The sequence below is a fragment of the Desulfovibrio sp. ZJ200 genome, assembly GCF_011039095.1.
Classification (GTDB): domain Bacteria; phylum Desulfobacterota; class Desulfovibrionia; order Desulfovibrionales; family Desulfovibrionaceae; genus Desulfovibrio.
The window spans coordinates 1-57,167 of sequence record NZ_JAAKEH010000007.1; the positions used below are offsets into that span (position 1 = coordinate 1).

50 protein-coding genes (1 of these 50 running past the window's edge) are annotated in these 57,167 nt (G+C 62.6%); 27 read left to right on the forward strand and 23 right to left on the reverse strand.

The window, feature by feature from the left end; translation table 11 throughout:
- From G7Y52_RS03410 to G7Y52_RS03420, 3 genes are all read right to left on the reverse strand, one after another.
- A partial coding sequence (locus G7Y52_RS03410) for a helix-turn-helix domain-containing protein (protein WP_165065509.1) occupies positions 1-230 on the reverse strand: 230 nt, incomplete at its 3' end.
- Positions 231-339: 109 nt separating this feature from the next.
- Positions 340-1,689, reverse strand: a complete 1,350-nt coding sequence (locus tag G7Y52_RS03415) for a sugar transferase (protein ID WP_165066086.1) — start codon at positions 1,687-1,689, stop codon at positions 340-342.
- Positions 1,686-2,840, reverse strand: a complete 1,155-nt coding sequence (locus G7Y52_RS03420; protein WP_165066089.1) for a glycosyltransferase family 4 protein — start codon at positions 2,838-2,840, stop codon at positions 1,686-1,688. Before G7Y52_RS03420 ends, G7Y52_RS03415 begins: the two co-directional genes overlap by 4 nt.
- A gap of 349 nt (positions 2,841-3,189) precedes the next feature.
- Between G7Y52_RS03420 and G7Y52_RS03425 the strand changes: the two genes are divergently transcribed.
- A complete protein-coding gene (locus G7Y52_RS03425; protein ID WP_165066092.1) occupies positions 3,190-4,212 on the forward strand; it encodes an NAD-dependent epimerase/dehydratase family protein in 1,023 nt (340 codons plus the stop codon).
- 175 nt (positions 4,213-4,387) lie between these two features.
- Here the strand turns inward: G7Y52_RS03425 and G7Y52_RS03430 are convergent, their stop codons facing one another.
- Genes G7Y52_RS03430 through G7Y52_RS03440 form a run of 3 tightly spaced genes read right to left on the reverse strand, consistent with a single transcriptional unit; the run spans position 4,388 to position 6,269 of the window.
- A complete protein-coding gene (locus G7Y52_RS03430) occupies positions 4,388-5,101 on the reverse strand; it encodes a septal ring lytic transglycosylase RlpA family protein (protein WP_165066095.1) in 714 nt (237 codons plus the stop codon).
- Entirely contained in the window at positions 5,098-6,003 is a 906-nt protein-coding gene (locus G7Y52_RS03435) for a hypothetical protein (RefSeq protein WP_241159578.1), read from the reverse strand. The genes G7Y52_RS03430 and G7Y52_RS03435 overlap by 4 nt, the downstream gene beginning before the upstream one ends.
- Positions 6,000-6,269, reverse strand: coding sequence for a hypothetical protein (locus tag G7Y52_RS03440; RefSeq protein WP_165066098.1), 270 nt, complete (start codon positions 6,267-6,269; stop codon positions 6,000-6,002). The genes G7Y52_RS03435 and G7Y52_RS03440 overlap by 4 nt, the downstream gene beginning before the upstream one ends.
- A 510-nt stretch (positions 6,270-6,779) precedes the next feature.
- On the opposite strand from G7Y52_RS03440, the gene dsrA reads away from it, so the two are divergent.
- From dsrA to G7Y52_RS03465, 5 genes are all read left to right on the forward strand, one after another.
- Complete coding sequence (gene dsrA / locus G7Y52_RS03445; protein ID WP_165066101.1) at positions 6,780-8,093, forward strand: dissimilatory-type sulfite reductase subunit alpha; 1,314 nt, start codon at positions 6,780-6,782, stop codon at positions 8,091-8,093.
- 19 nt (positions 8,094-8,112) lie between these two features.
- Positions 8,113-9,258 (forward strand): dissimilatory-type sulfite reductase subunit beta, encoded by a 1,146-nt coding sequence (gene dsrB / locus G7Y52_RS03450; RefSeq protein ID WP_165066104.1) that lies wholly within the window; start codon positions 8,113-8,115, stop codon positions 9,256-9,258.
- A 146-nt stretch (positions 9,259-9,404) separates the two neighbouring features.
- Positions 9,405-9,641 carry a dissimilatory sulfite reductase D family protein gene (locus G7Y52_RS03455; RefSeq protein ID WP_165066107.1) on the forward strand — a complete coding sequence of 79 codons (237 nt, stop codon included), beginning with the start codon at positions 9,405-9,407 and terminating at the stop codon, positions 9,639-9,641.
- A gap of 360 nt (positions 9,642-10,001) precedes the next feature.
- Entirely contained in the window at positions 10,002-10,592 is a 591-nt protein-coding gene (amrA, locus tag G7Y52_RS03460; RefSeq protein ID WP_165066109.1) for an AmmeMemoRadiSam system protein A, read from the forward strand.
- A 55-nt stretch (positions 10,593-10,647) separates the two neighbouring features.
- Complete coding sequence (locus G7Y52_RS03465; RefSeq protein ID WP_165066112.1) at positions 10,648-10,800, forward strand: hypothetical protein; 153 nt, start codon at positions 10,648-10,650, stop codon at positions 10,798-10,800.
- A gap of 19 nt (positions 10,801-10,819) precedes the next feature.
- On the opposite strand, the gene G7Y52_RS03470 is transcribed toward G7Y52_RS03465, so the two are convergent.
- Entirely contained in the window at positions 10,820-11,011 is a 192-nt protein-coding gene (locus G7Y52_RS03470; RefSeq protein ID WP_165066115.1) for a hypothetical protein, read from the reverse strand.
- Positions 11,012-11,104: 93 nt separating this feature from the next.
- On the opposite strand from G7Y52_RS03470, the gene G7Y52_RS03475 reads away from it, so the two are divergent.
- A complete protein-coding gene (locus G7Y52_RS03475; RefSeq protein ID WP_165066118.1) occupies positions 11,105-11,278 on the forward strand; it encodes a hypothetical protein in 174 nt (57 codons plus the stop codon).
- 136 nt (positions 11,279-11,414) lie between these two features.
- On the opposite strand, the gene G7Y52_RS03480 is transcribed toward G7Y52_RS03475, so the two are convergent.
- The 7 genes from G7Y52_RS03480 to G7Y52_RS03510 all read right to left on the reverse strand — a co-directional run bounded on the left by G7Y52_RS03480 (position 11,415) and on the right by G7Y52_RS03510 (position 19,828).
- Complete coding sequence (locus tag G7Y52_RS03480) at positions 11,415-13,673, reverse strand: ATP-dependent RecD-like DNA helicase (protein ID WP_165066121.1); 2,259 nt, start codon at positions 13,671-13,673, stop codon at positions 11,415-11,417.
- A complete protein-coding gene (locus G7Y52_RS03485; protein WP_165066125.1) occupies positions 13,670-13,975 on the reverse strand; it encodes a helix-hairpin-helix domain-containing protein in 306 nt (101 codons plus the stop codon). The genes G7Y52_RS03480 and G7Y52_RS03485 overlap by 4 nt, the downstream gene beginning before the upstream one ends.
- Before the next feature lie 235 nt (positions 13,976-14,210).
- Positions 14,211-14,387 (reverse strand): hypothetical protein, encoded by a 177-nt coding sequence (locus G7Y52_RS03490; RefSeq protein ID WP_165066128.1) that lies wholly within the window; start codon positions 14,385-14,387, stop codon positions 14,211-14,213.
- A 23-nt stretch (positions 14,388-14,410) separates the two neighbouring features.
- Complete coding sequence (gene aroC / locus G7Y52_RS03495; protein ID WP_165066131.1) at positions 14,411-15,505, reverse strand: chorismate synthase; 1,095 nt, start codon at positions 15,503-15,505, stop codon at positions 14,411-14,413.
- Between the two features lie 2 nt (positions 15,506-15,507).
- Positions 15,508-16,893, reverse strand: coding sequence for a Na+/H+ antiporter NhaC family protein (locus G7Y52_RS03500; RefSeq protein ID WP_165066134.1), 1,386 nt, complete (start codon positions 16,891-16,893; stop codon positions 15,508-15,510).
- A 395-nt stretch (positions 16,894-17,288) separates the two neighbouring features.
- Entirely contained in the window at positions 17,289-18,644 is a 1,356-nt protein-coding gene (locus G7Y52_RS03505; RefSeq protein ID WP_165066138.1) for a homoserine dehydrogenase, read from the reverse strand.
- On the reverse strand, positions 18,641-19,828 hold the full coding sequence (locus tag G7Y52_RS03510) for an aminotransferase class I/II-fold pyridoxal phosphate-dependent enzyme (RefSeq protein WP_165066141.1): 1,188 nt from the start codon (positions 19,826-19,828) through the stop codon (positions 18,641-18,643). Before G7Y52_RS03510 ends, G7Y52_RS03505 begins: the two co-directional genes overlap by 4 nt.
- A gap of 293 nt (positions 19,829-20,121) precedes the next feature.
- On the opposite strand from G7Y52_RS03510, the gene mtnA reads away from it, so the two are divergent.
- From mtnA to G7Y52_RS03525, 3 genes are read left to right on the forward strand one after another with little or no spacing between them, the layout of a single operon-like run.
- On the forward strand, positions 20,122-21,171 hold the full coding sequence (gene mtnA, locus G7Y52_RS03515) for an S-methyl-5-thioribose-1-phosphate isomerase (protein WP_165066145.1): 1,050 nt from the start codon (positions 20,122-20,124) through the stop codon (positions 21,169-21,171).
- A gap of 41 nt (positions 21,172-21,212) precedes the next feature.
- Positions 21,213-23,150 carry a TIGR04326 family surface carbohydrate biosynthesis protein gene (locus G7Y52_RS03520; protein ID WP_165066148.1) on the forward strand — a complete coding sequence of 646 codons (1,938 nt, stop codon included), beginning with the start codon at positions 21,213-21,215 and terminating at the stop codon, positions 23,148-23,150.
- Positions 23,151-23,157: 7 nt separating this feature from the next.
- On the forward strand, positions 23,158-23,574 hold the full coding sequence (locus G7Y52_RS03525; RefSeq protein ID WP_165066152.1) for a C-GCAxxG-C-C family protein: 417 nt from the start codon (positions 23,158-23,160) through the stop codon (positions 23,572-23,574).
- A gap of 47 nt (positions 23,575-23,621) precedes the next feature.
- On the opposite strand, the gene thrC is transcribed toward G7Y52_RS03525, so the two are convergent.
- The 3 genes from thrC to G7Y52_RS03540 all read right to left on the reverse strand — a co-directional run bounded on the left by thrC (position 23,622) and on the right by G7Y52_RS03540 (position 28,105).
- Entirely contained in the window at positions 23,622-25,067 is a 1,446-nt protein-coding gene (gene thrC / locus G7Y52_RS03530; RefSeq protein ID WP_165066155.1) for a threonine synthase, read from the reverse strand.
- Positions 25,068-25,127: 60 nt separating this feature from the next.
- Positions 25,128-25,721: a glycerol-3-phosphate 1-O-acyltransferase PlsY gene (plsY, locus tag G7Y52_RS03535; protein ID WP_165066158.1), complete on the reverse strand. Its 594-nt coding sequence runs from the start codon at positions 25,719-25,721 to the stop codon at positions 25,128-25,130.
- 239 nt (positions 25,722-25,960) lie between these two features.
- Positions 25,961-28,105, reverse strand: a complete 2,145-nt coding sequence (locus G7Y52_RS03540; RefSeq protein ID WP_165066161.1) for a ribonuclease catalytic domain-containing protein — start codon at positions 28,103-28,105, stop codon at positions 25,961-25,963.
- A gap of 260 nt (positions 28,106-28,365) precedes the next feature.
- Here G7Y52_RS03540 and G7Y52_RS03545 point away from each other — a divergent pair, with 260 nt between their 5' ends.
- From G7Y52_RS03545 to G7Y52_RS03565, 5 genes are all read left to right on the forward strand, one after another.
- Complete coding sequence (locus tag G7Y52_RS03545; RefSeq protein WP_165066164.1) at positions 28,366-30,207, forward strand: histone-lysine N-methyltransferase; 1,842 nt, start codon at positions 28,366-28,368, stop codon at positions 30,205-30,207.
- Positions 30,208-30,306: 99 nt separating this feature from the next.
- The gene (gene icd / locus G7Y52_RS03550; protein WP_165066167.1) at positions 30,307-31,449 is read left to right on the forward strand and encodes an NADP-dependent isocitrate dehydrogenase; all 1,143 of its coding nucleotides are present in this window, start codon (positions 30,307-30,309) and stop codon (positions 31,447-31,449) included.
- 124 nt (positions 31,450-31,573) lie between these two features.
- Positions 31,574-33,919: a hydratase gene (locus G7Y52_RS03555; RefSeq protein WP_165066170.1), complete on the forward strand. Its 2,346-nt coding sequence runs from the start codon at positions 31,574-31,576 to the stop codon at positions 33,917-33,919.
- A gap of 600 nt (positions 33,920-34,519) precedes the next feature.
- A complete protein-coding gene (locus G7Y52_RS03560; RefSeq protein ID WP_165066173.1) occupies positions 34,520-35,893 on the forward strand; it encodes an L-serine ammonia-lyase in 1,374 nt (457 codons plus the stop codon).
- Positions 35,894-36,505: 612 nt separating this feature from the next.
- Complete coding sequence (locus tag G7Y52_RS03565; RefSeq protein ID WP_206215179.1) at positions 36,506-37,285, forward strand: sulfite exporter TauE/SafE family protein; 780 nt, start codon at positions 36,506-36,508, stop codon at positions 37,283-37,285.
- A gap of 194 nt (positions 37,286-37,479) precedes the next feature.
- Here the strand turns inward: G7Y52_RS03565 and serS are convergent, their stop codons facing one another.
- Complete coding sequence (serS, locus tag G7Y52_RS03570; protein WP_165066179.1) at positions 37,480-38,754, reverse strand: serine--tRNA ligase; 1,275 nt, start codon at positions 38,752-38,754, stop codon at positions 37,480-37,482.
- 182 nt (positions 38,755-38,936) lie between these two features.
- Between serS and G7Y52_RS03575 the strand changes: the two genes are divergently transcribed.
- The 3 genes from G7Y52_RS03575 to G7Y52_RS03585 are packed head-to-tail and all read left to right on the forward strand — an operon-like array spanning position 38,937 to position 41,152.
- Positions 38,937-39,527, forward strand: coding sequence for a hypothetical protein (locus G7Y52_RS03575; RefSeq protein WP_165066182.1), 591 nt, complete (start codon positions 38,937-38,939; stop codon positions 39,525-39,527).
- Between the two features lie 6 nt (positions 39,528-39,533).
- Positions 39,534-40,811 carry a translation initiation factor IF-2 gene (locus G7Y52_RS03580; RefSeq protein WP_165066185.1) on the forward strand — a complete coding sequence of 426 codons (1,278 nt, stop codon included), beginning with the start codon at positions 39,534-39,536 and terminating at the stop codon, positions 40,809-40,811.
- Positions 40,808-41,152 (forward strand): hypothetical protein, encoded by a 345-nt coding sequence (locus G7Y52_RS03585; RefSeq protein ID WP_165066188.1) that lies wholly within the window; start codon positions 40,808-40,810, stop codon positions 41,150-41,152. Before G7Y52_RS03580 ends, G7Y52_RS03585 begins: the two co-directional genes overlap by 4 nt.
- 80 nt (positions 41,153-41,232) lie before the next feature.
- Here G7Y52_RS03585 and mutL read toward each other — a convergent pair whose 3' ends face one another.
- The gene (gene mutL / locus G7Y52_RS03590) at positions 41,233-43,179 is read right to left on the reverse strand and encodes a DNA mismatch repair endonuclease MutL (protein WP_165066191.1); all 1,947 of its coding nucleotides are present in this window, start codon (positions 43,177-43,179) and stop codon (positions 41,233-41,235) included.
- A gap of 168 nt (positions 43,180-43,347) precedes the next feature.
- Here mutL and G7Y52_RS03595 point away from each other — a divergent pair, with 168 nt between their 5' ends.
- The 9 genes from G7Y52_RS03595 to G7Y52_RS03630 all read left to right on the forward strand — a co-directional run bounded on the left by G7Y52_RS03595 (position 43,348) and on the right by G7Y52_RS03630 (position 52,892).
- The gene (locus tag G7Y52_RS03595; protein WP_165066194.1) at positions 43,348-43,650 is read left to right on the forward strand and encodes a hypothetical protein; all 303 of its coding nucleotides are present in this window, start codon (positions 43,348-43,350) and stop codon (positions 43,648-43,650) included.
- Positions 43,651-43,943: 293 nt separating this feature from the next.
- Complete coding sequence (locus tag G7Y52_RS03600) at positions 43,944-45,158, forward strand: glycosyltransferase family 4 protein (RefSeq protein WP_165066197.1); 1,215 nt, start codon at positions 43,944-43,946, stop codon at positions 45,156-45,158.
- Positions 45,155-46,462 (forward strand): glycosyltransferase family 4 protein, encoded by a 1,308-nt coding sequence (locus G7Y52_RS03605; protein ID WP_165066200.1) that lies wholly within the window; start codon positions 45,155-45,157, stop codon positions 46,460-46,462. The genes G7Y52_RS03600 and G7Y52_RS03605 overlap by 4 nt, the downstream gene beginning before the upstream one ends.
- Positions 46,459-47,619 carry a glycosyltransferase family 4 protein gene (locus G7Y52_RS03610; RefSeq protein WP_165066203.1) on the forward strand — a complete coding sequence of 387 codons (1,161 nt, stop codon included), beginning with the start codon at positions 46,459-46,461 and terminating at the stop codon, positions 47,617-47,619. The genes G7Y52_RS03605 and G7Y52_RS03610 overlap by 4 nt, the downstream gene beginning before the upstream one ends.
- 127 nt (positions 47,620-47,746) lie before the next feature.
- Positions 47,747-47,875 carry a hypothetical protein gene (locus tag G7Y52_RS15455; RefSeq protein ID WP_277424279.1) on the forward strand — a complete coding sequence of 43 codons (129 nt, stop codon included), beginning with the start codon at positions 47,747-47,749 and terminating at the stop codon, positions 47,873-47,875.
- Entirely contained in the window at positions 47,854-48,630 is a 777-nt protein-coding gene (locus tag G7Y52_RS03615) for a TylF/MycF/NovP-related O-methyltransferase (protein ID WP_165066206.1), read from the forward strand. Before G7Y52_RS15455 ends, G7Y52_RS03615 begins: the two co-directional genes overlap by 22 nt.
- A 16-nt stretch (positions 48,631-48,646) precedes the next feature.
- Complete coding sequence (locus tag G7Y52_RS03620; protein WP_165066209.1) at positions 48,647-49,822, forward strand: class I SAM-dependent methyltransferase; 1,176 nt, start codon at positions 48,647-48,649, stop codon at positions 49,820-49,822.
- A 20-nt stretch (positions 49,823-49,842) separates the two neighbouring features.
- Positions 49,843-51,735: an asparagine synthase (glutamine-hydrolyzing) gene (asnB, locus tag G7Y52_RS03625; protein ID WP_165066212.1), complete on the forward strand. Its 1,893-nt coding sequence runs from the start codon at positions 49,843-49,845 to the stop codon at positions 51,733-51,735.
- Positions 51,736-52,043: 308 nt separating this feature from the next.
- A complete protein-coding gene (locus G7Y52_RS03630) occupies positions 52,044-52,892 on the forward strand; it encodes a class I SAM-dependent methyltransferase (RefSeq protein WP_165066215.1) in 849 nt (282 codons plus the stop codon).
- Positions 52,893-53,089: 197 nt separating this feature from the next.
- Here the strand turns inward: G7Y52_RS03630 and purE are convergent, their stop codons facing one another.
- From purE to G7Y52_RS03650, 4 genes are all read right to left on the reverse strand, one after another.
- Positions 53,090-53,590, reverse strand: coding sequence for a 5-(carboxyamino)imidazole ribonucleotide mutase (gene purE, locus G7Y52_RS03635; protein WP_165066218.1), 501 nt, complete (start codon positions 53,588-53,590; stop codon positions 53,090-53,092).
- Positions 53,591-53,816: 226 nt separating this feature from the next.
- On the reverse strand, positions 53,817-55,103 hold the full coding sequence (gene purD / locus G7Y52_RS03640; protein ID WP_165066221.1) for a phosphoribosylamine--glycine ligase: 1,287 nt from the start codon (positions 55,101-55,103) through the stop codon (positions 53,817-53,819).
- Positions 55,104-55,169: 66 nt separating this feature from the next.
- The gene (locus G7Y52_RS03645; protein WP_165066224.1) at positions 55,170-56,849 is read right to left on the reverse strand and encodes a VCBS repeat-containing protein; all 1,680 of its coding nucleotides are present in this window, start codon (positions 56,847-56,849) and stop codon (positions 55,170-55,172) included.
- A 272-nt stretch (positions 56,850-57,121) separates the two neighbouring features.
- Positions 57,122-57,167, reverse strand: the final stretch of a protein-coding gene (locus G7Y52_RS03650; RefSeq protein WP_165066227.1) for a hypothetical protein. 107 nt of this gene lie beyond the right edge of the window; only the last 46 of its 153 coding nucleotides appear in the window; the start codon falls outside the window, past its right edge; it ends in the stop codon at positions 57,122-57,124.

Here is a 57,167-nt window from a genome sequence, read left to right on the forward strand (position 1 = left end):
TTTTTATCAAGAAGGGCTTGCAATTCCCGAATCTCCTCGCATGAGAAACAACTTGGGCGATGGCCATTGGGTTTGGCTGATAATCGTTGGTTTTCACGGTAAGCTCTGACCCAATTGCAGATGCTAGCCGGGGTATAACCTAAAATATCTGCCAATTGCCTGGCTGTTGCTTTTCCATCAAGATACGCATGAACAGCCTTGGTTCGGATTTCTTCAGATGCAAATTTCATCTCTGCAATCTAAACGATTTTTAAATAAAATAAAAGTCAAATTGCTCTAGTCCGAAGCAATGGTTTGCTTGCGTACCCGGGTGGATTTTTTCGCCGCCATGTCCTGCCCTCAGCGCGCGCCCTTGGGAAAGAGCACCACGCCCATTGTTTTGAAAATAATATGAATATCCAGGAGGATAGACATGTTTTTGATGTAATAGAGATCGTATTCCAGCTTGCGGCGGGCGTCCTCTTCTGACGCGCCATAGGGGTAGCAGACCTGAGCCCAGCCCGTGAGGCCCGGCTTCACGGTATGGCGCAGGCTGTAATACGGGATGCCCTGCTTGAGTTTTTCCACAAATTCCATGCGCTCGGGCCTCGGGCCGATGAAGCTCATGTCGCCCTTGAGGATATTCCAGATCTGGGGCAGCTCGTCGATGCGCACCTTGCGGATGAACCTGCCGAAGCGCGTGACCCGGCTGTCATGCGCGCTGGCCCAGACCGCGCCGTTTTTCTCCGCATCTTCGCGCATGGAGCGGAATTTATAGACCGTGAATTCCTTTTCATACAGGCCCACGCGTTTTTGGCGGTAGATCACCGGCCCGGGCGATTCCAGGCGCACGATCAGGGCCGTGATCAGCATGATCGGCGTGGCCGGGATCAGCAGCACCAGAGAGATCAGCACGTCCAAAGCCCGCTTCAACCGCCGCAGCGAGCCGCGCGTGTTCAGCGAAAAACCCTCGGTCTGCAACAGCCATTCGTCATTGATCTGCGAAAGGGGCAGACGCTGCACCACATGCTCGTAAAAGGTGCGGATATCCACCACCATGCGGCCGCACAGCTTGGCTTCCAGCAGCTCATGGGCGATGTCGTCGTCAATGGGCGCGTCGGGCAGCAGCAAAATCATGGTGGCCTTCTTTTCCCCGGCAATCTCCAGCGCCAGGAAGGGCGGCCCCAGGCAGGGCCCCGCGTCCGCGTCCTGGCCTGGTTCGCCCACATAACCGATGATCCTGGCCTGGGGCAGGCCTTCGGCCAGCAACTGCCGCACCTTGCCCGCGCGGTCCACGCCCACCAGAAGGATGCGCAGGGGGTGGGTCAGCCGGTCCGCATTGCGGTAATACAGCCAGCGCCAGCCCAGGCTGAAGCAGAACGAGAGCGCAAAGAGCAGCAGCAGGGTCTCGCGGTCAAAGCGCCAGTGATCAAAGGCATAGGAGGCCGTGGCCGAGGAAATGATGCCCAGCACGCAGGCCACCAGCACCCTGCCCGTGGTTTCCTTGAAGTCTTCCAGGCCCACGCTGTACGCGTCAAGGATGTAGAAAAAGAGCATGTAAAAAAAGATGGTGAACAGCGAGGCGCCCGTGTAGTCCTGAAACACGCTCAAATCCGGCGCAATGGTGGTCACGCCGGTGATGGTCAGGGCCAGCAGCAGGCAAAAAATATCCAGGGCCTGCAAAAGCCCCCTGCGATATGTGCTGATCATTGTCTGTCCTCGGCTTGTTCGGGAGCGAGCACATGCATGTCCCGCAAGATCCGCGCCGCCACTTTTTCGGCGTCGAATTCGGCCAACGCCAGCCTGCGCCCGGCCGCGCCCATTTGGAGAATAGCCGCGGGCGTTTCTATGAATGTCCGCATGGCAGCGGCCAGGGCCTCGGGATCGCGCGGACGCACCAGGCGACCGTTGACGCCATCGCGCACCACTTCCCGGCAGCCCGGCACGTCCGTGACCACAGCCGCGCGGCCCATGCTCATGCCCTCCATGATCGCGGTGGGCGTGCCCTCACGCCAGGACGGCAGCACCAGCACATGCGCGGCGGCCACAAAAGGCCGCACGTCGCGTGTTTCGCCCAGGTATTCGATGCTGCCCTCGGCCTGCCAGTCTTTGACCTGCGCAAGGCTCACGCTGCCCAGGCCCTGCTCCGGCGGCCCCAGCACCTGAAAACGGGCTTCAGGATGGCGGGTTTTCAGCAGACGCGCGGCCGCGGCGTATTCCGGCAGGCCCTTGGCCTCCAACAGGCGTCCCACCAGGAGAAAGACGACCGGCCCGGCTGGCGGCAGCTCGGGAAAGGGCATCTCGGCAAAACGCCGGACATCCACGCCGGTGCCGCGCGCCGTGAGCACGCGCGCGTCAGACTGCAAAATGCCCGCCTCGCGGAATGTGCGGATGTCGTCCTGATTCTGAAAAAAAACGCCTTCCGCCTTGCGGAGCGCCAGGCGGTACAGGAGCACGCTGATCCGGTTGACGCATTTTTTGAAAAGGCTGCCGCCTTCAAAGGCATAGCCCAGGCCCGTAATGGTGGCGTAAATGTGCGGCACGCCTGCCCGGCGCGCGGCCATGCAGCCGTAAATGACCGGTTTTATGGTGGAGGCAAAGAGCAGATCCGGTTTTTCCCGCTGGAACAGCAGCCTGAGCGTCGCAAAGGTGTGCAAATCCCGCAAGGGATTAAGGCTCTTGCGATCCAGCTCATAGTGCAGCAGGCTCGCGCCCAGCGCTTCCAGATCGGCATCCGCCTGCGGATCGCCGGGCGGCGCGCAGCAGATGACCGTATGCCCGGCCCCGAGCATACGGCGGATCAGCACGCTCCAGAAGTTGGCCAGAGCTCGGGCCTGGTTGCCCAGGACAATGATTTTCATGCCTGTCTTTCTCCCTTGGGCCGGACTTTGGTTTCCGGCAAACGCAGCGCATGCGCTCAAGCTATAGCACCAGAGGCCGGGCCTGAAAAGAGGCGCGCCGCCTCCCCACGCGGCAGAGGCAAAGCTCCGGGTTTCGTTGAAGGGACGCTGACGGGCCGCCATCCGGGCGCGAAGCGGCGTGAATTCCGGGACAGTTTCCCTCAAAAAATGCTCTAAGGCCGCGCCGCTCCCGACTTTACAGGCCGCGCCTTGCGGGGTACAAAAACAGGATTCGCGCCTCGCCCGGGAACATCAGGGCCGCAGGCCGCGTTTCCATCAACATGCAGCACACAATGAACAGGACGCAATCATGAGCGCGTATGCCGCCTTGTGCAAAACCATGACCGCTTCCCCCAGCCGCTGGCTGGTGACGGGCGTGGCCGGTTTTATCGGTTCCAATTTGCTGGAGCATTTGCTGAATCTGGGCCAGACCGTCGTCGGGCTGGATAATTTTCTCACCGGCTACCAAAAAAATCTGGACATGGTGCGGGATCTGACGGGGCCCGAGGCCTGGAGCCGGTTCACCTTCATTGAGGGCGATATCCGGGAGCCGCAAACCTGCGCCAGAGCCTGCGAGGGCGTGCGGCATGTGCTGCACGAGGCGGCCCTGGGCTCTGTGCCGCGCTCCATTGACGATCCTCTGCTGTCAAACAGTTGCAATATAGACGGCTTTTTGAACATGCTGGTGGCCGCGCGCGACGCCAGGGTCGAAAGTTTCGTCTACGCGGCCTCTTCCTCCACCTACGGGGACTCGCCCGAACTGCCCAAAGTGGAGGACAATATCGGCCGCCCGCTTTCGCCGTACGCGGTGTCCAAGTATGTGGATGAGCTGTACGCCGACGTCTTTGCCCGCTGTTATGGCTTCAACAGCGTGGGCCTGCGCTATTTCAACGTCTTCGGCCAACGCCAGGATCCGTACGGCGCGTATGCGGCGGTCATTCCGCAGTGGTTCGCCAGTCTGCTCAAGGCCGAAACCGTATATGTCAACGGCGACGGCGAGACCAGCCGCGACTTCTGTTATATCGACAACGTGGTGCAGGCCAATCTGCTGGCCAGCTTTGCCGGCGAAGAAGCCCGCGGCAAAATCTATAACGTGGCTTTCGGCCAGCGCACCAGCCTCAATGAGCTTTTCGCGCTGATCCGCGAGGAGGTGGCCCGCCATCTGCCCGCCGCGGCCGCGGCTCAGGCCGTGCACCGTGATTTCCGCGCCGGAGACGTGCGCCATTCGCTGGCCGACATCAGCCGGGCCCGCACGCTGCTGGGCTATGAGCCGCGCTTTGACGTGCGCCAGGGCCTGCGCCTTGCCGGGGACTGGTACGCGGCCAACCTGTAGCTGACGGATTCCGCAGGCCCGGATCATGGCGCAGACCCTGAAGAGGCTCTGGCAAACCGGGCTTCTGGCCGGATTCGTCCGGGCGGCTTCACGAGCCATCCGGTCTCAGAGCATTTTTTGATTGAAAATGAATATGTTCAATCAAAAAATGCTCTGCTTTCATTAGCAAAATGCTCTAGCTTCCCCCTACCACAAAGGCGCTGGGATAGAGGGCCTTGAACAGGCGCAGCATCTTCTGCGCGCCGAAAGAGTCGGTCCAGGGGCCGACCTGCACGTTCCACATGTTGTTGCTGCCGAACTGCAAGCGGCCCTTGTGCCCGGCCTGCGTCAGGATGCGGACCAGCCTGTGGGCATTCTGCTTGTCGGCAAAGGCTCCCACCTGCACATAGAAAGGTCCGCGCATGTCGCCGTCGGCGCGCAATTGCGGGATGCCGCCCAGGCTTTGCACGCGCACTCTGGCCGTGCCCGCGCCCATCATGTTCAGGCGCGTGGCCGCCCCGCGCGAGAGATCAATGACGCGATCCTCCACAAACGGCCCGCGATCATTGATCCGCACGATCACTGAGCGGCCGTTGCCCAAATGGGTGACGCGCACCTTGGTGCCCAGGGGCAAGAGCTTGTGCGCCGCGGTCATGGCATACTGATTGTAGCGCTCGCCGTTGGCGGTTTTTTTGCCGTGAAAGCCCGGCCCGTACCAGGAAGCCACGCCCACCTCCACAAAGCCGTGCGCGGATTTAAGCGGATAATAGGTTTTGCCGCGCACGGTGTAAGGCTTGCTGCCCGGCACGCCGCCCTTGCGCCAGGAGCCGCGCGAGCCGCAGCCGCTCACAAGCGCCGCGCACAGCAGAAGCGACACACAGACCCAGAGCGCGCGGGCCGCTTTTTTCATGCCGCGGGTCCGGGTTTGCTGCGGGAAGCGGCAGCAGGCGCGGCACAGGCCGCATCCGCCGCATCCGCCGCATCAGGCTCAAGGCTGAGGGCGTGAAGCTGAGCCAGGCCCTCGTGGTCCAGCCGCCCGAGCTTGCGCGCGCGGCAAAGCAAATCCAGCGCGGGCCGCCGCCGCCCGGCTTCCAGCAGATCCTCTGCCGCCAGCAAATAGAGCCTGCCGGGCCGATCCCCGTACAGCGCATGAAGAAGGGCCGGATACTGCGCGCCGAAAACCTCGCGCGCCATATCCTCCTCGCTGGCCAGCCAGCGCGCCAGATGGCTGTTGTCGCCCTCATCGGCCAGATAGCGGGTCAGCAGAAAAAGCCCGTGCGAGAGCACATGCAGGATGCGTGAAAGCTCGCGCGCCGAGCTCTCCGCGGTTTGGGCCGCCAATTCGCGCAGGGGATCGTACAACTCGCCGCTCACTGCCGCATGACGCCCCAACTGAAGCAGGCGGCTGGCGTAATGCTGGCCCTGGAAAGCGTCTTCCTTGAGTTTGGCGCATTCGTGAAAAGCGTAACCGATGCACCAGTCGATCAGGGCTTCCACCGGTTTCTGCCCGGCCATGCCGTCGGGGCAGGCGCTGCCCGCATACTGCCAAAGCCGGCTCTCCGACTGCTCCCCGGCAGCCGGAGAGCCGAAGGAACTGTTGCGGAAGAGGTGGTGGGCAGTATCCTTGAGCCGCCAGAAGACGCCCTTGCGCATGGCCTCGCCCAACAGATCGCGCAGGGCCGAGTAGGAAACCGCGCCGTCCCGCTCAAAGCGGCGGCGCTGCGCCGCAAGCAACTGAAAGACCGTGCAGTAGTCGCGCACCAGATCGCGCACGAAAAAAGCCCTGTTGGCCAGCAACCAGCGGTCGCTCATGCCTCGTCCTCGGCAAGCAGGGCCCTGGCCACGACCAGATCATAGAGCTTGAGCGGATCCGCATTGCGGTTGCGTTCCTCTTTATAGAAACGGGCCGCGTTCTGCACCACGCTCAGGCTGAGCCAGGGGTGGCGCTCCCAGACTTCAGGATGATCCGCGCTCCAGAGGCGGAATTCCACCTCGCCGTCCGGGCCGCGCCGCACATACACGCGGGAGAGGCTGTCGCCCGCATGGGGGTGGTAGTACAAGCCGCGTTCGTCTTTCATGGCATCCCTTTTTGCTGTTGAAATCGCCTGTCGGGCGAAAGCATTCTATGCGTAAAGCCGCCTCTTTGCCAAGACCGCGGGCCCGTGGGGGCATTCACATTTTCAATGAAAGCGATACACTAATAAGGCGAAATCACAGCAAAAAAGTTCAAAAATCATCAAAAAGGCGAATGTCTCGCCTCGTGTCCACAGCCCTGCCGTGTCCGGGGCGCTGTGAAAACGCGATCAATGTTCAGGCGCACCGGTTGTCATCAGCACGAAAATGAGATATGCAACTGCGAGACTGCGTTGCGGCCTGGGGGCGAGGCTTCGGCCCGTGCGCCCGTTCGCAATCCCTTGCGCGGGCCGTCTGCGGCAAGGCGGCCGTTGCGCTGGCGGGGCGCGTTCCGGATTCGGCAAATCCACGAGCCTGGTTCGCGATATTCCGGGAACGGCGCGCTGGAACATGAAGCGCCGGACCGGCATGTCACGTTACTGCGTGATACAACCAAACCATGTGGAGGTATGGCAATGGCGAAATATGCAACCCCCAAGTTGGACGAGCTTGAAAGCGGCCCCTGGCCGAGCTTTGTGTCCGACATCAAACAGGAAGCGGCCGCGAGGGCCAAAAATCCCAAGGGCCTGGATTACCAGATCCCCGCGGACTGCCCCGAAGATTTGCTGGGCGTGCTGGAGCTTTCCTACAATGAGAAGGAAACCCACTGGAAGCACGGCGGCATTGTGGGCGTGTTCGGCTACGGCGGCGGCGTCATCGGCCGCTACTGCGACCAGCCCGAAATGTTCCCCGGCGTGGCGCACTTCCATACCATGCGCGTGGCCCAGCCTTCCGGCAAATACTACAGCAGCAAATTTTTGCGCGATTTGTGCGACATCTGGGATCTGCGCGGTTCCGGCCTGACCAACATGCACGGTTCCACCGGCGACATCGTGCTTTTGGGCACGCAGACCGTCCAGCTCGAAGAGGTCTTTCACGAGCTGACGCATAAGCTGAACGTGGACCTCGGCGGCTCCGGCTCCAACCTGCGCACGCCCGAAGCCTGCCTCGGCCAGTCCCGCTGCGAGTATGCCTGCTACAACACGCAGGACATGTGCTATCAGTTGACCATGGACTATCAGGACGAGCTGCACCGCCCGGCCTTCCCCTACAAGTTCAAGTTCAAATTCGACGGCTGCCCCAACGGCTGCGTCTGCGCCATGGCCCGTTCCGACTTTGCCGTGGTGGGCACCTGGAAGGACGACATCAAGATCGACCAGGAAAAGGTCAAGGCCTATGTGGCCGGCGAAATCAAGCCCAACGCGGGCGCGCACGCCGGGCGCGACTGGGGCAAGTTCGACATTCAGAAAGAAGTCGTGGATCGCTGCCCCACGCACTGCATGAACTGGGACGGCGCCAGGCTCTCCGTGAAAACCGCGGACTGCGTGCGCTGCATGCACTGCATCAACACCATGCCCCAGGCCCTGCACATCGGCGACGAACGGGGCGCGAGCATCCTGGTGGGCGCCAAGGCTCCGGTCGTGGACGGCGCGCAGATGGGTTCGCTGCTGATTCCCTTCATCTCCTGTGAATCCCCCTACGATGAAGTCAAGGAAGTCATCGAAAAAATCTGGGATTGGTGGATGGAAGAAGGCAAGAACCGCGAACGCGTGGGCGAGACCATGAAGCGTCTGTCCTTCCAGAAGCTCCTGGAAGTCACGGACACCCCGGCCGGCCCCTACCATGTGAAGGAACCGCGCTCCAACCCGTACATCTTCTTCAAGGAAGAAGAGGTGCCCGGCGGCTGGAACCGCGATCTCGCCGCTTACCGCAAACGCCATCAACGCTAGTCATAAGGGGGATACGAACATGGCTTTTATTTCTACCGGGTACAATCCCCAGAAACCGATGGAAAACCGGATTACCGACATCGGTCCTCACAAGTACGACGACTATTTCCCGCCGGTGATCAAAAAGAATTTCGGCAAGTGGCTGTATCATGAAATTCTGGAGCCCGGCGTGCTGCTGCATGTGGCCGAAAGCGGCGACAAGGTGTACACCGTGCGCGTGGGCGGGGCCCGCACCATGTCGATCACGCACATCCGCGAGGCCTGCGACATCGCCGATAAATACTGCGGCGGCTATCTGCGCTGGACCACCCGCAACAACATCGAATTCATGGTCACTGATGAAGAGACCATGAAGGCCCTGCGCGACGACCTGAATTCCCGCAAGTTCGATGGCGGCTCCCACAAGTTCCCCGTGGGCGGCACGGGCGCGAGCGTCAGCAACATGGTTCACACCCAGGGCTGGGTGCACTGCCATACGCCGGCCACCGACGCCTCCGGCCCGGTGAAATGCGTGATGGACACGCTCTTTGACGAATTCAGCCACATGAAAATGCCCGCGCCGGTGCGCATGGCCCTGGCCTGCTGCATCAACATGTGCGGCGCTGTGCACTGCTCGGATATCGGCCTGGTGGGCATCCACCGCAAACCGCCGATGATCGACCACCAGTGGGCCGACCAGCTCTGCGAAATTCCCCTTGCCGTTGCGGCCTGCCCCACGGCCGCCGTGCGCCCCACCAAGGTGGAGTACAACGGCGAGAAGGTGAATTCCATCGCCATCAAGGAAGATCGCTGCATGTACTGCGGCAACTGCTACACCATGTGCCCGGCCCTGCCCATTGCCGACGGCGAGGGCGACGGCATTGCGATCATGGTGGGCGGCAAGGTTTCCAACCGCCTCTCCGTGCCCAAGTTCTCCAAGGTGGTTGTGGCCTACATTCCCAATGAGCCGCCGCGCTGGCCCACCCTGACCAAGACCGTGAAGCACATTGTGGAAGTGTACGCGGCCAATGCCCAGAAATACGAGCGCCTGGGCGACTGGGCTGAACGCATCGGCTGGGAGAGCTTCTTCAAGCTTACGGGCCTGAAGTTCACCCAGCATCTGATTGACGACTTCCGTGATCACGCCTACTACACATGGCGGCAGAGCACGCAGTTCAAGTTCTAGGCCAGATATGCGCCGCGTCCGTAAAGCGGGCGCGGCGCATTACCGCCGGAGAGCATCCGGCGCGCAGAACCAGGGGACGCCTGTTTTCTCCTGGAGGCGTTTAAACCCGGCAACGCGACATGCGCCGCCGCAAGAGGAGACAGCTCATGGCAGACGATAAAGACGTTGTTGTTGATTTTCTGAAAAGCAAATCCGCGGCCAAGTCCAAATTTTATTTCAAGGATTTTGTGGATCTTTTTCCGGACAAGGGGCCCCGCGAGGTGAAGAAAATCCTCACCAAACTGGTCAATGAGGAAGTGCTGGAATTCTGGTCTTCCGGCTCCACCACCATGTACGGCCTCAAGGGCGCCGGCAAGCAGTCGCACGCCGAAGGCGAAGACTAGTGCCGTGTAACCTGTAACGTTGCACGGTACGAGCCGCCGGAGCAAAGGCCGGTGCGCCTGCTTTTGCAGGAGAGTTTTTACAAGTCATGCCGCAACTGTGTTGTGGCATTTCTTGTTCCGAGTCTTTCTCTTTGCGTGTACCTTCATTGTGAAATGCTCCGGCGGCTGCGGGAGCATTTCTTTCCTGAGCGCCGGGCGGCGTCGGGCTGCGCCTTCCGGAATGCTCGCCGGCCACGGCAGGGGACAAAGATATCTCTTGCGCTGTTGGTTGCGTCACTGCTGCCTGGAGCCTGTTGCGAATGGATTTCCCGATAGCGGCAGAACCCGCAAGGAGGCCGCTGAGCCCGACAAGGAGGGGAGATGGCGCTTTCCTTTCGTTTGAGCGAGGCTGAGCAGGCATATCTGGCCCGGCTGGCCCGCCTCTCCATTGAAAGCGGGCTGGCGGGCCGGTGGGCAACGCTGCCGCCGGAGCCGGAATGCAAAGAAGCCACAGCCGGAAGCGAAGCAACGCCCGGCACGCTGCTGCGCGCGCTGGGTTCTTTTGTAACGCTTACCTTGCAGGGGCAGTTGCGCGGCTGCATCGGCACAGTTCAAGGCCGGGAGGCCCTGTATCAAAATGTGTGGCGCATGGCGCGGGCCGCCGCTTTTGAGGACCCGCGCTTTCCCCCGCTGACGCTGCATGAATGGGGCCGCGCGGCTCTGCAAATCTCCGTGCTGGATGAGCTCGCGCCCTGCCCTGATCCAACAGCGATTGAAGTAGGGAGGCACGGCCTGGCGTTGCAGTATATGGGGCGCGGCGGCGTCTTTCTGCCCCAGGTTCCGGTGGAGCAGGGCTGGGATCAAAGCGCGTATCTGGACAATCTCTGCCGTAAGGCGGGCGTGCCGCGCGGGAGCTGGAGCGCGCCGGGCGCGCGGCTTTTCTGGTTTGAGGCCCTGGTTTTTCCAGGATAACGGCCTCTGCCTGCGTATTCCCCGGCGAAGCCCGCGTCTTTAGAGCAGATTACCTTTGACTTTTTATGAAAGTCAAAGGTGGCATTCAGGCGAAAAACGCGGTTTTCGCCTGAATGTACGCCGCGTTGCGGCGGCTGCCGCTTTCGCGTCAGCAGAGCATTTTCAAAGTGAAAATGCTCTAGAGCAGATTACCTTTGACTTTTTATGACAGTCAAAGGTAATCTGCTCTATTTTATTTTTGTGAATCCGTGCTTAGCAAGGAAGTCATAAAGCTGCTTGTGCGTCCATTGGGAAATGGTGCCGTCGCTGCAATGCGCTTTCAGGCATTCCTTGACCTTCTGGCGCTCCAGGTACAAAGAAGACACATATTGCACCTCGTGCGCCTGCTTGTAATTGAAGAGTGCATAGTCGCTGGGCATACAGCTTCTCCTTCTTTTCAAAAGATATTATTCGTAATATAAATTTGTCAATATAGCATCGTAAAGATAAGAAAATACTCTTCGATAAAAATTGTGGCGCTAGAGCATTTTCTCTTTGAAAATGCTCTGCTGACGCGAAAGCGGCAGCCGCCGCAACGCGGCGTACATTCAGGCGAAAACCGCGTTTTTCGCCTGAATGCCACCTTTGACTTTCATAAAAAGTCAAAGGTAATCTGCTCTATGTATCAGGAGAAAGGTTGCGCCTGAGCGTCTTTTGCTGTGCGAGATGCTCTCAGGAAGCGCACAGAAAAGCGCGGCGCGGAGAACATTCCGGAAAAGCTGCTTTTTCCAGAATGATTTTATCGGAAAGGAAATGCCTTGATTCGGGAAATGCCCGGAAAGCTCATTCGCCCGGATTCAGGCGGCGGGCAAGGCGCGTATAGCGTTTGCGGGTCTTGTTGTTTTTGACGGCCATGTGCAGAGCGCGAGACTCGCCCACCAGCACGACCAGCCTTTTGCCGCGCGTCACGCCGGTATAGATCAGGTTGCGCTGCAAGAGCACATAGTGCTGCATCATGATCGGGATGACCACCGCCGGGTATTCGGAGCCTTGGGATTTGTGGATGGAAATGGCATACGCCGGGGCCAGCTCATCCAGCTCGTCGAAATCATAGGGCACGATGCGTTCATCAAAGCTGACGCTCAGGCTGCGCTCGGCACTGTCAAGAAAGACGATGCGCCCCATATCGCCGTTAAAGACATCCTTTTCATAGTTATTGCGCACCTGCATAACCTTGTCATGCAGACGGAAGGCCCGATCGCCGCGCCGCACTTCCAGACCGTTGGGGTTCAGGGCTTCCTGCAGGCGGGCGTTCATCCTGCCTGCGCCCACGGCCCCCTTGTGCATGGGCGTAAGCACCTGAATGTCGTTCACCGGGTCCAGGCCGAAACGGCGGGGAATATGATTTTTCACCAGATCCACCATAAGCTCCGCGGCTTTTTCGGGATCATTCTGGTGAATGAAATAGAAGTCCGAAAGGCGCTCCCTGCTGGATTCCAGGCAAGGCACCTCGCCGCGGTTGATGTGGTGCGCATTGCAGATGATTTCGCTTTCAGCCGACTGGCGGAAGATTTCGGTCAGCTCCACCACCGGCGCCACGCCCGAGGCAATGATGTCGGCAAGCACATTGCCCGGCCCCACAGAAGGCAGTTGGTGCACGTCGCCCACCAGAACCAGGGTCGCGCCCAGGGGCACGGCCTTGAGCAGATGGTAAAAAAGCAGCACGTCCATCATGGAGGCCTCGTCCACGACCAGCAGCCCGCACGCCAGGGGATTGTCCTCATTGCGGGCGAAGCCGTCCTCCTTGGGGCTGTATTCCAGCAGGCGATGAATGGTTTTGGCCTCCCGCCCGGACGTTTCCGCCATGCGCTTGGCTGCGCGGCCCGTGGGCGCGGCCAGCAGGATGCGCGCCCGCGCTTCGCCGAACAGTCTGATGATCGCGTTGATGATCGTGGTCTTGCCCGTGCCCGGGCCGCCGGTCAGCACCATGATCTTGCAGCGCGCGGCCGTGCGCACGGCCTCCAGTTGTTCCGGGGCCAGAGCAATGGGCAGATTCCCGACCACTTTTTCCAGCAGCGTTTCCACCTCCGTGAAGCGCACTGATTTCGGCGAATGCAGCAGGCGTTGCAGATAAAAAGCGGTTTTTGCCTCGCAATGGTGGTAACGGCGCAGGTAGATGCCTGTTTCCGTTGCGCCGGGAATTTCGGGATCGTCCATATCCTCGCGCACAATGCGCTCGTCCGCCTCCAGGGCCGACAGGGCATCCGCGATCAATTCCGGCTCAACGTCCAACTGGGCGCGCACCGCTTCCATCAGCTTGTCTTCCGGCAAATAGACATTGCCGTCATCCGTGGATTTTTGCAGCACATAGAGGGCGCCGGCCTGCACGCGCAAGGGGTGATTGTGCTCAAAGCCCAGTTTGGCGGCAGCCGCGTCCGCGGTCAGAAAACCGATGCCGCGAATGTCCATGGCCAGGCGGTAAGGATTTTCGCGCACGATGCTGAGGGCTTGCGCGCCGTAGGCCCGGTAGATGCGCACCGCATAGGCCGGCGTGATGCCGTGCGGCTGGAGAAAGAGCAGCAGATCGCGCATACCCCGGTGCTCCGCCCAGGATTCGCGAATGCGGGACAGGCTTTTGCGGCCCAGGCCGCGCACTTTGAGCAGGCGTTCGGGTTCCTCGTCCAGCACGCGGAGAGTGTCCGTGCCGAAAGCCTGCACAATGCGGCCGGCCATTTCTTCGCCCACGCCTTTGATCAGGCCGGAACCGAGATAGAGGCGAATGCCCTCGCAGGTGGCGGGCAGCATTTCCTCGGCAGTGGAAAACTCCACCTGACGCCCGAAGCGGACGTTGTTCACCCAGCGCCCGCTCACCCGGAGTTGCACGCCCGCCTGGGGGTTGACCATATACCCCACGCAGGACACGGGCTCGCGGCTGAGCGAGCGCGGCGGCGCGCCCGCCACCCTGGCCTCCCCGGGCTGGGCTTTGTCCGGCAAAAGGCGCAGCACCGTATAGCCGTTTTCTTCATTGTGAAAGACAACGCGCTCCACAGTGCCGGTCAGCTCAACGCTGTCCGGGTCGCGCAACAGGGGCAGATCGCTCATCTGCGGGCCGCCTTGCGCAGGCGGGACCACCAGAACCAGTCGCATTGCTCGGGCGGCAGATGCGGGTCGCGGGCCTGGGCCACGGCGCAGCAGAAGACATCGTACTGGCAGATATCCACCGTGACGCCCTTCAGGCGGCACAGGCGCTCATAAAGCTCGCGCGGATCGGTATCGGCCAGCTCTTGCACGCTCTGCACGCCCAGCACGCAAAAATCCGCCAGCGTGGCCTTGCCCACGGACTTGAGATCCGCCAGAGAGCGGCATGTTGCCGCAACGCGCCCGGCCGCAGTACTGTGGTTCATTTTTGCCCCGTGGCTATGCCTGTTCTCCGTAGCGAGCCGTATCTTCATGGAATGAAACGCACATTTGGCGTTCAATGGACAGCGGCACTCTGCGCGCAGGCGGCTGCGTCGGCAGATCCGCGAAAGCAAAACGCGGCGTGCGCAAAAAAAGGTCAAAAAATGCCAGCATCAGTATTTCGTTCTCATAATGCCGCCGGGCAAGGATTTCAAGGCTGTCAGACAGGTATACACTAGATCAGATTACCTTTGACTTTTTATGAAAGTCAAAGGTGGCATTCAGGCGAAAAACGCGGTTTTCGCCTGAATGTACGCCGCGTTGCGGCGGCTGCCGCTTTCGCGTCAGCAGAGCATTTTCAAAGAGAAAATGCTCTAGTCCGCCTGCTGGAAAGCGTGGCGTCTCTTTCTCTCTCATGCCACTGCTTCCGGGCTGCCGGCTCACGCGCCGTATGCCATGCGGCCTTGCAGCAGCAGGGCGTCGGCCAGGGCCAGGGCGGTCATGGCCGAAAGCACGGGAACAATGCGCGGGATGGCGGCAAGATCGTGGCGGCCGCCCACCAGCACTGTGGCGGGCCGCCCCTGCGCATTTACGGTTTGCTGCGCGCGCGCAATGGAAGCGATGGGCTTGACCGCCGCGCGCAGCACAATGTCCTGACCGCTGGAAATGCCGCCCAGTATGCCGCCCGCGTGGTTGGAGGCAAAGCGGACACTGCGGATCGATTCGTCAGGGCCGGGCAGCAGGGGATCGTTGTTTTGCCAACCCGTGCGCCGGGCCGCGGCAAAGCCGTCGCCCACTTCCACGCCCTTGACAGCGCCCACGCTCATCAGCGCGTGCGCCAGCACGGCGTCCAGCTTGTCGAAAACCGGTTCGCCCAGACCGGCCGGAATGTTGCGGGCCACGATCTGCACTATGCCGCCCAGGGTGTCGCCCGCCGTGCGGGCCTCGGCCACGGCGGCATCCCAGAGGGCGGGCGCGGCGTCGGAGGCTGCGAAATAGGGCCGGAGGAGCGCGCCTTCCAGATCCTGCTCGGCCTCGGGCACGGCGATGCCGCCCAATTCCACGCAGGCGGCGCAGATCCGCGCGCCCCGGCGCGCCAGGATTTTTTTGGCGATCGCGCCGCCCGCCACGCGCGCGGCGGTCTCACGCCCCGAAGAACGGCCGCCGCCCCGGTAATCGCGGATGCCCTTGTATTTCTGAAAATAGCCCCAGTCCGCATGGCCGGGCCTGAAGACTTCGGCCAGATTGCCGTAATCACGCGAGCGCTGATCCTCATTGGCAATATAAAAGGCAATGGGCGTGCCGGTGGTGCGGCCCTCAAACACGCCGGAGAGCAGGCGCACGGCATCGGCCTCTTTGCGTTTGGTGGCCGTGGGCCCCTGGCCGGGCTTGCGCAGATCCAGCTCGGCCTGTATGTCGGCCTCGCTCAATTCCAGGCCTGCCGGGCAACCGTCCAGCACGCCGCCCAATCCCGGCCCGTGAGATTCCCCGAACGTAGTCAGGCGCAGAATTTTGCCGAATGTGCTGCCCGCCATGCCTAGACCTCGCCGGTCGTTTGCAGCCGCGCCGACCGCCGCGCCGGGGCCTTGGGCCGCCCGAGCATGACGGCGGCCGCGCCGGCCACGGCCAAAAGCATGCAGTACCAGTTGTTCATCGCGATTTCCAGGGGCGAGATTTTTGCCAGGGAACCGGCCAGCAAAAGCTGCGCGGCCCAGGGGATCAGCCCCTGAAACACGCAGGAGAAAATATCCAGAAGGCTGGCGCTGCGGCGGGGATCGATCCCGTTCTTTTCGGCGATTTCCCTGGCCATGCTCCCGGTGAGGATGATGGCCACTGTGTTGTTGGCCGTGCAAATATCCGCCAGGCTGACCAGCAGGCCGATGCAGAATTCTCCGGCCCTGGTCGTGGCCTTTTTGCCCCTGGCCAGCAGGCGGGACAGGGCGTCCACCCGTTCCAGCAGCCAGGCTATGCCGCCGTGAAAGCGGATCAGCTCGCCCAGACCGCCGATCAGCATGGAAAGGACAAATATCTCGTTCATGCCGGTGAAGCCCTTGTAAATATCCTGGGCCCAGCGCAGGGCGGAATAGGAAGTCTGCGCGTCCGCGCCCAGGAGCAGCCCCACCGCGCCGCTGAACACAATGCCGGCAGCCAGAACCACAAAGACGTTCAGCCCCAGAAGCGCCAGGATCAACACGGTAAGATAGGGCAAAACCTTAATGAAATTGTAGTCCGCCAACTGCACCTGTGTGCCGTTTGCCCCGGTCAGCCAGAGCAGGACTGCCGTAAGCAGGGCCGCGGGCAGGGCAATGGCGAAATTCATGCGGAACTTGTCGCCCATCTCGCAGCCCTGTGTGCGGGTGGCGGCAATGGTGGTGTCGGAAATCATGGAAAGATTGTCGCCGAACATGGCCCCGCCCAGAACCACGCCCATGAGCAGAGGGATCTCAATGTTGGTCTGGGCCGCCACGCCCAGCGCAATGGGCGTGATGGCCGCCACCGTGCCCATGCTGGTGCCCATGGCCGTGGAGACAAAAGCGCCCACAATGAACAGACCCGGCAAAATGAAGGAAGGCGGCACCAGGGACAAGCCGAAGTTCACCGTGGCCTGCACGCTGCCGATGGCCGTGGCCACGGCCGCAAAGCCCCCGGCCAGCAGGTAGATCATGCACATGGTCATGATGTTCAGCTCGCCCGCGCCGGTCAGAAAGATGGTGATTTTTTTCTGCAGACGGCCCCGGCCCACGCCCCCCTGGAGCAGGGCCAGGGCAATGGCGGGCATGATCGCCACAGTTGCCGAGAGCTGGTAAAAGGCCATGCTCGTGCCGGAGGCCGTGAGCGCCACGCCGGTACCGATGAAGATGCCCAGAAAGAGAAGAAGGGGCAGGAGGGCCGCGAAACTGCTCTGAGGGGAGGTCTGGCTCATGGGGCTCCTTGGGTCTGGCGTTGCCGGCCGGGGCGCGCGCCCGCGGCTGGACCGGTGTTGCAGTATATGAAAGGCTCCTGCCGCTGGCAAGACTTCCGGCGCTTTGCGCATCTCGTTCTGAGCGGCAAAGAAGACGAAGAAGGTGCCGGACTGCCGCGCAGCCTGGGGGTATTTTGTACAATCCGCCTTTTCCGCGCCCACGGGGTGATCGGCGCGTTTTGGAGGCTCACGGACTGTGGAGCGTTTTGCTCATGAAATGAGAGCATTTTCTCTTTGAAAATGCTCTCATTGCAAGAAAATGATTGGATTGCGCGAGGGCATTCCTGTCCGGCTAAGGGATAAGAAAAAAGTCCGAAATCTCCGGCAAATGTGGTACAAAGGGTTCAGATAACGCCCTAGAGCACCCTGAAATACACTGCCGGTTCCCTGAGCAGCCCCGCGTCAACCGCGCGCTGGAGCGCGTCGCTCATGGCCCGGGCCGTGGTTTCATGGGTCATGAAGACCAGGGGCACGCCCTGGCCCTCGTCCGCTTTCTGGATCATCTGGGCCACGCTGATGCCCTCGGCGGCCATGCAGCCGGAAATATCCCGCAGCACGCCGGGCGCGTCCCGGACCATGACCCGCACATAATAGCAGGAGCGCCATTCCTCGGGCGGCACAATGGCGGCCTTGGGCAGTTCCCTGCCCACAAATCCCGTGTTGTTGGGCCGCTCCTCGCGGGCCACGGCCATCAGGTCGGCCAGCACGGCCCCGGCAGTGGGCAGATCCCCGGCCCCGCGCCCGTGGAAGAAGAGCGAACCCGCGGCATTGGCCTCCACGCGCGCGGCATTGTACACGCCGCCCACGCGGGCCAGCAAAAAGGTGTGGTGCACCAGAGCCGGAAAAACCCCTGCCTCCAGGCGCACCGGGCGGTCGGCGGCGTCGCCCGCGCACTCCTTGCCGTCCTTTTTCGCCTCGGGGCAGGGCACCTCGCGCACCTGGGCGATGAGCTTGACGCGGTAGCCGAATTCGCGCGCCAGACGGATATCCAGGCCCGAAAGGCCCCTGATGCCGCGCACGGACAAGGCCGTATACGGATAATTGACCCCGTAGGCCAGCCGGATCAGCAGGATCAGCTTGTGCGCCGCGTCATGGCCGTCAATGTCCAGCGTGGGATCGGCCTCGGCATAGCCCAGCTCCTGCGCCTGCTTCAGGGCCACATCGAAATCCAGGCCGTTGGAGGTCATTTCCGAGAGGATATAATTGCTGGTGCCGTTCAGAATGCCCATGAGCGAGGAAATACGGTTGCCGGTCAGGCTTTCCTTCAGGGCCTGCACAATGGGGATGGCCCCGGCCACGCTGGCCTCATACCGTAAAATGCGTTTTTTGCGCTCGGCCTTTTGAAAGAGGGCCAGACCCTCCTCGGCCAGCAGGGCCTTGTTGGCCGTGACAATGTGCTTGCCCTGATCCAGGGCGCGGTCGATGAGCGCGCGGGCCCGGTCAATGCCGCCGATCAGCTCCACCAGCACGTCGATGCCCGGATCGTCGGTGAGCGCCGCGGGCTCCGTGGTCAGTTCCGCGCCCGCGGGCAGGGGCACGCTGCGGGCCTTTTGCGCGTCGCGCACCAGCACGCGCCTGACCACGATGTCGCGGCCCGTGCGCCTGCGGATGATGTCCGCGTTTTCCTTGAGCAGGCGCGCCAGGCCGCCGCCCACCGTGCCGAAACCGGCCAGGCCGGCCACCAGGGGTTTGCTTTCGTTGGCTTTGCTCATGCCTGCTCCGGCGCGCCCGAGAGCAGGCGGCGCATATTGCTCACGGCCTGCCGGGTGCGATGTTCGTTTTCAATAAGCGCGAAGCGCACATACTCGTCGCCGCAGGAGCCGAAGCCCAGGCCCGGCGACACGGCCACATGCGCCTCGGTCAGCAGCAGCTTGGAAAATTCCACGGAGCCCATTTTGCGAAAAGCTTCGGGAATCCGCGCCCAGACAAACATGGTGGCCCTGGGCGCGGGCACCTCCCAGCCGATGCGCTTCAGGCCCTCAATGAGCCGGTCGCGGCGCTCGCGGTAAATGTCGCAAATCTCCTGCACGCAGTGGTCAGGCCCGTTGAGGGCCACGGTGGAGGCGATCTGAATCGGCTGGAAGATGCCGTAATCCAGATAGCTCTTGATCCGGGCCAGGGCGTGCACCAGACGCTTGTTGCCCAGGCAGAAGCCCACCCGCCAGCCGGGCATGGAATAGCTTTTGGACAGGGTGTAAAATTCCACGCCCACATCCCTGGCCCCTTTGGCCTGCAAAAAGCTGGGCGCTTTGTAGCCGTCAAAAACCAAATCCGCATAGGCCAGATCGTGAATGACCCACAGGCCGTTTTCTCTGGCGAAATCCGCCACCTTCTGAAAAAAGGCCAAATCCGTCACTTCCGTGGTGGGATTGTGCGGATAGCACAAAAAAAGAATCTTGGGCTTGGGCCACGCCTGCCGCGTGGCGGCCGTGAGATCCTCAAAAAAATCGCGCCCGGGCCCGATGGGCACGCTGCGCACGTCGCCGCCCGCGATGACCGGCGCGTATTTGTGAATGGGATAGGTGGGGTCCGGCGCCAGAACCACATCCCCGGGCGAAAGCATGGCCAGGGAAAGGTGCGCAAGGCCCTCCTTGGAACCCATGGTCACAATGGCCTCGCTTTCCGGATCCAGCTCCACGCCATAGAGCCGGGCATAGCGATCGCAGATCGCCTTGCGCAGGTTGGGGATGCCCCTGGAGAGCGAGTAACGGTGATTCACGGGCTTTTGGGCCGCCTCGACCAGTTTTTCCACAATGGGCGCGGGCGTGGGAATATCCGGATTGCCCATGCTGAAATCCACAATGTCGACATTCTGGCGACGCAGCCGCATCTTCAGTTCGCCGACAACCGCGAACACATACGGGGGCAGACGCTGGATACGCGAAAACTCTTCCATCCTCTCCTCTCCTTGCTCGGATCAGGGCCGGGGAAAGCGCGCTCGGCGCGCGGCATGGAGCAGCATAGACGGCTCTGCGCCTTCTTGTAAAGGAATTTGCCGGAACCGCCGCACGCTTGCCGCCGCTTTTGCAATTCAGGGCATTGTCATGTATTGGCAAAAAGCGCCTGCCACGGCGTCCCCCGGAACATCTACCGGCGGCTTGCGCGCCGGGAACGCATTTTTGTTCGCAGAGCGTTTTGGTAATGAAATTAGCGAAACGCTCTGCAAATGCAATGTAAACAGGAGCTTGCATGGACGATCACATTCGTTTTGATCCCGAGGCGCTCACCTTGCATCTGCTGGATCAGCGCCTTTTGCCCGGGCAGGAGGTTCATGTGGCCTGCCGCACAGTACAGGATGTGATTGCCGCTCTGCAAAACATGGTGGTGCGCGGTGCCCCGGCCATTGGCGTCACCGCTGCCTGGGGCTGCGCGCTGGCCGCGGCCGGGGCCGGGAATGGCCCGGACTGGCGGGATCGTCTGAAAATCGGCCTGGAAGCTCTCGCCCGGGCCCGCCCCACGGCCGTCAATCTGCGCTGGGCCGTGGATCGCCTGCGCGGCTTGTGGCGGGCGCGCCAAGACGCCGATCAACCGGCCCTCCTGGCCCTGTTTCTTGACGAGGCCAGGCGCATACAGGAGGAAGACGTGGCCGCCTGCAAGGCTCTGGGCCGTTTCGGCGCGGACTGCCTCCAGGACGGCGACAGCGTGCTCACTCACTGCAATGCCGGAGCCCTGGCCACAGCCGGATACGGCACGGCCCTGGGGGTGATACGCGCCGCCGTGGAACAGGGCAAACGTATCCGGGTCATTGCCGATGAGACCCGGCCTTTTTTACAGGGCGCGCGGCTCACGGCCTGGGAGCTGGCCCGCGACAACATCCCGGTCCGCGTGGCCTGCGACAATGCCTGCGCCCTGCTGATGCAAAAGGGCCTGGTGCAACGCGTGGTAGTGGGCGCGGATCGCATTGCGGCCAACGGCGACGCTGCCAATAAAATCGGCACCCTGGGCGTGGCGATCCTGGCGCGGCATTTTGGGATTCCCTTTTATGTGGCCGCGCCGCTTTCGACCATTGACCCGGCGACCGCCAACGGCGCGGCCATCCCCATTGAAGAGCGCCCGGCAAGCGAAGTGACGCATATAGGCGGGCGGCGCATCTGCCCGGAGAGCGTGCCGGTCTGCAACTTTGCCTTTGACGTGACCCCGGCCGCCCTGATCGCCGGGATCATCACCGAGCGGGGCGTGCTCAGGCCGCCCCTGGGCCCGGCCATTGCCCACATCCTCGCGTCGTGCCGGGAGGTGTGAAATTTTTGCCTGACGGGACAATTGCAACACGAGGCACAGGCATGAAGGAACTGATTCTTCTGGCGGACAGAGCCACGCTGCCCGCGGATCTGGAACAGACAGGCTCCCGGCGGGCGTCCGGGGCCGAGGAAACCGCGCGTGTGGTGGCCTGCTGGAACAGGTGGGACGCGCCCGAAGGCGGCATCTCGCTGCCCGCCCGGCTGTATGCCGAGCTGGCGCAGATCCGCGCCGAGCACATGGCCTGGGCCTATGATCTGGGCCGCTTGCGCGTGGGCGGGCGCGAGGTGCAGGAGCGGCTCAAGGCCGGAGAAAATCTTTCCATGTGGTGGTGCTCCCTGCTCTACGAGCGCCACCCCAAAATGACGCCCAATCTCTACGCCGTGTATAAATTGCGGGCCCTGGAGCGCCTTATGGATGCCGAAGGCTTCACGGCCTTGCGACTCTGCGGGGGCGACGCGCTGTTGCGGCAGACCCTGGCCGCATTCTGCGCGGCCTCGGGCCGCCTGTTCGTGGAGTTTCATGAGCCGGGCAGCGGTCGCAAAGCCGCGCAAAGCCCGCTCAGGCGGCTGTATGCGGCCTGCCCCGCGCCGCTCAGGGCCGCGGCCCGCTATGTCCACTGGTGGTGGACCGTCCGGCGCAAGCTGCCCTGGAGCGGCACACCCCCTCTGCCCTCTGGCGCGGAATCCCCGGCCACCATTGTCAGCTATTTTCCCAATGTGGACATGCGCGCCGCGGAGCTCGGGCGTTTTCGCTCCCGCTACTGGGAAAGCCTGCATGACGCGCTGGAGGCCGCGGCCCGACGCGAAGGCGGCCCGCAAGGGCAGTTCGTGCGCTGGCTGTTCATTCGTTTTCCCGCGCCGCAGCTTTCTTTCCGGCAATGCCTGCGCCTGCGCGATCGCTTCCGCCAGGAGCGCAGGGATGGCGCGTCCTTTCATTATCTGGAGGAATTTCTGCGCCACAGGGATCTCTGGGCCGCGCTCCGGCGGCATCTGCGCCTCAGCCTGTCAAGCCTGCGCTTGCAGAAAAAAGTCCGTCCGGCCTTTTGCTTTGCCGGTTCGCGGCTCAATTTCTGGGAGTACCTCGGGCCCTGCTGGGCGGAATCCTTCCGGGGCTGGCGCGGTTTGGAGCGCTGCCTGCAATACCGGGCCTTCAAAAGCTATGCGCAGTGCGCCGGGCCGCAGCGCTGGACGCTTTTTCCCCTGGAAAACTGCCCCTGGGAGCGGATGCTGACCCAGACCGTCCACGACGCCCGCCTGGGCCCTGTCTACGGCGCGCAGCATTCGGTGATCCGGCCCACGGACTTTCGCTATTTTGACGATCCGCGCACCTTCAGCGCCGCGGATTGCGCGCTGTTCCAGCCGGATCTGATCCGGGGCAACGGTCAATCCGCCTGCCGCCAATGGCTGGAGGCGGGCATGCCGCCCCAGCGCCTTGGCCAGGTGGAAGCCCTGCGCTATCTCTATCTGGCGCATACGTCCGCCACAAAGGAACCTGCCCTGCCGCCACGCCGCCTTCTGGTTGTGACCAGCTTTTTCAGGGACGAGACAGAGGCCCACCTGGCCCTGCTGGCCCGCGCCCTGCATGCGGGCCTGCTGGACGGCTATGAGCTGGCGGTCAAGCCGCATCCCTACCTGCCGGTGCGGGAACGGCTGCGCGCCCTGCTGGGCCGCAGAGCCGGGGAAGTGCGCCTGGCTGACGGAGCCATTGCCGGGGAATTGCGGCCCGGCGTTCTGGTCTGGGCTTCCAATTCCACCACCGTGGCTCTGGAGGCCGCGCTCAAGGGCCTGCCGGTCATGGTCATGTTGCCCGTGGACGACTTTGATCTCTGCCCGTTGCAGGACGTGCCCCATCTGCCGCGCACGGGCACGCTGCAAGACGTGCGGCAGGCCCTGGCGGCCGCCGCGCCCCTGGATCTGCCGCCGGACTACCTGGATCTGGACCCGGCCCTGCCGCGCTGGAAACACTTGCTTGGACTGTGAGGAAAAGATGGACGCACGCGAACAAATCACGGACTGGGTGCATCACTGCTATTGGGACAAGGACATCAACTGCGCGCGCACCACGCTGTTTTGCCTGAGCCAGCTGTGCCGCCTGCCCCTGCACCCCCAGATTTCGCAGGCGGCCGTGGGCCTGAACGGCGCGGGGCGCATGGGAGGTCAATGCGGCCTGCTGGAAGGCGCGCTGCTTTTTCTGGGCATCCGGGGCGCGGCATCGGGCAAAACCGACAAGGAAATTGTCAGCCTCTGCGGGCAGTATGCCACGGCCTTTCAACAACGCTTTGGCGGCATCACTTGCCGCCAACTGCGGCCCGGCGGCTTTCGCAAGGACGATCCCCCGCACCTCTGCGAGGCAATCACTGTGGACGCGATCTGTTTTGCCTGGGATTTTCTGCGCGCCGCGTAGGCGCAGGCGAAATTCCCTTGCGCCGTTACGCGCCGGGGCAGGCACGCTTATTTTTTCTTTAATGCGAGGCGGTTCACAACGGCCTCGGCCCCCAGGCGGGCGAACTCGGCCGTGTCCCGCCCTTGCCGGGCGCTCTCCGGCAACAGGAGCTCGGGCCGGTTGGCCAGGCTTTTGTCCGGCGTAATGCCGTAGTCCGGCGGGAAGCTGTCGTTGAAATACATGTCCTGAAAGCCCGCGAACTTCAGGCTGTGGGCCGTGGCGTCCAACACGGCGTGCTCGTGCGACGAGATCAGGCCCAACGCTTTGGCGTTGAGCAGCCCGGCCAGACATTCGCCGCCCTGCGTGCAGGTAATATGGCCGTGGCGGTTGGCCCGGATCATGGCGTCCATGATTTGTTGCTCCGTGACACGTATCACCTGGAAGGCCTTTTCGCCGCCCGCTTCCATAAAACGCCGGGCCAGCCGCCGCACGCGCGGGAAGGAGACCGGATTGCCGATCATGGCGGCCTGGGCCACACTGGGCGCGACCGTCACGGCTTGCCAGTGACGGGAGTTTTCGGGCGCGGCATAATAACGATACACCGGGTCCGCGTGCTCCGACTGCACGCCAAAGACGCGCGGCAGCGCAGTGATGATGCCCAGATCCAGCATTTTCAACAGGCCGGACATGATCGCCGTGACGTTGCCCGCATTGCCGATGGGCACAAAAAGGCAGAGATCGGCCACATTCCAGCCGTACCATTGGGCCACTTCACAGGCATAGGATTCCTGGCCCAGAATGCGCCAGCTGTTCTTGGAATTGAGCAGGGCCACCCGGTAGTGTTCCGCCAGATGCTCCACCACTTTCATGCAGTCGTCAAACACGCCGGGCAGTTCCAGCACGGTTGCCCCGCTGCCCAGGGGCTGCGAGAGCTGCTGGGGCGTGACCTTGCCGTGCGGCAAAAGCACAACGGATTTGAGCGGCGCGCCCACATAGGCAGCATACAGGGCCGCTGCGGCAGACGTGTCGCCCGTGGAAGCGCAGACAGTCAGGACCTCATCCCAGTTGTGGCGGCGGCAGAGCCATTTGAGATAGCTGAAGGCGCAGGCCATGCCGCGATCCTTGAAGGACGCGCTGGGGTTCTGCCCGTCATTCTTGTAGGCGAAGGGCAGGCCCACCGTGTCGCGCAGGGCGGGCGCGGCCTCCACAATGGGAGTCTGGCCTTCGCCCAGATACACGATATCTTCTTCCTCCAGCAAGGGAGCCAATAACTCGTAGTAGCGGAAAATGCCCCTGAGCGCCGTGACCGGCGTTGCGGCGCGGGCGTCGAACAGTTCCCGCCAGGCCGCGCCGCTGCGCTCTTTCAGGCGTGAAAAATCCAGATTCTCCAGCAGAAAAACATTGCCGCACTGCGGGCAGGTGTACAACAGGCTGTCGCCGGGGTAGCGCCCCCCGCACTCCAGGCAGACATATTCCATGCGGCCGCGATAGGACGGAAAATCAGTGTGGGACATACAGGCTTCCTCCAGAGGTCGATGCCGGATCAAGGGGCTTCTTTTGCCGGAAAAACGGTTTCAGTTTCTGCTTTTCAGCCAGGGCTTTTCCGTGCCCGCGCGCAAGCGTCGGATATTTTCACGGTGCTTCCAGAGCACCAGGGCCCAGACGCCCAGGCTCAGGGGCAGCCAGTCCCAGGTCGCGCCGCACAGCAGGAGCAGCGGCAGAGCCGTGACCAGGGTCAGGGAACCCAGAGAAACATAGCCGCTGCGCCAGATCACCAGCAGGCAGAGTGCCGAGGCGACCAGCAGTTGCCAGAACGCCAGGGGCAGAAAGACGCCGATGCCGGTGGCCACGGCCTTGCCGCCCCTGAATTTCATGAAGCAGGAAAAGACATGCCCCAGCACGCAGGCCAGACCCACAGCCGACACGAACAGCGGGGCCGGGTTTATGCGCAGGGCAATCCAGACGGGCAGCGCGCCCTTGAGCACGTCGCACAGCAGGGTGGCCACGCCCCAGCCGAAGCCGCAAAGCCGGGAAACATTCGTGGCTCCCGTGCTGCGGCTGCCGTCAGTGCGGGGGTCCACACCGCAAAAGGTTTTGGCGATGACCAGCCCCCAGGGCGCGGAACCCAGCACATAGGCCACCGCTATCCAGAGTGCTTGCACAAGCATGTTTTTCCCCCCTTGAAACAGGCCGCATGCACGCTTCCGCCGTTTCCCGTGGCGAGGAAACACGGCATTTGCCGCGGCGCTCCGGCAAAAAGCGCCCCATTTAGAGCAGATTACCTTTGACTTTTTATGAAAGTCAAAGGTGGCATTCAGGCGAAAAACGCGGTTTTCGCCTGAATGTACGCCGCGTTGCGGCGGCTGCCGCTTTCGCGTCAGCAGAGCATTTTCAAAGAGAAAATGCTCTAGTCCACCGTGGCCGCTTCCATAATCTGTATCTCGTTATACAGCGGCTGCACCTTGCCGAGGCGCACCGTCACGGCCATGCCGGGGCAGGCGCGCTCGTCGAACAGGCGCCGCTTGCCGCGCACGAACATTCCCTGCTCCGGCAGGCTCACGCTGACGAAAGTATCGTTTTCCTCGGTGATCACGCCGGGCCACCAGACCTTATCCCCCTTCTGGCGGAAATAGAGCAGCTTCCAGTAGCGCGGACGGAAGCGCTGCACCTGCCCGGCAGCGTCCAGCGCGGGCAAAAGCGCGGCCAGCAGATCCGCCAGCGCGACCGCGTCCCTGAAGGGCGTGCCCGTGCGCAGAAAATGCACCACCTGGGCCTCATTGACAAGATCCGGGTAGCGGCGCAGGGGCGAGGTCACGGGCGTATAGCGCGCCAGACCCAAAGCCGCGTGCGGCCGGGCCTGGACTTCCAGACCCGAGGGTATGAGCGCGCGCATGATCCGGCTCATGTCCTGGGGCGCGGTCCAGACGCCCGCGTATTCCCTGGGCAAGGCCACGTCCTGCACGCGGTGCAGCATGGGCAGGCCGTGCTCATGGGCCCATTGGGCCACGGCCGCGCTGGCCAGAATCATCATTTCCGCGACCAGCATCTGGGCATCCGGGGTCGGGACGTCGGATTCTATGTCCACGCTTGTTGCAGCGCCCTCGCCCTGTAATCTGATGATCGGATCGGGCCGGTCCATGATCACGGCTCCGGCAGCTATCCTTGTTTTCTGCCGCGCGCGGGCCAGAGCCAGCCCCAGACGCAGCAGGGCGGCATGCGGCGCGGCCGGATTGTCCGGCAGAGCGCCCGCGCCCGCTGCCTGCGCGTCCAGCACGGCCTGGCTGTCCTTGTACGTCAGGTTGGCGGCCAGCCGCGCGCGCGCCGTGAAGATCTCGCAAGCGCCGGCTTTGCCCGCGGCGTCAATGCCCACGCGCACGCAGAGCGCCGGGCGCGGCTCTCCGGCCAGCAGGGAGAACGCCCGGGTACCCAGAATTTCGGGCAGCATGTGGCAATTGCCTTCCGGCAGATAAATGCTCGTGCCCCGGTGCAGCACGGCCTTGTCCAACAAGCCCCCGAAGGGCCAGAACAGCGCCGGGCAGGCCAGGGCCAGCGTCAGGCTGAAGCCCGCGCCGTCGGCCTCGACGTAAAAGGCGTCGTCCACGTCGCGGGTGCTGGCGCTGTCGATGCTGATGAAGGGCAGATCGCACACCGGCAGTTTCGTGTCGGCAGACGGCGCGCAGGCTTCCGCCGCGGCGCGCAGCAGGGCGTTTACTTCCCCGGCATGGGGCTGCCACCACGCGTCGCCGGGCGCGTAGTCCGCCCGGTCCAGCCAGAAATTATAATGCGGCGGCAACTCGCCCCAGGCCATCAGCAGTTGCAGGGGCAGATGCGGCACGTCGGGCAGGCCCTTGGCAAGCATGCGCCAGAGGGCCTCATGCTCCTGGCTTTCCGGATCGCGCATCCGGGCCAGCAACACATCCTTGAGCCGGGCCGCAATATCCGGCGCGGGCCATTCGGTCGCGTTTTCGCTCCCTGCCTCGGGCCGCGGCGGCAAAACGCGCTTTTTGCAGGCCACGTCCCAGAGCATCCGGAAAAAGGCCACGCCCCCCGTGATCAGGGCCTCGCGCTGCTGCTGGCTTTTCTGCTCGGCCAGGCGTTTTTCCACCATTTCAGCCGGAAAAACCTGGAAATCCGGCGGCTGAAAACGAAAATGGCTCTTGCAGGCCAGCAGGGCGCGGCCGTAGGCGGCCACCACATCGGCATCCGGCCCGCTGACGAAGAGTTCGGCAAACCAGCGCGCCGGAGCCGCATGCACCTCGCCCTGAGCCAGTTCCCAGGCCTCCATGAGCGGCACGGCCGCGGCCTGCTCCTCCCGCGCTTTCCTGTGGCTTTCCAAAAGGCGCACAGCGTCTTCCCGGCCCAGCCCGGCTGGATGCAGCGGGCCGAGCCAGGGCAGCAGGCGCGCGGCATTGAGCCGCGTCTCGCGCCTGTTGGGCAGCAGCAGGCGCAGGCGACCGCCCGCCTCTTCCATGACCAGGGCGATCTGCGGGGCGTTGCCTTCCATGTACTCCACAATGCAGCCCGGCGCGGGATAGCGCACGCAATCCGACATGAGAACTCCTTCAGAACAGCCCCGAGAATCCTTCATTTTTGCCGTTCTGGCAAGCCCCCTTGCCGCCCCGGAGGATTCACCCCTGAGATGAGTTCCGTAAAAAACACATTTTCCTTTTCCATGGTTGCAAAAGAAATTTCACTCTGAAAATGAATCCTTCAAGGATCGCACGGACTGGACGGACGGCCGGGAAGCGGGTATAAAAAACTTTTGCAGTACATATTTCTACCGCGCCCAGAGCGCGAGAAAGCGGGAGAACCATGAGCAAGATCATCCACCAGAGCTGCGGCAGCCGCAATCTGGTCCTCCAGGAACCGGACAAGCCTCAGCTCTACCGTGATCTTTTTCCCTACAGCAGCATTTGCCGCACCTCTTTTGACGAGGTGCTCCTGGCCCCCCGTCCGGCCGAGCAGATGCGCATCACGGACACCACCTTCCGCGACGGCCAGCAGGCCCGGCCGCCCTACACGGTCAGGCAGGTGGCCAGGATGTTCGATTTTCTGCACCGCCTGGGCGGCAAGACCGGGCTGATCACGGCTTCGGAATTTTTTCTGTACTCGGCCAGGGACCGCAAATGCATTGAGGTCTGCCGGGCGCGCGGCTACCGCTTCCCCCGGGTCACGGCCTGGATCAGGGCCACCAGGGACGACCTCAAACTGGCCCGGGACATGGAATTCGACGAGACGGGCATGCTGACCAGCGTGTCGGATTATCATATTTTCCTCAAGCTGGGCAAAACCCGGCAACAGGCAATGGACATGTATGTGGATCTGGCCCGGCAGGCCCTGGAGTGGGGCATTATTCCGCGCTGCCACTTCGAGGACGTGACCCGGGCCGACATTTACGGCTTCTGCCTGCCCCTGGCGCAACGGCTCATGGAGCTCTCGCGCCAGAGCGGCATGCCCGTGAAGATCCGCCTCTGCGACACCATGGGCTACGGCGTGCCCTGGCCCGGCGCTGCCCTGCCCCGCTCGGTGCAGCGCATCGTGCGGGCCTTCACCGACGAGGCCGGGGTGCCTGGCCAATGGCTGGAATGGCACGGCCACAACGACTTTCACAAGGTGCTGGTCAACGGCGTCACGGCCTGGCTGTACGGCTGCGGCGCGGTCAACGGCACGCTCTTCGGCTTTGGCGAGCGCACCGGCAACACGCCCCTGGAAGCCCTGCTCATTGAGTACATCTCGCTCACCGGCGACGACGCGGCCGCGGACACCACCATTTTAAGCGAGGTGGCCCGGTTTTTTGAAAAAGAGCTGCATTACCGCATCCCGCACAACTACCCCTTTGTGGGGCGCGACTTCAATGCCACCAGCGCGGGCGTGCACGCCGACGGCCTGGCCAAGAACGAGGAAATTTACAATATTTTCGACACCAGGAGACTTCTGGGCCGCCCGGTGCCGATCATCATCACGGACAAGACCGGCCGCGCCGGGGTCGCCTACTGGATCAACAACAATCTCGGCCTGCCCGAAGAGAAGCAGGTTTCCAAAAAACACCCGGCCGTGGGCCAGATCTATGACGCGATCATGGCCGTGTATGAGGAAACGGGCCGCACCACGCACTTCTCCCACGACGAGATGGAGGCGCTGGTGCAGCGCTACATGCCCGAGCTCTTTGTGACGGAATTCGATCACATGAAGCAACTGGCCGGGGAACTGGCCGCGCACCTCATCATCCGCCTGTCCCGCAGCGCCGGGCTGGCCGAACTCGGCGAGCAGGCCTGCGCCCGGCTGGACGAATTTGTGCGCGAATATCCCTTCATCCAGTTCTGCTGCCTCACGGACGCCCAGGGCAAGATGCGCTGCTCGGCCGTGACGGACCCGGAATACAAGGGAGTCTACGAAGCCCTGCCCGTGGGCTATGACTTCTCGCAGCGCGAATGGTTCACGATGCCCATGAAGACCGGCGATCTGCATATCATGGATGTCTACCAGTCGCACTTCACCAGAAAGCTGGTCATCACGGTATCCTGCGCGGTCACGGACAGCAGGGATCACATTGTGGGCGTGGTCAGCGGCGACATCCAACTGGAGCAATTGCTCAAGCGCGCCAGGGCCCTGCAACAGGAAGTGGGTTCGCAGGACGAGGCCGAGGGCGAATAACAGCCCGCCGCGCGCCAGGGCGTGAACAGCGTTCAGCCCGCGCCTGTTGCGCCGGCCTGCACGCGGATCTGCCCGCGCTTGCAAACATCGGGAGAAGAAATGCGGAAAAAAGTTTACTGGATTGAAGGCGACGGCATCGGCCCGGAAATCTGGCGGGCCGCGCGGCCGGTCATTGACGCTGCCCTGGCCAGGGAATCCGCGGACATGACCCTGCAATGGGAAGAGCTTCTGGCCGGGGAAAAAGCCCTGGCCGAGACCGGCAGCCCCCTGCCCGAAGCCACGCTTGCGGCCCTGCGCACGGCCGACATTGCCATGAAAGGGCCTCTGGGCACGCCGGTGGGCACGGGCATCCGCAGCTTGAACGTGGCCTTGCGCCAGGGCCTGGATCTCTACGCCTGCATCCGCCCTGTGCGCCATTTTGCAGGGCTGGAAACGCCGGTCAAGCACCCGGAGCGGGTCGACATGGTCATCTTCCGCGAGAATACGGAGGATGTCTATGCCGGCGTCGAATTTGCCGCGGGCACGCCCGAGGCCCGCAGGCTGATCGACTTTCTGCGCGAGGAGCTGGGCGTGCGCAAGGTGGGCGAGACTGCGGCCGTGGGCATCAAGCCCATGACCGAGGCCGGTTCCAAACGCCTGGTGCGCCGGGCCCTGCGCTTTGCCCTGGACAACGGGCTGGCAAGCCTGACCCTGGTGCACAAGGGCAATATCATGAAGTTCACCGAAGGCGCGTTCCGCCAGTGGGGCTACGACGTGGCCGCCCAGGAGTTCGGGGATCTGATTTGCACGGAAAAGGAGCCGGTTCCGGGCCGGCTGGTGATCAAAGACCGCATCGCGGACGCCATGTTTCAGGAAGCCCTGCTGCGGCCCGAGCAATACCAGGTGCTGGCCACGCCCAACCTGAACGGCGATTACATTTCCGACGCCCTGGCCGCGCAGGTGGGCGGGCTCGGGCTTGCGCCGGGCGTGAACATGTCCGACAGCCTGGCCTTTTACGAAGCCACGCACGGCACCGCGCCCGCCATTGCCGGGCAGGACAGGGCCAATCCCGGCAGCGTGATCCTCTGCGGAGCGCTGATGCTGGAAAATCTCGGCCATCCCGCGGCGGCGCAACGCATCCGCGCCGCTGTGGGCAAGGCCATTGCAGGCAGGGCCGTGACCGAGGATCTGGCCGCCCAGGTCAGCGGCGCGCGGGTCGTCGGCTGCCGGGAATTCGGCGAGATTATCGGCGAGAATTTGTAGGGGATTTTTTCGGAGAGGGCCGCTTTTTTCAAAAAGCGTCCCTCGTATCCCCTCCCGGCAAAAATTTTTCATCTTTGGCGTGCCGCCCGGCGCTTCACCGTAAACATCTGGAAGAAGGTCTCCCATGATCCAGCTTTTTGAACACGCCACTGTTATTGACGGCGCGCGCATCCTCACTGCCGACCAGGCCACGGCCCGGGGCATAGATCCTGCGGCCGCCCGGCGCAACACTCTGGCCCATGCCATCCTGGCCGCCCATACTCAGGGCGGCGACACGCAGGCCCCCGGCAGCGCTGACGCGCCGGGCCTGCGCCTGCGCTTTGACGCCCTGGCCTCCCACGACATCACCTATGTGGGCATCATCCAGACCGCGCGGGCCAGCGGCCTGACGGAATTTCCCGTGCCCTACGCGCTGACCAACTGCCACAACAGCCTCTGCGCCGTGGGCGGCACCATCAACGAGGACGATCATCTCTTCGGCCTGGCTGCCGCCCAAAAATACGGGGGCATCTTCGTGCCTCCGCATCTGGCCGTGATTCACCAGTATGTGCGCGAAATGATGGCCGCGTGCGGGGGCATGATCCTCGGCTCGGACAGCCACACCCGCTACGGCGCGCTGGGCGTCATGGGCATTGGCGAGGGCGGGCCAGAGCTGGTCAAACAACTGCTGGGCAAAACCTACGACGTTCCCGCGCCCGAGGTGGTGGGCGTCTGGCTGGAGGGCACGCCCGCGCCCGGCGTGGGCCCGCAGGACGTGGCTCTGGCGATCATCGGCGCTGTTTTCAAAAACGGCTTTGTGAAAAACAAGGTCATGGAATTCATGGGCCCGGGCGTGGCCAATCTCTCGGTGGAGTACCGCTGCGGCATTGACGTGATGACCACGGAGACCGCCTGCCTGTCCTCCATCTGGCAGACCGACGAAAAGGTGCGCGACTACCTCGCCCTGCACCAGCGGGAAAAGGATTACAAACGCCTGGCGCCGCAGGGCCCGGCCTGCTATGACGGTCTGATCAGAGTTGATTTGAGCGCTGTGCAAGCCATGATCGCCCTGCCGTTTCATCCCAGCAACGTCTGGCCCATTGCCGAGCTGAACCGCCATGCCGAAGAAATCCTGAAGAGCGTTGAAGAAGAAGCCCGCAAACAATTCGGCGACGCCGCGGCGCAGTTCAAACTCACGGACAAAATCCGCGACGGCCGCCTGTATGCGGATCAGGGCATCATCGCGGGCTGCGCGGGCGGCTCCTTTGAAAACATCTCCCTGGCCGCGGCCATTCTGGACGGCAAGAGCGTCGGCAACATGGCCTTCAGCCTTTCGGTCTATCCGGCCAGCGAGCCGCAGGCCCTGGCCCTGTTGCACAACAGCTCCGCAGCCAGGTTGATGACCGCCGGGGCCATTCTCAAAAACGCCTTTTGCGGGCCCTGCTTTGGCGCGGGCGACACCCCGGCGCACGGGGCGCTGTCCCTCCGCCACGCGACCCGCAACTTTCCCAATCGCGAGGGCTCCAAACCGGCCAACGGCCAGCTTGCCGCGGTGGCGCTCATGGATGCCCGCTCCATCGCGGCCACAGCGGCGCACGGCGGCCGCCTGACCGCGGCCACGGAGCTTGACTGGACGGAAGCCGGCCTGAGGGACGTGGATCTGCGCTACCACTTTACGCCGATCATCTATGAACGCCGCGTCTACAACGGCTTTGGCGCGGCCAGGCCGGAAACCCCGCTGATATTCGGTCCGAATATCGCGGACTGGCCGGCGATGAGCCCCCTGCCCGAACATTTGATCCTCCAGGTCGCCAGCGTGATCACAGATCCCGTGACCACCACCGACGAGCTGATCCCTTCCGGCGAGACGTCCTCTTTGCGCTCCAACCCGGTCAAACTGGCGGAATTCACGCTCTCCCGCAAGGATCCCGGCTATGTGGCGCGGGCCAGGGCCATGCAGGCCCTGGAACAAACCCGCCTGGCCAATCCGGCCGATCCCGGGCTGCTGGCGCGCGTGCGGGCGATCTGCGCGCCCTGCGGCATGGACGAATACGTTGACGGGCACGCGGCTCTGGCGGATTTCGGCCTGGGCTCAACCATTTTCGCGCTCAAGCCGGGCGACGGCTCCGCGCGCGAGCAGGCGGCGTCCTGCCAGAAGGTGCTGGGCGGCTGGGCCAATCTGGCCGTGGAGTATGCCACAAAGCGCTACCGTTCCAATCTGATCAACTGGGGCATGCTGCCCTTTGTGGTGGACGCGGATCTGGCGGGCCAGCTGCGGGTGGGAGATTACCTGGTGATCCCGCGCATCCGGCAGGCCGTGAGCCAGGCCCGTCCCAACATCCTGGCCTGTCTGGTGCATGAGAGCGAGGAAGGCGGCCAGATCCGGGGCGAGCAGATCACCCTGACCCTCAAGGAGCTCACCGACGATGAGCGCCAGATCATTCTGGACGGTTGCCTGATCAACTTCTACAACCGCAAGGAGAAGCGCTGAACTCAGCCCGCGTGACACTGCAACCTTGCAGCGGATCAGCCCATGCGGACTAGAGCAAGTTCACTTTGAAATTGCTCTGGCGGTCGCGGGAGCGGACGCCCGCGCCGAATGAGCGTCCAGACCGCGTTGCGGTAGCCGTTAGCAAGCTTTGCTTGCTTGCGCCAGCCGTTGGCGAGTCTGCGAGCCTTACGGATGGCGACAGCGGTTTCGTTGCATGTTTTTTGTGGTAACTCATTGCTGTCTCCATCCGTAGCTTCCTTCGTCGCAACGGCTGAAGCCTGGACGCGAAATGATGGCAGCGCCGCTTTTGAAATTGAATAATTTCAAAAGCAAAATGCTCTGACTCCGGGCGCGGTCTCGGCAGCCGGGACGCGGAATATACCCGCCTTCCGGCTGCCGCTTTTCCCCCCTCCCCTTCTCACCTCGTGGGCCGCGTGGTCGAGCTCTTGAGAGCGTTTAGCTCATTTCATTAGCAAAACGCTCTACAATACCGTTGCACAAGGGCTGTTCCTGTGTCAGAAGAAAAGCTGTGCCGAAGTTGCCGATCCGGTGCCGCGCGTTGGCGAAACCGCGCGAGGCAGCGGCCCATAAGGAAAAACCATGCTGAGCGTGTTTGATCTCTTTAAAATCGGCATCGGGCCGTCCAGCTCGCATACTGTGGGGCCCATGCTGGCGGGCAAGGCCTTTGCCGACGAGCTGCGGGAAAAGGCCCTGCTGGACGGCGTGGCGCGCATCCGGCTTGATCTCTACGGCTCCCTTGCGCTCACCGGGGACGGGCACGGCACCACAGGCGCAGTGCTCAGCGGCCTGGAAGGGGAGGAACCGCAAAGCGTGGACCCGGCGCGCCTGGCCGCGCGCACGCAGGAGCTCAAAAATAATGCCGATCTCCGCCTGGCAGGCGAAAAAGCCGTGCCCTTCCTTTACACGCGGGACATGCTGCCGCACAAGGGCCTTTTTCTGCCCCGGCACTCCAATGCCCTGACCCTTACCGCCTTTGCCGCTGACGGTACGGCGCTGCTGGCAAAGACTTACTATTCCGTCGGCGGCGGCTTCATCCGCACGGAAGAGGATTTTGACGCCCCGCAGGAGGCGTATCCAACGCCGCCATACCCTTACGCCACGGCCGCGGAGCTTTTTGCCGCCTGTGAGCGCGAAGGCAAAAGCATTGCCGAAATCGTGCTGGCCAATGAGCTTTTCTGGCGCTCAAAAGCCGAAGTGGACGAAGGGCTGCAAAAGATCATCACCACGATGCGCGAATCCGTTGAGCGCGGCTGCTGCACAGACGGGGTGCTGCCCGGCGGCTACAACGTGCGCCGCAGAGCCCCCAATCTGCTGCGCAAGATCAGCGCGCTTCAGGCCGCGGGCAGGCGGGATCTGAGCCTCTGGCCCATGCTCTACGCCTTTGCCGTGGCTGAGGAGAACGCCTCCGGCGGCCGGGTCGTCACCGCGCCCACCAACGGCGCGGCGGGAATCGTCCCTGCGGTCTTGCTGCAGTATACGAATTTTTATCCGCACGCCACGGAACAGGGAGAGCGGGATTTTCTGCTCACCGCCGGGGCCATCGGCCTGTTTTACAAGTGCAATGCCTCCATTGCCGGAGCCGAAGTGGGTTGCCAGGGCGAGGTCGGGGTGGCCTGCTCCATGGCCGCGGGAGCGTACTGCGCGGTTACCGGCGGCAGCGTAAAACAGGTGGAAGTGGCCGCGGAAATCGGCATGGAGCATAACCTGGGCCTGACCTGCGACCCGGTGGGCGGGCTGGTGCAGATTCCCTGCATCGAGCGCAACGGCGTGGCCGCCGAGCGCGCCGTGAACTGCGCGCAGCTTTCCCGCCTGGAAGACGGCCGTCAGCGGGTGGTCTCCCTGGACAAGATTATTGAGGTGATGTACCGCACGGGCATTGACTTGCAATCCCGCTACAAGGAAACCTCGCTGGGCGGCCTGGCTGAAGCCGTGGGCGAGGCAATCAGGGGCTGAGAAGCGCTCTTTTGCGGCGGCGCTTCTTCGATGATTTTCTAAAAAAATTCGTTTTGAATTTCATATAGTTGCAATATCATTTTCAGTGAAAGCGTGAATGCCTCCCTGCGATTTTCTTCTTGATAAAAAAGCGTGAATCCGCTATCATAAAAGAAATATCGTGGAAATGGTCACAATGCAGACCCTGCTGCAATGCAGGCTTATAGCATTTTCACTTTGAAAATGCTCTGCTGACGCGAAAGCGGCAGCCGCCGCAACGCGGCGTGCATTCAGGCGAAAACCGCGTTTTTCGCCTGAATGCCACCTTTGACTTTCATAAAAAGTCAAAGGTAATCTGCTCTAGATCATTTTGCTTTTGAAACGCTCTCTCCGGCGCGTAACGGCGCAGGGAAATTGCGCCCGCGTCTGTCTCTGCTGTCGTCATCCGTTAAGGCGGCACCGCCGCCAACGGCTGACGCGCGGCGGGCATGGCTTTGCCCTGCCAGAGCGTTGAGCTGATTTCATGAGCAAAACGCTCCGGAGCTCCAGGGGCTATGCGGCAGGGTACAAACGGCGCGGCACGGACTGCATCGTACTCTCTGACATGGGTATGGCTATGGCATGACCCTGGTCATGCGCACAACCCGCCCCCCGCCCCCGCAGGCACGCATGGACATCCTGCTCTTTCTCTACCAGAGCATCATCTGGTTTTTCGCCGGGGTGCTCACCGGCTTGACCTCCTTCGGGGGTAATCTCTTTGCCATCCCGCTGCTCACGCTCGCCATACCCGTGCGGGACGCAATCCTGATTGGCTGCCTGTGCAGCACGGTCAAGGTGGTCACCCTGGCCTTCCTCTACCGCCGCTGGGCGCCGTGGCGCGAGGTCGTCTTCCTGGGCGTGGCGACCCTGCCGGGTGTGCCTCTGGGCGTCGCCTTCCTTCAGTATGCAGGCTCGCGGCTGCTCCTGTTCGCCGCCGGCGCGGGCCTTGTGATCTTTCTCCTCTGGCAGTTCGTCTCGGGCAGGCTCCATGTGGCGGAAAAGCCCATCTCCCGCTGGTGGAGCGTCCCCCTGGGTTTGGCGGGCGGCATCATGATGAGCGCGGTGAGCATGGGCGGCCCCCCCGTCGTCCTCTATGCGTATTTGCGGCACTGGAGCAAGGAAAGCACCATCTGCGGGGGGAGCCTCACAGTCATCATAACCATGCTGTTCCTCCTGCCCGCGCAATGGAACGCGGGCCTCTATACCGTGCCGATCCTCAAAGACGCCCTGTTCGCCGCCCTGTTCGGGGTATGCGGCATACTGGTCAGCCTGCCCCTTGTGCACAGGATCAACATTCTGTTCTTTCGGCGCCTTCTGCTTGGGATAATCGCGCTTTCGGCGTTCATGCTGCTGATGCGTGGCTTCCTCGCCTGAACGGAGTATGAGTGAAGTCCGCATGGTGGCCAAGATTGAGGGCAGACCGGAAGAACTGGCGGGCCTGCAACCCGTCTTCAAAGCCCTGGTGGAAGGCAGCCGCGCCGAAGCCAAAAACAGAGGCTAGAGCGTTTTGCTAATTTCATTAGCAAAACGCTCTAATAACCCGGACCTGCGCAGCGCGGCCGTCTGGATCAGCGCGGTTCGATGCTTTCCACCCCATCCATATAAGGCACAAGGGCCTTGGGCAGAACCACGGAGCCGTCCTTTTGCTGGCCGTTTTCCAGGATGGCGGCCATGCTGCGGCCAGTGGGCAGACCCGAGCCGTTGAGAGTATGCACAAAGGCGGCCTTGCCGCCCCTGGGCTTGAAGCGGATATCCGCGCGCCGGGCCTGGAAGTCCACGCAATTGGAGCAGGATGAAATCTCGCGATAGGTCTTTTGCGCGGGCAGCCAGACTTCAAGATCATAGGTCTTGGCCGAGCCAAAGCCCATGTCGCCCGTGCAGAGCGTGATCACCCGATAGGGCAGTTCCAGCAGCTCCAGCAACTGCCGGGCATGGCCGCACATCAGCTCCAGTTGGTTGAAGCTGTCATCCGGATGGGCAAAGCGCACCATTTCCACCTTGGTGAACTGATGCATGCGGATCAGGCCGCGCGTATCCTTGCCCGCGCTTCCGGCTTCGGAGCGGAAGCAGGGCGTGGCCGCGCAATAGGCGCGCGGCAGATCCGCCTCGTCCAGGACGTCGCCGGCATGCAGATTGGTCAGCGGCACTTCGGCGGTGGGGATCAGATAATATTCCCAATCGCGCAGCTTGAAGAGGTCCTCCTCGAATTTGGGCAACTGGCCTGTGCCCGTCATGGTCCCGCGATTGACCATATACGGGGGGCTCACCTCCACATAATCCTCGTGCCTGGTGTGCCGGTCCAGAAAAAAGTTGACCAGAGCCCGTTCCAGACGGGCGGCCCAGCCCAGGGAAACCACAAAGCGGCTGCCTGTAAGACGCGCGGCGCGCTCAAAATCCAGGCCCCCAAGGCTTACGCCTATTTCGCCGTGTTCGCGGATCGGAAAGTCAAAGGCGCGCGGGCGACCCCAACGGCCGACCTCCACATTCTCCGTCTCATCCCTGCCCACAGGCGCCGAGGCGTCAGGGATATTGGGCACGCGCAGCAGCCAGGCCTCCACGTCAGACTTGGCCCGGGCCGTTGCGCCATCCAGCTCCTTGATCCGCTCGGAAAGGCCGCTCAATTCGGCCAGCAGGGACGTGGCGTCCTTCTTCTCGCGCTTGAGGGCCGCCACCTGGGCCGAAGCCGCGTTGCGCTTGCTTTTCAGGGCCTCCACTTCCGCGAGCAGGGCGCGGCGGCGGCCGTCCAGGGTCTGAAAATCCGCCACATCCAGATCCGAATGACGGTCGGCCAGGGCCTTGGCCAGCACTTCCGGCTGTTTTTGCACCAACTTGAGATCAATCATGCTCAGGGCTCCTGAAAAAGATCGGCAGTTCTTGAGCCTGCCTTCACACATCCGGCAGGCGCGGCGCGCGGGCACAATCTAACATGCGGCCCCGGCGTCTTGCAAGGCGGCTGTTTTCCGGGTATGCGTAAGCATACTTTAGAAAAACTCTCAATATCACTTTTGCAATCCATGAGGCCGCCATGAAACACTTTCGTCTGCTTCTCGGATTTTCCCTGTTGGCCACGCTGCTGCTCACGGCATGCGGACCCAGTAATAACGTGCGCCTGCTTTCCCCGCCGCCGCTGGACGCTGCCGTGCTGCCCGCCCCCAATGCCCCGCGCGTGAGCGTGGTGGCCTTTGCCGACAAGCGCGGGGATCAGACGACCCTGGGCGTGCGCCGCGACAAAAGCGCTTTTGTGACCGGCGACGATGTGGCCCAGTGGGTGAGCCGCGCCCTGGCCGACGAGCTGGCCCGAAACGGCTTGCAGGTCAGCTATGCCGCCACAGTGGCGCAGGCCCGCAGCGGCAACCCTGACTACCTGGTCACCGGCCAGCTGGACGAAGCCTGGCTGCGCGAACCCTCGACCACGGAACTTTCCACGGGTCTGCGGGTCAACTATGTGCTGGCCAACCGTCAGGGCCGCATCCTGCACGAAACGCTCAACTCGGGCCAGAGCCGCACCGGCCTGCCCTCGGGAAGCGCGGCGGAAAACCTTTTGCTGGAGACCCTGCGGGATCTGGTCAAGCCCATGACCCGCAAAATCGTCCAGGCCATTGAAGCCAAAAAATAAAGGGCCATGAAGGCCTCACGCTTTCCCTTTCCGGCTCTGGCCCGGCTTGCGGCGCTGACCTTGTGTGTGACCCTGCTCTGGTCAGGCCAGCTCCTCCCGGGCGGCCGGGAGGCCACTGCAGCGGTCTCTGGCGAGTCTGCCCGCGACACGGATCAGGCCGCGGCTGAAAAGGCTCCCCCCCGGTCCGCATTGCGGCTCACGCCGATTACGGAAGCGGCAATGCGCCACATTCCCGCATCCCTGCCCTGGGCTGCGGCCTATGCGCATGCCCGGGCAACGGCCTGGCTTACGGCTGTGCGCAAGGCCGCAGACAGTCTGCCCCAACGGCGTGAAATACGGATGGGAGCCGTATCCCCGGAAGAACGCCTGGCCCTGGCCGCGCAACTCTATAGTGCAGCGGCTTCGTCCCCGGGCGCAAAAAAGGCTGATCCCCTGCAAGCAATGGTCACCCTGGAGCCGCGCCCCCGGCCTGAGCAGCAAATACGCATGGCGCTGCGCCATGCGGAACTGCTTGAACTCCGGCGCAGGCTCCTGGAGGAGACCAGGGCAACGCTGCACAGCATGAATTGCCGCTGGCCCGGAGGCTCGCCTGAGGCCCCTTCCGGAGCGGAGAGCCCCAAGGCCCGGCTTTCTGCCTGCACAGGCGCACAATGGACCAGCGCGGACTGGGCCCGCATGGGCGAACGGCTGGACGGCCTCTGGCTGGCTCAGGCCGCGTTGGAGCCGACTCCCGGCGGCTGGCTGGCGGCCCCGGGCTCTCTGCCGCTGCTTGAAAAGGCGGCCCGCCTGACGCCCGACAGCCCCAGTGTCCGGCTTTTGCTGGCCGAGGCCCAACTCCAGAGCGGCCTGCCCCAACAATGCGTGGAATCCTGCAATGAAGCTCTGCGCCTGGACCCGGCCCTGGGGCGGGCCCGCCATATCCGCGGTTTGGCGCATTGGCGGTTGCAGCAACTGGCTCTTGCCGAAGACGATTTGAGCAGCGCGCTGGCCGCCCGCTCCAAACCGCCGTCCCGGGGCATTGAACGCGCGCGGCTGCTGCGGGCCCGCGGGGCTGTGCGCCTCTTGCGCCGCAACTATGACGGCATGTGCGAGGACTTTGCAGCCGCGTGCGCCGTGGGCGACTGCGAGGGCCTTGCCGTGGCGCGCGCGCAAAACTATTGCCGCGCCGCAGACGCAGCGGAAGACATGGGCTCACGCTCGCGGCCCCCGGCCGCGTTGCCCCCCGCGTTCCTGCTCAGCCCGCGCGACCTGCCGGGCCCCCCGACGCCGGAGCCCGGCTTATGAGCCGCTCGCCCCTGCTCAAGGTGTATGGTCACGTTTACCCTGTATGTGATGATTTTTTCGCTGATCTGGCGCAGGCCTGCGCAAGCGCCCTGCCTGACGACGCGGCTGAGCCCGTGCTGGAGCGCGAGAGGGATCTGGCGCGTTTTTCCTTTGAAGGCGTGTACTTTCCTGTGGAGGAAACCCTGGCTGTGGTGACCCGGCATCTGCGGTCGGAACACAAGGGCAAACTGGATGTGCTGGATCTGGAAAACTGGCGGCTGATCCGCCACGTTTTCGCGGAGGGGAAAATCCGCGTCAGCGCCGCGCCCCTGAACAATGTGCTGGACTATTCCGGGCATTAAAATTCCGCCTTGGATTGCTCCGGCGGCTGCGCCCGCAGTACTGCGGCCTGCCAGCCCTGAGCCGCGGCCACTCCGCCCTCTCATTGCCTGCGCTTGAACAATTTCTCCAGCTCCCCGGCCTCCCAGCGCAGCACGCAGGGGCGGCCGTGCGGGCAGTATTCGCGTTCCGGCACGGCCAGCCATTGCCGCAGCAGCCCGGCCGCCTCGTCGTCGGTCAGCCGCTGCCCGGCCTTGACGGCTCCCTTGCAGGACATGGAGATGAACAGGCCCGCCAGATCATCCTTGCGTCCGGCCAGGGCCTCGCGCAGAAAATCGCGGGCTTCGGCGCGCGAGAGCACGGGCGGCATGGCCCGCATGAGCAGCGCATCCCCGGCGCATTCCAGCTCAAAACCCAGGGATTCCAGACGCTCGCGCAATTGGTAAAAGCGCTCTTTTTCCGCGGGATGCAGGTTCAGTTCCACGGGCAGGGCCAGGCATTGGCCCGTACCGGCAAAACCGCCCCGGCGCAGGCGTGCATAGAGCACGCGCTCATGCGCCGCGTGCTGATCCAGAAGCAACAGGGCGTCGTGCTCGTCGCACAACACAAGATAAGTCCGGGCCACCTGCCCGAGATAGCGCAGCGGCCCTATCCGCAGCGGCTCCCGGGCCTGCGGCCCTTCCCCGTTGTCGGGAGATGGGGGAAAAGCGCGCGCGTCGTCAAAAAGCACCGCGCCGTACCCGGCGGGCTCTTCCGCAGCCGCATGAAGGCGCAGACCGCCGCAAGGCACGTCGACCTGCCAATCCTCTTCCGCCGGGGCCTCGGAGCGGGGGGCGGCGGCTTGCGAACTCTTGAGCAGGGGCGGATTGTCCAGACTGCCCCAGAAGCCCTGGGGCCGTGGCGCGTGGCTCTGTGCGGCCGGGCCGGATTGCGTATCGGATCGTGACGCAGGCTGTGCCCCGGCGAAACCCTCGCCCCCGGAACTCCCGACGCCTGCCGCGGCGGCATCCGTCTGCTCCCCGCTTTCCAGCCCTGCGCTGAAGGGGGTCACAAGCGCGCTTTGCACAGCGTGCAGCACGGCGGAAAACACGGCGGACTCGTCGCGGAAGCGCACTTCGGACTTGGCCGGATGCACATTGACATCCACCTCGCGCGGGTGCATTTCCACAAAAAGCACTACCTGCGGGTAGTCCCTGCTGGTCAGCCGGCCCTTGTAGGCCTCGCGCACGGCGGCCAGCAGGCGTTTGTCCGTGACGGAGCGGCCGTTGACATAGAGCAGAAGGCGATCCCCGCGCGGCTGGCTCACTGTGGGCAGGGCAGCCAGGCCGTGCGCGCGGATGCCGTGACGTTCCCCGTCAAAGGGGCGCAGGGCCTCCACAATCAATCGCGGCCAGAGCTGGCCGAGACGTTGGCGCAAGCTCTGCTGCGGCAGAAAACGCAAAACTTCCCGCTCGCCCGAGCGCAGCGTAAAACCCGTCCGGGCGCGGGCCAGGGCCAGGCGGGCCAGCCACTCCTGGGCGCGTTTGAATTCCGTGGACGGCGTCTTTAAAAATTTCAGCCGCGCAGGTATGTTGGAAAACAGGTCCCGCACCTCCACGACTGTGCCCTTGTGCAGAGACGCCGGGCTTGACGTCACGAGGCGGCCGTGCTCCACTTCAAGGCAATGGGCCGCGCTCTGCCCGTCCGGCCCGCACACGGCGGAGACGATTTTCAAGCGGGAGACCGAGGCGATGCTCGGCAGGGCTTCGCCCCGGAAGCCATAGGATCGGATACGCTCAAGATCGTCAAAAGCGGCGATTTTGCTGGTTGCGTGGCGGGTGACGGAGAGTTCCAGCTCCCCGGCCGGGATGCCGCAGCCGTCGTCCTGCACGCGTATCAGGGCCTGGCCGCCGTTTTCCAGAAGCACGTCAATATGCGCGGCGTCAGCGTCCAGGCTGTTTTCCACAAGTTCCTTGAGCACGCTGGCGGGGCGTTCCACCACCTCGCCCGCGGCAATCTGGTTGCACAACTCAGGCGGTAACAAACGAATATGACGAATTTTCTCGGACATGACGCCAGTGTAGTCGCCCCCTGCGCGCAAGGCAAGCGGGCCCTGGAGCGGCAAAAGCGGCCCCGCAGAGCTTGCCTCGGCGCGCGGCGTGCTTATTTTCAAAAAGGCAGACTGCATGCGCGGCTACGCTTTCGCGCCGTGAAGCGCGCAATCTGCCGGGAGAAAATCATGCAAAATACCACTGCCTCCATCGCAACGCCCAAGCGCGACATTGTTTCGGGCAAAGGCTATGATCCCGAACTGCTCTATGTGGAATGCGGCCGCTGCGGCTCCCCTGTCATGTGGGAACAGGGCCGCGCCACCCATATTCTGGAACAAGCCGGTATCGATCCGCTGGAACTGGACGCCTCCTGCCTGCTGGTCACGGACGGCTGCCCCATGTGCGGCGGCAAGGGTCATTATACGGTCCAGATTTTCCGGGTCAGCGCCGGGGCCGAGTTGCGCCGCCCCCCCTATTTCGGCAACGCCTGAGCGTGCCCCCACCATGTTCGTCATGACAAAAGCCGACGGAGACATCCGTCGGCTTTTGCACGCAGAGACGCGACGGCGGAGCCGCGCTGCGCTCCCGTGAAGCCTGCGGCAGAAACTTGACAAGGGGGCGACAACTCTATAAAATCTATAAATTATTTCCCCTTACGAGATAGCCACGGGCTCTTTGCGCCTGTGGCATAATTTTTGCAATATTTTGAAAAAATGTTGTTTGCTTCCGGGGAAAATATCCGGAGACCCACCCTGCCGCCCGAGCAAACCGTGAAGGCTTTTGTATGCAGAACACAGGCATCACCATGATTATCCGCTCGTTGATGGGGGGCGGCGCGGAGCGGGTCATGAGCACCATGGCCAACTACTGGGTTGCGCACGGTGTGGAGGTGGCCATCATCACCTCTGTGCCGAGAGAAACAGACGCCTATACCCTGGACCCGCGCGTAGCGCGGGTCCAGCTCACGCCCGGCGTGAGCCTCACCCCGCGCCTGGGTTTTCCCTGGAGCGTGCGCGCCCTGCGCCGCCAGATCCGCGCCTTGGGGCACAAGCTGGTGATCAGCTTTATGGATCGCTCCAATATTCCCGTGCTTCTGGCCACCCGCGGCATGGGCCTCAAGGTCATCGTGGACGAGCAGATTGATCCGCGCACCCAGCACTACGGCCTGCTCAAAAAAGCCTGTATGCGCCTGTGCTATCCCTGGGCCGACGCCGTGGTCGTGCTCACGGAAAACGTCAAGAAGGAATGGGCCGAGCGTTTTCTGCCCGGGGAAAAAGTGCATGTGATCCATAATCCGGTGCTGCCGCCGGTTCTGCCCGCCGACGGCCCGGCCGACAGCGCGCCGGACTGGCTGCCGGCCAAATTTCTCTGCTGTGTGGGGCGCCTGCATTATCAAAAAGGCTTTGACCTTCTGTTTGGCAGGCTGCCGGAACTCTTCGCCCGCTGGCCGGAATACAATCTGGTGATCCTGGGCGAAGGCGAAAAACGGGCGGAACTGGAGCAAATGGCCCGGGATCTCGGCATTGCCCATAAAGTCTTCATGCCCGGTTTCAGCAAAAATCCGCATGCCATCATGCGGCGGGCCAGTCTCTTTGTTTTCCCTTCCCGCTGGGAGGGTTTTCCCAATGCCCTGATGGAAGCCATGGCCCTGGGCCTGCCGGTGGTCAGCTTTGACTGCCCCTCCGGGCCGTCCTGCATGGTGAAGCACGGGCACAGCGGCCTGCTGGTTCCGCCCGAAGACGTGCAGGGCCTGGCCTGGTCCGTGGACTATATGCTCTCCCATCCTGAAGAAGCGCGGCGCATGGGCGATAACGCCCGGGAAATCCTGCAGCAGTGCGATCTCGGAAAGGTCATGTCCATGTGGGAGGAACTGATCAGAAAGCTCTGCCTGCCTGCGCCGAAGCTGTTTGCGGCCCCCGCGCCGGAGGCAGCCCTGTCCCGGCAGCCTGCGCGGAGCGGCGGCGGAACGACAGCGGAACGGCAGCGGAGCGACCGATGAAGATCTTCATGGGCATGCACAACATCGCCAGCCTGATGCACGACTATGCGTCCGGTTTTCGCGCCCTGGGGCACGAGGTCTTTTGCGTTTCGGAGTCGGACAGCGCCATAACAAAGGCCGATCTGGATCTGAACATCCCCCGCCTGATCGCGGCCAGACTGTCGCGGCTGAAACACCCCACGCAAGAAGATCAGCTGCGCATCCGAAAGCATTTACGCGAGCTGGCCTGGCAAAAAGCCCTTGAAGCTGATGTCTGCTTCTTCATCTGGAATACGTTTGAGCAGGACGCCTCCGATCTGCCCATGCTGCGCAAAATGGGCAAAAAAATCGTGATCCGTTTCTGCGGGTCGGACGTGCGCGACATGGAAGCAGACCGGCAGGCCGCCCTGCATTACGGCGCGCCGTATACCGACTACGGCCTGAACAGCGCCGGTTTTTTGCCCCGCCTGCATTATCTGCGCATGTGCGAGCGCTACGCGCACCTTTTGATCAACGGCTCCTATATGTCGTTGCGGCCCTTTTTCGGCAGGGGCAGCCTTCTGTTTCAGCCGGAAAGCAGCCTCTGCGAAACGCGGCAGCGTGAGCATCCGGTCATTTTGCACGCGCCGTCAAAAAGAGCCGCCAAGGGCACCGAGATCTGGCTCCAAGTTTTTGACGCCTTGCGCTCGGCAGGGCTGAAATTCGGCGTGAAGCTGGTGGAAGGCCTGCCCCATGAGGAAATGCCCAGGGAATTCGCGAGCGCGGATATTTTCTGCAACTCTCTTTTCTACGGCGGTCGCGCGGCCTGGGAAGCCCTGAGCGCCGGCTGCGTGGTGGTGGAGGGCGAATCAGGCAAAAACCATGTGGAGTATTGCCGCAGTCAGGCCGCGGAAAACCTGCGCGGCCTGGGCGTGCCGGACACTCCTGAGGCGCAGGCCTGGTGGTGGCGCTCCATCGGGTTTGAGCAGATGTTCTCCCATACGCCTGTGGTGCATCTGAGCCCGGAAAACGCGGCACAAAAACTGGCTGAGCTGATCCTGGACCACCCCCGCAGAGAAAAACTTGCCGAGCAAGGCCCGGCGTACGTTACAGAGCTCTCTCCTCAGGCTGCCTGCCAAAGTATCCTGGAACAACTGGAAAACCCGGAAAGCCTGGAAAAACGCTCGCGTTTGCTTTGGCTGCCCTTTTTCAACCTGCACTACATGACGGAGAGGGACAGTCCGGAACGCATCGCTCTCTTCAATAAATACACAGCGATGGTGCGCCCTTGCCGCTGGTACAAAGACTATGTGATCCCCTGTGAACGCGGAGGTCTGCGCTTTTGATCAGTCCGGCTGCCGATGTCTTTTTACCAAACGTGGCTTTGATCATCCCCACTCTGTGCGGGGGCGGAGCCGAGCGCGTCATGACCCGCATGGCCGGCTGGTGGGCCGCCCGCGGTACCAAGGTCATGCTGATCACCTTTGACGCCGGATCTCCGGCCTACCCTTTGCATCCGGCCGTGCAACGGATCGCCCTGGATACCATTTCCCTGCCGCGCGACCTGCCCGCAGAGTCGGCATGGCCCGCTGAAGCCGCCAATATCGCGCGTTTGCGCCTTGCCCTGCAATCCTGCCTTGCGGAGTGCGCCCAAAGACCTCTGCCGGTCATCAGCTTTCTCAGCCGGATGAATCTGCGCACGCTGCTGGCTTCTCAGGGTCTACCTTGCCGGACGATTGTTTGCGAACGGACGCATGCGCCAGCCAGTCCCCTGCCTGAAGAAGAGGAAAAACTTCGCCGTGTCCTCTACCCTTTAGCCGAGCGTGTCGTGTTTCAAACCGCCGCCACATGCCGGTGGGGGCAATCCTTTCTGGAAAAGGAACGCTGCGCCGTTATTCCCAACAGCGTTGATCCCGATCCCGGCGACATGCAGGCGAACTTTCCCGGGCTATCGGTTTGCCAACCATTTTTTTTAGCTGCCGGACGCCTTGTGAAGTTGAAAGGTTTTGACCGGCTGCTGGAAGCCTTCGCGCCCCTTGCGCCGCAATTCCCCGCTCTGCGCCTGATCATTGCCGGGGAAGGCCCGCTCAGGCCGCAACTGGAAGCCTGCATCGTCCGCCTGGGTCTTGAAAAGCGTGTTCAACTGCCGGGCTTTACCTCCCGGCTGCCGCAACTTATGGCCCGGGCGCTGGCCTTTGTTTTGTCCTCGAAATTTGAAGGTTTTCCCAATGTGCTTCTGGAAAGTCTCGCCCAGGGTTGCCCGGCAATAGCTTTTGACTGCCCCACCGGGCCGCGCGAGATTATCAGACACGGCATAGACGGTTTACTGGTGCAGGCGGGAGATGTACGGGGGCTTGCAGCGGCCATGCGCCGCCTGATCCAGGAACCGGAATTGCGCTCACGCCTGGCCCGCGCTGCGCCGGAAGTGCGCAGGCGCTTCGCAGAGGAGCAGATCATGGCGCAGTGGTCAGCTCTGTTCAGCACGCTTTTTCGCGCTCCCTGACTCACGGGCTTGCCTTGGGATCGCCGGTCGTTTGCGACACCGTCTGCATTTTTTGCCCTCTTTTCCAGGGCGCAGAAAAATTGCGTGACCAGCAGCCCGTTATGGGCACACCCTGTTGCCGCGGCTCGTGGACGAGCCCGCACAATGGCCCATGCCGACCACTCCCGGCATCGTCACCGGCATGAACAATGACAACGTGATCATGTGCCTGCAAACATTATGGACACTACAGCCATGCAATCTCTTTACGATCTGATACGCCGTCAATTTGAAGAAACGCCGCTTGAGGCGCACAAGCATTTTCTGCCGCCCGATCCTCACAGCCTGATGGAGCAATTCCGCTGGCTGCTGGCCTGCGGGCTGCTGATCTGCCCGGAGTACCGTTTTACCTGGCCGAGCCTGAACTGGTGGAAGGACGAGGAATTCAACGCCTATTTGAAAAAGTTCGGCGAACTTCAAGACATGAATGCCTACCGGCGCTGGAATCTCGGCCAATTTCTGCGCATGGTCGAAGAGGTGCCGGGCGATACCGTGGAATGCGGGGTCTATAAGGGCGCTTCCTCCTGGCTGATCTGCCGGGCCAACGCGCGGCAGGGCGGCCGCATCCACCACATTTTCGACTCCTTTGAAGGGCTTTCCGAGCCCTTGCCCCTGGACGGCACGCACTGGAAAAAGAACGCCCTGGCTTCCGGGGAGGAGACGCTCAGGGAAAATCTGCAGGAATTTGCCGACGCCTGCCGCGTCTATAAAGGCTGGATTCCCGAACGCTTTGACGAGGTGAAAGACCGACGCTTTGCCTTTGTGCATGTGGATGTGGATCTCTATGAACCCACAAGAGACAGCCTGGAATTTTTTTACCCGCGTCTGAACAAGGGCGCGATCCTGGTCTGCGACGATTACGGTTTCACCAACAATCCCGGAGCCAACAAGGCAGTGGACGATTTTATGCGCGACAAGCCGGAGAAGGTCATCCTGCCCTCGGCCGGGGGCTGCTGGTTCAGCAAACAATAACAGGGAAGGAACAAACGTGTATGCAAGAGAGAGATTCGCCTTTGGCAAGAACTGGAACGCCTTTCTGAAAAAGCATTTTTCCGAAGCATCCGTGGCAGCCTCGCAGCAGGCGCTCTGCGCTTTTCTCGGTCTTCCGTCCCTGGCCGGTTTCTCCTTTCTGGATGTGGGCTGCGGCAGCGGCTTGAGTTCTCTGGCGGCGTTGCGGGCCGGGGCGGAGATGGTCGTCAGTTTTGACTTCGATCCGGATTCGGTGCGCGCTGCGCAGACCTTGCATGCCTATGCCGGTTCTCCGAAAAACTGGCGGATTCTGCGCGGCGACGCGCTTGATCCGGATTTTATGCAATCCCTGGGAAAGTTTGACATCGTGTACGCCTGGGGCGTACTGCATCATACGGGCGACATGCGCGCCGCAGTTGCCAACGCCGTCTTGCCGGTAAGCGATAACGGCCTTTTGTTCCTGGCCCTTTACAGTTATACCGCCTATCAGAATAACCAGGTTTTCGGTCAACCTTCGCCAGAGGAATGGCTGGGCATCAAGCTCAACTACCTGCGCGGCGGCCCCTGGCGGCGAGGCGGTATAATCCTCTGGTATATCTGGCGACGTTATTTTTCCCAGGCCCGCGGCAATCCCCGCAAGCTGGCGGCCGGTCTTGCCGAGCTGTGTTCCCGTTGGCGCAATTACGGCGCCACAAGCCGGGGCATGAATTTCCTGACGGACATACATGACTGGCTTGGCGGTTGGCCCATGGAATTTGCGCATGAGGCGGAGTTCGTGCGCGCTATGCGCGCGGAGCTGAGCATGGAACTCCTGCGCATGGACACAGGCCGCGGCAATACGGAATTTCTTTTCCGACCGGCGGGCGGCTCCAATGTTTGGGATGCACGCTTGGCGACCCGCGCTGCCAGGCCATTGCCCGGGCCTTTTGAACACATGGGCGGAGCGGCCTGGCGAGCGGCATTGCCTGAGCTGAGCGCATTGGCAGATACGGATCAAAATCCCATGCGCTCGCCGTTGCGTCTTCAGGAAGACGGGCAATGGCTCTGCTTCGCCCACTGCCATCGCCCCTCCCTGGAGCGTTTCGGCCTGGGCCGCTACCGGCACAGGGGCGACAGCGTGCTTTTTTCCAGCTCCGATAACAGCAACCCCAATACAAACGGGCGGCGCTACAGCTATTTTCTGGATGAGCGCTGATCTTTTCCCCAAGAGCAACTATGTGCGGTATTTGCGGCATTTTCCGGCCTGAGGGCGTCACGCCCCGCGATCTTCGCGTTGTCTCGGCAATGGTCGCGGATCTGCGTCACCGCGGGCCAAACAAGCAGCAAACCCTGCAAGACGGCCGCGTTGTGCTGGGGCATGATCGCCTTTCCATTCTGGATCTTTCGCCCGCGGCGGGCCAGCCCATGCACAGCGCTGACGGGCGCTTTCTGCTGGTCTGCAATGGCGAGATCTACAATTACGTCTCGCTGCGGGAGCAATTGGAGCGCCAGGGACATATTTTTCGCACCACTTCGGACACAGAAGTGCTCCTGGAGCTTTTCGCGACCCTGGGCGCGGCCTGCCTGCCGCTGCTCAACGGCATGTTTGCCTTTGCGGTCTGGGACAGGCGGGAGCAACGCCTGACTCTGGCGCGGGACCGCTTCGGCCAGAAGCCGTTGTTCTATGCCCGGCAGGCGGATGCCTGGATATTCGCTTCCGAGGTCATGGCCCTGTTCCGGCAGCCAGGCCTGGAGCGCCGCGCTGATCCCAACGCTCTTTTTCACTATCTGACAGTACAGTCCGTGCCCGCTCCCTGGAGCGCGTTCCAGGGCGTGCGCAAACTGCCGCCCGCGCACTGTCTGAGCATCGGCCCTGACAACAGGGCACGGCTCTGGCGCTATTGGACGCCGGAAACCGCGCGGGCATTTGCCGGCTCGGACGAAGAGGCCGAAGAAATTCTGGATGCGCTGCTACAAAAAGCCGTGGCCCGTCACCGCCTCAGCGACGTGCCCGTAGGGCTTTTTCTTTCCGGCGGGGTGGACAGCTCGCTGGTTGCCGCTCTGGCCTGCCGCCAGGAGGCGGAGATGCGCAGCTTTTGCATGGGCTTCGCGGAGAGCAGCCATGACGAGCGCGCCTTTGCGGCCGAGGCCGCGCGGCTCTGCGGCACGCGGCACAGTGACGCTTGCGCGGAGCCGGATGTGGCCGCGCTCTTGCCGGATATGGCCCGGCACTACGGCGAACCCTTTGCCGACTCCTCGGCCCTGCCCACCTGGCTGCTGTGCCGCATGACCGGCAAACATGTAAGCGTGGCGCTTTCCGGCGACGGGGGCGATGATCTTTTCGGCGGCTACGAGCGTTATCTCGACCCCTTTCTTTATGAAGGGGACGTTCCAGCGGCGATCTCACGCCAACATGCCGAACTTCTGGACGAACTGGCCCCGGCCGGCAGGCCGCGGGATGCCTTGGCCTTGACGCCGGCCATGAGCAAATACTATTTCCACTGGGCGCGCTTTTGCGGCGCGCACAAACGGCGGCTCTGCGCGCCTGAACTGCGTGCAGCGGCGCAGCCCGCGCTCAGCCTGCAACTCATGCTGGAGCATTTTCAACGTCATGCCCGCATGCCGCTGCTCGCGCGCATGCAGCTTTTCGAGCTGGAATATTATCTTGCAAGCACTTTGATGCCCAAGGTGGATATTGCGGCCATGGCCTCTTCCCTGGAAGTGCGCGCGCCGTTGCTGGATGCCGAGGTGGCGGATTTTGCCCTGGCCCTGCCCGTGGAGATGCGGGTCAGACGGGTGCCCGGCGGCAAAGGCGGCAGTTTCGGCAAAGGCTGGGAAGCCAAATGGCTGCTGAAAAAGGTGGCCGCGCGCTACCTGCCGCCGGAATTTATCTACCGGCGCAAGATGGGCTTTGGCGTGCCGCTGGCGCAATGGCTGCGCGGCTCCTTGCGCGAGCTTGTCTGCGACACGCTGCTCTCTTCCGCCTGTGCGCAGCGGGGCTGGCTTGAGCCCGCTGCCGTGCGCGCGCTGGTTACAGAACACATGACAGGCGCGGTCAATCATGAATACCGGCTCTGGGCCGTGCTGATGCTGGAACTCTGGGCCCAGTACTGCCTTACATCCGAATGACGTTTGTTGTGGTGCTTGGCGGAGGCCCCCGTGATCAGAGCAGATTGCCTTTGGCGGTTTTCGCCTGAATGTACGCCGCGTTGCGGCGGCTGCCGCTTTCGCGTCAGCAGAGCATTTTCAAAGAGAAAATGCTCTGCTGTAGTGCAGGTTGATGGAGAAAGCAGATAATGCAGAACCCTCTTCACACGACAACTGTCGCTTGCCCCGTCTGCGGCTCAAATGCGGCAAAGCCTCTTTTTCTGAGAAAGGATCTGGCTTTCCTTCGTCATCCACATGCTTTTTCGGTCGTCCGCTGCACGACATGCGGCATGGGATATGTTCAGGATCGCCCAACGCCGGAGGCGCTCTCCCTTTTTTATCCTCCGGAATTTTATGCCCAAAATCACAGTCATTCCGGTGAACAGAAAAAACTCGACCATAAGCTGAATTTTTTAGAGCGATTTCTTGTTGACAAGAAATCGCTCCGGCGTCGCCGGAGCGGGCTTCGGCTTTTGGACGTGGGCTGCGCCGGCGGCGAATTTGTCGCCTACACCGCGCAACGCGGCTGGGACGCGTACGGATATGAATGGTCGCAAACCCCGCCCAATCATTACAATTCCCCTGTCATCCATGCGCCGACACTGCAAAACATCTTTGAAGGCTCTTCTTTTGACGCCATCACGGCCTGGGCTGTGCTGGAACACGCGTACAATTTGCGCGAGCTGACGGCGGAAATAAGCCGCCTGCTCAAGCCCGGCGGCTTATTTGTCGCGTTGGTGACGAACTTCAACAGCATACCGGGTCGTTATATGCAGCATGACGACATCCCCCGCCATTTGAACCTGTTCACGCGCCGGAGCCTGACCCGCCTGCTGAAAGAAAATCACCTCACGCCGCAGAGCTGGTCGTACGGCAATGCCATTTTCAACGGCAGCCATCGGGGTTTTTTGGTTTTTCTTCTCAAACGCCTGGCCGGGGAGAGCCTGGAATCCATTGTAGAACAGCACCGCGCGCCCGGCAAAAGACAGGAGTTCTGCACCATGCTTCGCGGCAGGCCGTCTCGGCTTGCGGACTGGGTTTGCCGCTTCGACCGGGCACTGTTCGCGCCGGTTATGGATGCGCTGGCTGCGTCTACAGGTTTTGGCTTTACCATGACCGTCACGGCGGTCAAAAAATAACAGGGCTTGCGGCAGATGATCTTTGAAGCGCGCCGCCTTGCAAGGCTGAAATACGCTGCACTCAAAGGCCGCCGGATTTCCGGCGGCCTTTGAGTTGCGTACAAAATCGACTTCGGGCGCGTGCCCTGTCAACGGCAAAAGAGAACGCCCGCAGCCCCACATCCTAGAGCATTTTCACTTTGAAAATGCTCTAGGGGCTATGCCCCGTATTTGCGGCTGATTTCCTCGCCCGCTTTTGCCACATCCTCGCGCATTTTGGCGCGGGCCGCCGCGATTTTGCGGTCCAGCTCCGGATCGGCCACGGCAAGGATCTGGGCGGCCAGCCAGGCCGCATTGCGCGCTCCGGCCTTGTCCAGAGCCACGGTGGCCACCGGAAAGCCGGGGGGCATCTGCACGGTGGAAAAAAGCGCATCCATGCCCGCCAGGCCGCCGCCGGAAACGGGAATGCCGATCACCGGCCGGGTGGTGCGCGCGGCCACGGCGCCGGCCAGATGCGCGGCCATGCCCGCGGCGCAGATAAAGACCCGCGCGCCCTGCGCCTCATAACTGCGCACCAGTTCCTCGGTGCGCTCGGGCGTGCGGTGCGCCGAGCTTACGGTAAACGTATATGTAATGCCCAGGCTTTGCAAAATTTCAGCGCAGGGGCTGACTTTTTCCTCATCGGATTTGGAACCCATCAGAATGACGACGTGCGGCATACTCTCAGTCCTTGCATTTTCCGTTGCTGCATTTTTCATGAACAAACATTCCGCGCGGGCAATCTTTGGCCGACATTCCACTGGCGCATGTGACAGCGCATTGTGCCTTTAGGGCGTTTTGCTCATGAAATGAGCAAAACGCCCTGCAATCTGCGGATGCGGCCCGACAGGCGCGCAAAAAGCCCGTGGCCTGCGCCGGAGGCGCGGAGCACGGGCAAAAGGGAGTCTACTTCCGCGCCAGGCGGCGCATGCCCTTATTGCCGATATCCTTGCGAAAATAGCCGTCGGGCATCCGGATTTCTTCCAGCGCCGCGTACGCGGCTTTCCGGGCTGCGGGAAGGTCATCGCCCAGGGCGGTCACGCAGAGCACCCGCCCCCCGCTGGAAATCAGCACATGATCCTTGACTGCCGTGCCGCTGTGAAAAACCTTGACCCCCGGGCGGGCCTCGGCTTCGGCAATGCCCTTGATCACCAGGCCCTTGGGGTAGGCGCGCGGATACCCTTTGGCCGTCAGCACCACGCCCAAAGCCGTCTGCCCGCTGTTGCCGATGCTGGCGGGGTCAAGCTCGCCGTTCACGCAATCCAGCATGATCTGCGCCAAATCGCCCTGCAATCGCATGAGCAGCGGCTGGCATTCCGGGTCGCCGAAACGGGCGTTGTACTCCAGCACCCTGGGCCCGTCGGCGGTTAGCATCAGCCCGGCATACAACACGCCCACAAAGGGATGGCCGTCTTTGGCCAGTTCCGCGAGGATGGGGCGGATGGTCAGATCCGCCATTTCTTCCAGACGATCGTCGGGCAGCACCGGCGCGGGGCTGTAGGCCCCCATGCCGCCGGTATTGGGGCCTTGATCGTCGTCCCAGGCGGCCTTGTGATCCTGCGCGGAGGGCAGGGGCACGGCCCGCGTGCCGTCGCAGAGGCAGAGGAATGAGGCTTCCTCGCCCACCAGAAACTCCTCAAGCACCACGCGATCGCCCGCCGCGCCAAAAGCCCGCGCATTCATGATGTCGTCCACGGCCTGCAGGGCCTCCTGCGAGTCGCGGGCCACCACCACGCCCTTGCCCGCGGCCAGACCGTCAGCCTTGACGACCAGGGGCGCGCCCACCTTGACCACATGGTTTTTGGCCATTTCCGCATCGGCGAACACCGCGCTGCGGGCCGTGGGCACCCTGGCCCGGAGCATCATTTCCTTGGCAAAGGCCTTGCTGCCCTCCAGACGCGCGCAATGCGCGTCCGGGCCGAAACAGGGGATGCCCGCCTCGCGCATGCGATCCACAATGCCCAGGGTCAGAGGCAATTCCGGGCCGGGGACCACCAGATCGATCTTTTCCTTTTGCGCCAGAGCCACCAGGCCATCCAGATCATCCGCGGCCACGGGCACGTTGATGGCGCCTTCGCCATGCGTGCCGCCATTGCCCGGAGCAGCGAAAATTTTACTGACCCGCGGGCTTTGCCCGAGTTTCCAGACCAGGGCGTGCTCACGCCCGCCGGAGCCGATCACCAGGATGCGCACATTGCCTCCTTTGGCTGCACAAAAACGGCCCTCCACAAGAACATGGAGGGCCGACCAGCATACACACTAGTTGGGATTTACTTCAAAGTCGCTCATGTCCGCGGGCACATTGGGATCAGTCGCCGAGACATCCAGAGGATAGGCCACAATCATGCTCTGGCGGCTGCCGATGCCGAGATCCGGCGAGGTATTCAGCCCCACCACCAGATCCAGGACGCCGTTGTTGTTCACATCGGCCAGATCCACTTCCGCCACGGAACCCTTGATGCGCCGGGTCTTCCATTTGAGGGCCAGGCCCACGCCGTCCCAGTACAGGGCGTGGATTTCGCCCTGCGGGAAGAAACGGTAGCGGTCAAAAAGCTGCGAAGCCGTGGAAATGGGCTTGTTGACCAGCAGCACATACTCGCCGGTGCGGCCCAGATCCGCGGCGATCAGGCGCATGGGCGCGTAATACTTGCTGGGCAGTTGATAATTGCGGTCCACGCCCAGGCCGGGCATGCCCTTGTAATGATCCATGCCTGTGGCCGAGCCAGAGAAGCGCTCCATGGTGGTGTGGATCAAAGTCTTGCCGTTCCCCTGGAAGACCTTCAGCCGCTCGTCGTCCGTGAGCATGACCAGTTGATCCCCCTTGCCGTCCTTGCCGCCGGGCAGCCAAGCCACATTGAAGACTGAGGCCCCGGGCGGAAGATCCAGGCGCGAGCCAAGGCTGAACTTGCTGCCGTTTTTCACCATGACGTGCACGCCGGGCGCGAAAAGCTTGAGCGAATCCCAGCCCTGGCCCACAAGCGTGGGCGTGAAGTGCGGCGGCACAGCGAGCACGCTCACGAAATAGGGGCAGCGATCCGCATATTGACTGAAGGTATTGCCCCTGAAGCTGTAAAAATAGGAATAGGGGCGGTTGCTCTCTTCCTCAAACGTGGCGACGACCAGTTCTTTGGCGCCGTCGCGGTTCAGATCAATGGCCCGCATGGAAAAATTGGTATTGGACTTGGAAATGGAGATCTCGCCCAGTTTCTTGAGCTTGTCCTGGGGCGGCCATGTATAGATGGTCAGCTTGTGATCGCCGAGCAGCGCGATTTCATTTTTGCCGTCGCCGTTGAAATCGCCCACGGCCATGTCCACCATGTTTCCGGGCAGCCGCTGGCTGCGCAGGCGCGAGCCGTCGCTGGCCCCGGCGCCCTGGTAGCGAAATTGCGGGTTCAGGTACATCTGCTGCTGGCCCGTCTCATTGACCACAATGTCGGAACTCATGCCGCCGGCGCGGCCGCCCACAGGCGAGGTGGCGCCCAGAGTGCGCGCCCCGCCCACGCCGAAGGCTTCGCTGCCCAGCGCGGCGCTCACATTCTGCACAACGCCGGTCAGGCCGCTCAACGGGCCTTGCCCGGACTTGCTCCAGACCTTGCCGGCCTTGTCCACGCAGTTGACCTCAATGGTGCACTCATTGCCCATGACGTTCACCGAACCCCAGACCGCATAGTCCGCGCCCGCAGAGCTCAGGGCTTTGCGGGCTTCAGCCTGGGAAGCGGCCTTGCCTTGCGCAACGCGCCCCTCCAGCACGCCGGGCCGGTAGAGCTTGGCCTGCATGGTGGCAGGCACGGCTTTGGAAAGATAGGCATAGCTCTGCGGCGCATTGACCGTGAACGGCATAATCACAAATGTTTTGGACGCGGCTTGCGCCGCCGGAGCCAGGCTCACGGCGAAGATCAGCAGGCACGCCGCGAGCGACAGTCGCATGAAAAATTTCATCCCGCACTCCTTGGGGCATTTTTCAAAAGCATGGCGGAGCTTCAGCCCGCAATCTCAGACACTATACGCATACTTGCGCCGCCGCGCAATACGTTGCATCCGCGGCGGGCATGGCTTCGCCCTGCCAGAGCGTTTAGCTAGAGCATTTTGCTTTTGAAATTATTCAATTTCAAAAGCGGCGCTGCCATCATTTCGCGTCCAGAACGCGGTCTGGACGCTCATTCGGCGCGGGCGTCCGCTCCCGCGGCCGCCAGAGCGTTTAGCTAATTTTATTAGCAAAACGCTCTAATTTCATCAGCAAAACGCTCTATGCGGGCG

Coding starts and splice junctions, on each gene's coding strand:
- G7Y52_RS03415 (WP_165066086.1), bottom strand. CDS start 1,689: ATGATCAGCACATATCGCAGGGGGCTTTTGCAGGCCCTGGATATTTTT.
- G7Y52_RS03420 (WP_165066089.1), bottom strand. CDS start 2,840: ATGAAAATCATTGTCCTGGGCAACCAGGCCCGAGCTCTGGCCAACTTC.
- G7Y52_RS03425 (WP_165066092.1), top strand. CDS start 3,190: ATGAGCGCGTATGCCGCCTTGTGCAAAACCATGACCGCTTCCCCCAGC.
- G7Y52_RS03430 (WP_165066095.1), bottom strand. CDS start 5,101: ATGAAAAAAGCGGCCCGCGCGCTCTGGGTCTGTGTGTCGCTTCTGCTG.
- G7Y52_RS03435 (WP_241159578.1), bottom strand. CDS start 6,003: ATGAGCGACCGCTGGTTGCTGGCCAACAGGGCTTTTTTCGTGCGCGAT.
- G7Y52_RS03440 (WP_165066098.1), bottom strand. CDS start 6,269: ATGAAAGACGAACGCGGCTTGTACTACCACCCCCATGCGGGCGACAGC.
- dsrA (WP_165066101.1), top strand. CDS start 6,780: ATGGCGAAATATGCAACCCCCAAGTTGGACGAGCTTGAAAGCGGCCCC.
- dsrB (WP_165066104.1), top strand. CDS start 8,113: ATGGCTTTTATTTCTACCGGGTACAATCCCCAGAAACCGATGGAAAAC.
- G7Y52_RS03455 (WP_165066107.1), top strand. CDS start 9,405: ATGGCAGACGATAAAGACGTTGTTGTTGATTTTCTGAAAAGCAAATCC.
- amrA (WP_165066109.1), top strand. CDS start 10,002: ATGGCGCTTTCCTTTCGTTTGAGCGAGGCTGAGCAGGCATATCTGGCC.
- G7Y52_RS03470 (WP_165066115.1), bottom strand. CDS start 11,011: ATGCCCAGCGACTATGCACTCTTCAATTACAAGCAGGCGCACGAGGTG.
- G7Y52_RS03480 (WP_165066121.1), bottom strand. CDS start 13,673: ATGAGCGATCTGCCCCTGTTGCGCGACCCGGACAGCGTTGAGCTGACC.
- G7Y52_RS03485 (WP_165066125.1), bottom strand. CDS start 13,975: ATGAACCACAGTACTGCGGCCGGGCGCGTTGCGGCAACATGCCGCTCT.
- G7Y52_RS03490 (WP_165066128.1), bottom strand. CDS start 14,387: ATGAGAGAGAAAGAGACGCCACGCTTTCCAGCAGGCGGACTAGAGCAT.
- aroC (WP_165066131.1), bottom strand. CDS start 15,505: ATGGCGGGCAGCACATTCGGCAAAATTCTGCGCCTGACTACGTTCGGG.
- G7Y52_RS03500 (WP_165066134.1), bottom strand. CDS start 16,893: ATGAGCCAGACCTCCCCTCAGAGCAGTTTCGCGGCCCTCCTGCCCCTT.
- G7Y52_RS03505 (WP_165066138.1), bottom strand. CDS start 18,644: ATGAGCAAAGCCAACGAAAGCAAACCCCTGGTGGCCGGCCTGGCCGGT.
- G7Y52_RS03510 (WP_165066141.1), bottom strand. CDS start 19,828: ATGGAAGAGTTTTCGCGTATCCAGCGTCTGCCCCCGTATGTGTTCGCG.
- mtnA (WP_165066145.1), top strand. CDS start 20,122: ATGGACGATCACATTCGTTTTGATCCCGAGGCGCTCACCTTGCATCTG.
- G7Y52_RS03520 (WP_165066148.1), top strand. CDS start 21,213: ATGAAGGAACTGATTCTTCTGGCGGACAGAGCCACGCTGCCCGCGGAT.
- G7Y52_RS03525 (WP_165066152.1), top strand. CDS start 23,158: ATGGACGCACGCGAACAAATCACGGACTGGGTGCATCACTGCTATTGG.
- thrC (WP_165066155.1), bottom strand. CDS start 25,067: ATGTCCCACACTGATTTTCCGTCCTATCGCGGCCGCATGGAATATGTC.
- plsY (WP_165066158.1), bottom strand. CDS start 25,721: ATGCTTGTGCAAGCACTCTGGATAGCGGTGGCCTATGTGCTGGGTTCC.
- G7Y52_RS03540 (WP_165066161.1), bottom strand. CDS start 28,105: ATGTCGGATTGCGTGCGCTATCCCGCGCCGGGCTGCATTGTGGAGTAC.
- G7Y52_RS03545 (WP_165066164.1), top strand. CDS start 28,366: ATGAGCAAGATCATCCACCAGAGCTGCGGCAGCCGCAATCTGGTCCTC.
- icd (WP_165066167.1), top strand. CDS start 30,307: ATGCGGAAAAAAGTTTACTGGATTGAAGGCGACGGCATCGGCCCGGAA.
- G7Y52_RS03555 (WP_165066170.1), top strand. CDS start 31,574: ATGATCCAGCTTTTTGAACACGCCACTGTTATTGACGGCGCGCGCATC.
- G7Y52_RS03560 (WP_165066173.1), top strand. CDS start 34,520: ATGCTGAGCGTGTTTGATCTCTTTAAAATCGGCATCGGGCCGTCCAGC.
- G7Y52_RS03565 (WP_206215179.1), top strand. CDS start 36,506: ATGCGCACAACCCGCCCCCCGCCCCCGCAGGCACGCATGGACATCCTG.
- serS (WP_165066179.1), bottom strand. CDS start 38,754: ATGATTGATCTCAAGTTGGTGCAAAAACAGCCGGAAGTGCTGGCCAAG.
- G7Y52_RS03575 (WP_165066182.1), top strand. CDS start 38,937: ATGAAACACTTTCGTCTGCTTCTCGGATTTTCCCTGTTGGCCACGCTG.
- G7Y52_RS03580 (WP_165066185.1), top strand. CDS start 39,534: ATGAAGGCCTCACGCTTTCCCTTTCCGGCTCTGGCCCGGCTTGCGGCG.
- G7Y52_RS03585 (WP_165066188.1), top strand. CDS start 40,808: ATGAGCCGCTCGCCCCTGCTCAAGGTGTATGGTCACGTTTACCCTGTA.
- mutL (WP_165066191.1), bottom strand. CDS start 43,179: ATGTCCGAGAAAATTCGTCATATTCGTTTGTTACCGCCTGAGTTGTGC.
- G7Y52_RS03595 (WP_165066194.1), top strand. CDS start 43,348: ATGCAAAATACCACTGCCTCCATCGCAACGCCCAAGCGCGACATTGTT.
- G7Y52_RS03600 (WP_165066197.1), top strand. CDS start 43,944: ATGCAGAACACAGGCATCACCATGATTATCCGCTCGTTGATGGGGGGC.
- G7Y52_RS03605 (WP_165066200.1), top strand. CDS start 45,155: ATGAAGATCTTCATGGGCATGCACAACATCGCCAGCCTGATGCACGAC.
- G7Y52_RS03615 (WP_165066206.1), top strand. CDS start 47,854: ATGCAATCTCTTTACGATCTGATACGCCGTCAATTTGAAGAAACGCCG.
- asnB (WP_165066212.1), top strand. CDS start 49,843: ATGTGCGGTATTTGCGGCATTTTCCGGCCTGAGGGCGTCACGCCCCGC.
- G7Y52_RS03630 (WP_165066215.1), top strand. CDS start 52,044: ATGGGATATGTTCAGGATCGCCCAACGCCGGAGGCGCTCTCCCTTTTT.
- purE (WP_165066218.1), bottom strand. CDS start 53,590: ATGCCGCACGTCGTCATTCTGATGGGTTCCAAATCCGATGAGGAAAAA.
- G7Y52_RS03645 (WP_165066224.1), bottom strand. CDS start 56,849: ATGAAATTTTTCATGCGACTGTCGCTCGCGGCGTGCCTGCTGATCTTC.